Origin of the sequence: uncultured Treponema sp. (genome assembly GCF_946187725.1) — a bacterium.
Classification (GTDB): Bacteria; Spirochaetota; Spirochaetia; order Treponematales; family Treponemataceae; genus Treponema_D.
The window spans coordinates 1-57,671 of record NZ_CAMHSK010000007.1; the positions used below are offsets into that span (position 1 = coordinate 1).

The 57,671-nt window shown below is 42.7% G+C and carries 53 protein-coding genes and 1 riboswitch (1 of these 54 running past the window's edge); of the genes, 17 read left to right on the forward strand and 36 right to left on the reverse strand.

Features of this window, described 5'->3' with window-relative positions; genetic code table 11:
- The 4 genes from Q0Q74_RS04350 to Q0Q74_RS04365 all read right to left on the reverse strand — a co-directional run.
- Positions 1 to 201: hypothetical protein (locus Q0Q74_RS04350; protein ID WP_294428895.1), on the reverse strand; the 201-nt coding region annotated here is incomplete at its 3' end.
- A gap of 7 nt (positions 202 to 208) precedes the next feature.
- Positions 209 to 670, reverse strand: coding sequence for a hypothetical protein (locus Q0Q74_RS04355; protein ID WP_294428897.1), 462 nt, complete (start codon positions 668 to 670; stop codon positions 209 to 211).
- Between the two features lie 65 nt (positions 671 to 735).
- The gene (locus tag Q0Q74_RS04360; protein WP_294428899.1) at positions 736 to 1,521 is read right to left on the reverse strand and encodes a hypothetical protein; all 786 of its coding nucleotides are present in this window, start codon (positions 1,519 to 1,521) and stop codon (positions 736 to 738) included.
- Entirely contained in the window at positions 1,514 to 2,443 is a 930-nt protein-coding gene (locus Q0Q74_RS04365; RefSeq protein ID WP_294428900.1) for a flagellar motor switch protein FliM, read from the reverse strand. The genes Q0Q74_RS04360 and Q0Q74_RS04365 overlap by 8 nt, the downstream gene beginning before the upstream one ends.
- 159 nt (positions 2,444 to 2,602) lie before the next feature.
- Between Q0Q74_RS04365 and Q0Q74_RS04370 the strand changes: the two genes are divergently transcribed.
- The 3 genes from Q0Q74_RS04370 to Q0Q74_RS04380 are packed head-to-tail and all read left to right on the forward strand — an operon-like array spanning position 2,603 to position 4,933.
- On the forward strand, positions 2,603 to 3,649 hold the full coding sequence (locus Q0Q74_RS04370) for an ATP-binding protein (protein WP_294428902.1): 1,047 nt from the start codon (positions 2,603 to 2,605) through the stop codon (positions 3,647 to 3,649).
- Positions 3,618 to 4,295 (forward strand): response regulator transcription factor, encoded by a 678-nt coding sequence (locus tag Q0Q74_RS04375; RefSeq protein ID WP_294428904.1) that lies wholly within the window; start codon positions 3,618 to 3,620, stop codon positions 4,293 to 4,295. Before Q0Q74_RS04370 ends, Q0Q74_RS04375 begins: the two co-directional genes overlap by 32 nt.
- Positions 4,295 to 4,933 carry a hypothetical protein gene (locus Q0Q74_RS04380; protein ID WP_294428905.1) on the forward strand — a complete coding sequence of 213 codons (639 nt, stop codon included), beginning with the start codon at positions 4,295 to 4,297 and terminating at the stop codon, positions 4,931 to 4,933. Before Q0Q74_RS04375 ends, Q0Q74_RS04380 begins: the two co-directional genes overlap by 1 nt.
- On the opposite strand, the gene cbiB is transcribed toward Q0Q74_RS04380, so the two are convergent.
- From cbiB to Q0Q74_RS04415, 7 genes are all read right to left on the reverse strand, one after another.
- Positions 4,890 to 5,873, reverse strand: coding sequence for an adenosylcobinamide-phosphate synthase CbiB (cbiB, locus tag Q0Q74_RS04385; RefSeq protein ID WP_294428907.1), 984 nt, complete (start codon positions 5,871 to 5,873; stop codon positions 4,890 to 4,892). The genes Q0Q74_RS04380 and cbiB overlap by 44 nt on opposite strands.
- Entirely contained in the window at positions 5,874 to 6,911 is a 1,038-nt protein-coding gene (locus Q0Q74_RS04390) for a bifunctional adenosylcobinamide kinase/adenosylcobinamide-phosphate guanylyltransferase (RefSeq protein WP_294428909.1), read from the reverse strand.
- Positions 6,908 to 8,029, reverse strand: a complete 1,122-nt coding sequence (gene cobT / locus Q0Q74_RS04395; protein WP_294428911.1) for a nicotinate-nucleotide--dimethylbenzimidazole phosphoribosyltransferase — start codon at positions 8,027 to 8,029, stop codon at positions 6,908 to 6,910. Before cobT ends, Q0Q74_RS04390 begins: the two co-directional genes overlap by 4 nt.
- Positions 8,029 to 9,426: an aminotransferase class I/II-fold pyridoxal phosphate-dependent enzyme gene (locus Q0Q74_RS04400; RefSeq protein WP_294428913.1), complete on the reverse strand. Its 1,398-nt coding sequence runs from the start codon at positions 9,424 to 9,426 to the stop codon at positions 8,029 to 8,031. The genes cobT and Q0Q74_RS04400 overlap by 1 nt, the downstream gene beginning before the upstream one ends.
- Before the next feature lie 6 nt (positions 9,427 to 9,432).
- Positions 9,433 to 10,086 (reverse strand): methionine ABC transporter permease, encoded by a 654-nt coding sequence (locus Q0Q74_RS04405; RefSeq protein ID WP_294428915.1) that lies wholly within the window; start codon positions 10,084 to 10,086, stop codon positions 9,433 to 9,435.
- A gap of 21 nt (positions 10,087 to 10,107) precedes the next feature.
- Positions 10,108 to 11,133 (reverse strand): methionine ABC transporter ATP-binding protein, encoded by a 1,026-nt coding sequence (locus Q0Q74_RS04410; RefSeq protein WP_294428916.1) that lies wholly within the window; start codon positions 11,131 to 11,133, stop codon positions 10,108 to 10,110.
- A gap of 61 nt (positions 11,134 to 11,194) precedes the next feature.
- Positions 11,195 to 12,397: a glycoside hydrolase family 5 protein gene (locus tag Q0Q74_RS04415; RefSeq protein ID WP_294428918.1), complete on the reverse strand. Its 1,203-nt coding sequence runs from the start codon at positions 12,395 to 12,397 to the stop codon at positions 11,195 to 11,197.
- Between the two features lie 280 nt (positions 12,398 to 12,677).
- Between Q0Q74_RS04415 and Q0Q74_RS04420 the strand changes: the two genes are divergently transcribed.
- The 4 genes from Q0Q74_RS04420 to Q0Q74_RS04435 all read left to right on the forward strand — a co-directional run bounded on the left by Q0Q74_RS04420 (position 12,678) and on the right by Q0Q74_RS04435 (position 18,556).
- Positions 12,678 to 16,019, forward strand: coding sequence for a hypothetical protein (locus Q0Q74_RS04420; protein ID WP_294428920.1), 3,342 nt, complete (start codon positions 12,678 to 12,680; stop codon positions 16,017 to 16,019).
- 155 nt (positions 16,020 to 16,174) lie between these two features.
- Complete coding sequence (locus Q0Q74_RS04425; RefSeq protein ID WP_294428921.1) at positions 16,175 to 17,206, forward strand: uracil phosphoribosyltransferase; 1,032 nt, start codon at positions 16,175 to 16,177, stop codon at positions 17,204 to 17,206.
- A gap of 9 nt (positions 17,207 to 17,215) precedes the next feature.
- Positions 17,216 to 17,698: a YkgJ family cysteine cluster protein gene (locus tag Q0Q74_RS04430; RefSeq protein ID WP_294428923.1), complete on the forward strand. Its 483-nt coding sequence runs from the start codon at positions 17,216 to 17,218 to the stop codon at positions 17,696 to 17,698.
- An 84-nt stretch (positions 17,699 to 17,782) separates the two neighbouring features.
- Positions 17,783 to 18,556 (forward strand): SDR family oxidoreductase, encoded by a 774-nt coding sequence (locus Q0Q74_RS04435; RefSeq protein ID WP_294428924.1) that lies wholly within the window; start codon positions 17,783 to 17,785, stop codon positions 18,554 to 18,556.
- 88 nt (positions 18,557 to 18,644) lie between these two features.
- On the opposite strand, the gene Q0Q74_RS04440 is transcribed toward Q0Q74_RS04435, so the two are convergent.
- Both Q0Q74_RS04440 and cobM read right to left on the reverse strand, forming a co-directional pair.
- Entirely contained in the window at positions 18,645 to 19,424 is a 780-nt protein-coding gene (locus Q0Q74_RS04440) for a MetQ/NlpA family ABC transporter substrate-binding protein (protein ID WP_294428925.1), read from the reverse strand.
- A gap of 64 nt (positions 19,425 to 19,488) precedes the next feature.
- Positions 19,489 to 20,253 carry a precorrin-4 C(11)-methyltransferase gene (gene cobM, locus Q0Q74_RS04445; RefSeq protein WP_294428927.1) on the reverse strand — a complete coding sequence of 255 codons (765 nt, stop codon included), beginning with the start codon at positions 20,251 to 20,253 and terminating at the stop codon, positions 19,489 to 19,491.
- A 383-nt stretch (positions 20,254 to 20,636) separates the two neighbouring features.
- Here cobM and Q0Q74_RS04450 point away from each other — a divergent pair, with 383 nt between their 5' ends.
- Positions 20,637 to 21,560, forward strand: coding sequence for an Rpn family recombination-promoting nuclease/putative transposase (locus tag Q0Q74_RS04450; RefSeq protein WP_294428929.1), 924 nt, complete (start codon positions 20,637 to 20,639; stop codon positions 21,558 to 21,560).
- 221 nt (positions 21,561 to 21,781) lie between these two features.
- On the opposite strand, the gene cbiD is transcribed toward Q0Q74_RS04450, so the two are convergent.
- From cbiD to Q0Q74_RS04470, 4 genes are all read right to left on the reverse strand, one after another.
- Positions 21,782 to 23,050 (reverse strand): cobalt-precorrin-5B (C(1))-methyltransferase CbiD, encoded by a 1,269-nt coding sequence (gene cbiD, locus Q0Q74_RS04455; protein ID WP_294428930.1) that lies wholly within the window; start codon positions 23,048 to 23,050, stop codon positions 21,782 to 21,784.
- Position 23,051: 1 nt separating this feature from the next.
- Positions 23,052 to 23,714 carry a precorrin-8X methylmutase gene (locus tag Q0Q74_RS04460; RefSeq protein WP_294428932.1) on the reverse strand — a complete coding sequence of 221 codons (663 nt, stop codon included), beginning with the start codon at positions 23,712 to 23,714 and terminating at the stop codon, positions 23,052 to 23,054.
- Position 23,715: 1 nt separating this feature from the next.
- Positions 23,716 to 24,711 carry an aldo/keto reductase gene (locus Q0Q74_RS04465; RefSeq protein WP_294428934.1) on the reverse strand — a complete coding sequence of 332 codons (996 nt, stop codon included), beginning with the start codon at positions 24,709 to 24,711 and terminating at the stop codon, positions 23,716 to 23,718.
- Positions 24,712 to 24,801: 90 nt separating this feature from the next.
- The gene (locus Q0Q74_RS04470; protein ID WP_294428936.1) at positions 24,802 to 27,336 is read right to left on the reverse strand and encodes a cobyric acid synthase; all 2,535 of its coding nucleotides are present in this window, start codon (positions 27,334 to 27,336) and stop codon (positions 24,802 to 24,804) included.
- Positions 27,337 to 27,463: 127 nt separating this feature from the next.
- Here Q0Q74_RS04470 and Q0Q74_RS04475 point away from each other — a divergent pair, with 127 nt between their 5' ends.
- The 3 genes from Q0Q74_RS04475 to Q0Q74_RS04485 are packed head-to-tail and all read left to right on the forward strand — an operon-like array spanning position 27,464 to position 29,410.
- Positions 27,464 to 28,003 carry a glutathione peroxidase gene (locus Q0Q74_RS04475; RefSeq protein ID WP_294428938.1) on the forward strand — a complete coding sequence of 180 codons (540 nt, stop codon included), beginning with the start codon at positions 27,464 to 27,466 and terminating at the stop codon, positions 28,001 to 28,003.
- A 17-nt stretch (positions 28,004 to 28,020) separates the two neighbouring features.
- The gene (locus Q0Q74_RS04480; protein WP_294428940.1) at positions 28,021 to 28,944 is read left to right on the forward strand and encodes an NAD(P)/FAD-dependent oxidoreductase; all 924 of its coding nucleotides are present in this window, start codon (positions 28,021 to 28,023) and stop codon (positions 28,942 to 28,944) included.
- Between the two features lie 13 nt (positions 28,945 to 28,957).
- Positions 28,958 to 29,410 carry a MarR family winged helix-turn-helix transcriptional regulator gene (locus tag Q0Q74_RS04485; RefSeq protein ID WP_294428941.1) on the forward strand — a complete coding sequence of 151 codons (453 nt, stop codon included), beginning with the start codon at positions 28,958 to 28,960 and terminating at the stop codon, positions 29,408 to 29,410.
- A 78-nt stretch (positions 29,411 to 29,488) separates the two neighbouring features.
- On the opposite strand, the gene Q0Q74_RS04490 is transcribed toward Q0Q74_RS04485, so the two are convergent.
- Together Q0Q74_RS04490 and Q0Q74_RS04495 are read right to left on the reverse strand one after the other, a co-directional pair.
- Positions 29,489 to 30,499 (reverse strand): iron ABC transporter permease, encoded by a 1,011-nt coding sequence (locus Q0Q74_RS04490; RefSeq protein ID WP_294428943.1) that lies wholly within the window; start codon positions 30,497 to 30,499, stop codon positions 29,489 to 29,491.
- 3 nt (positions 30,500 to 30,502) lie between these two features.
- Positions 30,503 to 31,165 carry an HAD family hydrolase gene (locus Q0Q74_RS04495; RefSeq protein ID WP_294428945.1) on the reverse strand — a complete coding sequence of 221 codons (663 nt, stop codon included), beginning with the start codon at positions 31,163 to 31,165 and terminating at the stop codon, positions 30,503 to 30,505.
- Between the two features lie 145 nt (positions 31,166 to 31,310).
- Between Q0Q74_RS04495 and Q0Q74_RS04500 the strand changes: the two genes are divergently transcribed.
- Positions 31,311 to 31,907, forward strand: coding sequence for a 2-dehydropantoate 2-reductase (locus tag Q0Q74_RS04500; RefSeq protein ID WP_294428947.1), 597 nt, complete (start codon positions 31,311 to 31,313; stop codon positions 31,905 to 31,907).
- 38 nt (positions 31,908 to 31,945) lie between these two features.
- Here the strand turns inward: Q0Q74_RS04500 and Q0Q74_RS04505 are convergent, their stop codons facing one another.
- The 9 genes from Q0Q74_RS04505 to cas2 all read right to left on the reverse strand — a co-directional run bounded on the left by Q0Q74_RS04505 (position 31,946) and on the right by cas2 (position 39,928).
- Positions 31,946 to 32,224: an acylphosphatase gene (locus Q0Q74_RS04505; RefSeq protein ID WP_294428949.1), complete on the reverse strand. Its 279-nt coding sequence runs from the start codon at positions 32,222 to 32,224 to the stop codon at positions 31,946 to 31,948.
- A 514-nt stretch (positions 32,225 to 32,738) separates the two neighbouring features.
- Positions 32,739 to 33,776 carry an HAD family hydrolase gene (locus Q0Q74_RS04510; RefSeq protein ID WP_294428953.1) on the reverse strand — a complete coding sequence of 346 codons (1,038 nt, stop codon included), beginning with the start codon at positions 33,774 to 33,776 and terminating at the stop codon, positions 32,739 to 32,741.
- 295 nt (positions 33,777 to 34,071) lie between these two features.
- Positions 34,072 to 35,205: an ABC transporter substrate-binding protein gene (locus Q0Q74_RS04515; protein ID WP_294428954.1), complete on the reverse strand. Its 1,134-nt coding sequence runs from the start codon at positions 35,203 to 35,205 to the stop codon at positions 34,072 to 34,074.
- Positions 35,202 to 36,092, reverse strand: a complete 891-nt coding sequence (locus Q0Q74_RS04520; RefSeq protein WP_294428957.1) for a hypothetical protein — start codon at positions 36,090 to 36,092, stop codon at positions 35,202 to 35,204. Before Q0Q74_RS04520 ends, Q0Q74_RS04515 begins: the two co-directional genes overlap by 4 nt.
- Positions 36,093 to 36,103: 11 nt before the next feature.
- Positions 36,104 to 36,991 carry a sirohydrochlorin cobaltochelatase gene (locus Q0Q74_RS04525; protein ID WP_294428959.1) on the reverse strand — a complete coding sequence of 296 codons (888 nt, stop codon included), beginning with the start codon at positions 36,989 to 36,991 and terminating at the stop codon, positions 36,104 to 36,106.
- A 27-nt stretch (positions 36,992 to 37,018) separates the two neighbouring features.
- A riboswitch (cobalamin riboswitch) is annotated at positions 37,019 to 37,174 on the reverse strand.
- Positions 37,175 to 37,300: 126 nt separating this feature from the next.
- On the reverse strand, positions 37,301 to 38,461 hold the full coding sequence (locus tag Q0Q74_RS04530) for a hypothetical protein (protein ID WP_294428960.1): 1,161 nt from the start codon (positions 38,459 to 38,461) through the stop codon (positions 37,301 to 37,303).
- Between the two features lie 72 nt (positions 38,462 to 38,533).
- Positions 38,534 to 39,325, reverse strand: a complete 792-nt coding sequence (locus Q0Q74_RS04535; protein ID WP_294428961.1) for a bifunctional 2-polyprenyl-6-hydroxyphenol methylase/3-demethylubiquinol 3-O-methyltransferase UbiG — start codon at positions 39,323 to 39,325, stop codon at positions 38,534 to 38,536.
- A gap of 51 nt (positions 39,326 to 39,376) precedes the next feature.
- Positions 39,377 to 39,520 carry a hypothetical protein gene (locus tag Q0Q74_RS04540; RefSeq protein WP_294428963.1) on the reverse strand — a complete coding sequence of 48 codons (144 nt, stop codon included), beginning with the start codon at positions 39,518 to 39,520 and terminating at the stop codon, positions 39,377 to 39,379.
- A 120-nt stretch (positions 39,521 to 39,640) separates the two neighbouring features.
- Positions 39,641 to 39,928 carry a CRISPR-associated endonuclease Cas2 gene (cas2, locus tag Q0Q74_RS04545; RefSeq protein ID WP_294428965.1) on the reverse strand — a complete coding sequence of 96 codons (288 nt, stop codon included), beginning with the start codon at positions 39,926 to 39,928 and terminating at the stop codon, positions 39,641 to 39,643.
- 147 nt (positions 39,929 to 40,075) lie between these two features.
- Between cas2 and Q0Q74_RS04550 the strand changes: the two genes are divergently transcribed.
- The gene (locus Q0Q74_RS04550; protein ID WP_294428966.1) at positions 40,076 to 40,699 is read left to right on the forward strand and encodes an NYN domain-containing protein; all 624 of its coding nucleotides are present in this window, start codon (positions 40,076 to 40,078) and stop codon (positions 40,697 to 40,699) included.
- Here Q0Q74_RS04550 and cas1c read toward each other — a convergent pair whose 3' ends face one another.
- From cas1c to ribD, 5 genes are read right to left on the reverse strand one after another with little or no spacing between them, the layout of a single operon-like run.
- A complete protein-coding gene (gene cas1c, locus Q0Q74_RS04555) occupies positions 40,700 to 41,731 on the reverse strand; it encodes a type I-C CRISPR-associated endonuclease Cas1c (RefSeq protein ID WP_294428968.1) in 1,032 nt (343 codons plus the stop codon).
- The gene (gene cas4 / locus Q0Q74_RS04560; protein ID WP_294428970.1) at positions 41,732 to 42,373 is read right to left on the reverse strand and encodes a CRISPR-associated protein Cas4; all 642 of its coding nucleotides are present in this window, start codon (positions 42,371 to 42,373) and stop codon (positions 41,732 to 41,734) included.
- Positions 42,373 to 42,762 carry a type I CRISPR-associated protein Cas7 gene (locus tag Q0Q74_RS04565; RefSeq protein ID WP_294428971.1) on the reverse strand — a complete coding sequence of 130 codons (390 nt, stop codon included), beginning with the start codon at positions 42,760 to 42,762 and terminating at the stop codon, positions 42,373 to 42,375. Before Q0Q74_RS04565 ends, cas4 begins: the two co-directional genes overlap by 1 nt.
- Entirely contained in the window at positions 42,753 to 43,151 is a 399-nt protein-coding gene (locus Q0Q74_RS04570; RefSeq protein ID WP_294428973.1) for a CRISPR-associated endonuclease Cas3'', read from the reverse strand. Before Q0Q74_RS04570 ends, Q0Q74_RS04565 begins: the two co-directional genes overlap by 10 nt.
- Positions 43,152 to 43,153: 2 nt before the next feature.
- A complete protein-coding gene (gene ribD, locus Q0Q74_RS04575; RefSeq protein WP_294428974.1) occupies positions 43,154 to 44,293 on the reverse strand; it encodes a bifunctional diaminohydroxyphosphoribosylaminopyrimidine deaminase/5-amino-6-(5-phosphoribosylamino)uracil reductase RibD in 1,140 nt (379 codons plus the stop codon).
- A 392-nt stretch (positions 44,294 to 44,685) separates the two neighbouring features.
- Here ribD and Q0Q74_RS04580 point away from each other — a divergent pair, with 392 nt between their 5' ends.
- The 4 genes from Q0Q74_RS04580 (at position 44,686) to Q0Q74_RS04595 (ending at position 51,270) form a co-directional block, all read left to right on the forward strand.
- A complete protein-coding gene (locus tag Q0Q74_RS04580; protein WP_294429070.1) occupies positions 44,686 to 45,834 on the forward strand; it encodes a substrate-binding domain-containing protein in 1,149 nt (382 codons plus the stop codon).
- A gap of 109 nt (positions 45,835 to 45,943) precedes the next feature.
- On the forward strand, positions 45,944 to 47,437 hold the full coding sequence (locus Q0Q74_RS04585) for a sugar ABC transporter ATP-binding protein (RefSeq protein WP_294428976.1): 1,494 nt from the start codon (positions 45,944 to 45,946) through the stop codon (positions 47,435 to 47,437).
- 37 nt (positions 47,438 to 47,474) lie between these two features.
- Entirely contained in the window at positions 47,475 to 49,136 is a 1,662-nt protein-coding gene (locus tag Q0Q74_RS04590; protein ID WP_294428978.1) for a galactoside ABC transporter permease, read from the forward strand.
- 217 nt (positions 49,137 to 49,353) lie between these two features.
- Positions 49,354 to 51,270, forward strand: coding sequence for a long-chain fatty acid--CoA ligase (locus tag Q0Q74_RS04595; protein ID WP_294428980.1), 1,917 nt, complete (start codon positions 49,354 to 49,356; stop codon positions 51,268 to 51,270).
- Between the two features lie 111 nt (positions 51,271 to 51,381).
- On the opposite strand, the gene Q0Q74_RS04600 is transcribed toward Q0Q74_RS04595, so the two are convergent.
- From Q0Q74_RS04600 to Q0Q74_RS04610, 3 genes are all read right to left on the reverse strand, one after another.
- Entirely contained in the window at positions 51,382 to 52,833 is a 1,452-nt protein-coding gene (locus Q0Q74_RS04600) for a small ribosomal subunit Rsm22 family protein (RefSeq protein ID WP_294428982.1), read from the reverse strand.
- A gap of 129 nt (positions 52,834 to 52,962) precedes the next feature.
- Positions 52,963 to 55,581, reverse strand: a complete 2,619-nt coding sequence (locus tag Q0Q74_RS04605; RefSeq protein ID WP_294428985.1) for an alpha-amylase family glycosyl hydrolase — start codon at positions 55,579 to 55,581, stop codon at positions 52,963 to 52,965.
- 63 nt (positions 55,582 to 55,644) lie between these two features.
- Positions 55,645 to 57,671, reverse strand: partial view of an alpha-amylase family glycosyl hydrolase gene (locus tag Q0Q74_RS04610; RefSeq protein ID WP_294428987.1) — the 3' portion only. The gene runs 1,321 nt beyond the window's last position; the window shows 2,027 of its 3,348 coding nt (coding positions 1,322-3,348); its start codon lies beyond the right edge, outside the window — the gene reads right to left on this strand; its stop codon occupies positions 55,645 to 55,647.

Here is a 57,671-nt window from a genome sequence, read left to right on the forward strand (position 1 = left end):
ATCTATAATTTTATCCGCATAGTTCAACATCATTTTTTTAAGACGATTTTTTATTTTCTGTCGAAATTCCTTTTTGTCTGATTCCTCTGTAATTTGTTCCCATGTTTTATTATGCTGTGTTGCCGCCGCCCACGACAGCATAAAAAATTCATCTGCGAGAAATCTGTTCTTTTCATTTTGAAGCAATATATTTTCGTTCATTTTTCCCTTACTTCTTTCCAAACATTCCACCGAAAGCCATACCAAAAGCGTTTTTAAGTTCTTTTTTCACATCGTTCATCGGCTTTGCAAGTTCATCTTTCATTTGCTGCCCCGCTTCTGAGAATTGTTTTTTTGTTTCTTCTTTCATTTCTACAAACGGCTTTTTCATCACCTCTTTCATTTCCTCAATCGGTCGTGCCGCCTCATCTTTCAGTTTTTCTAATTCGGTAAGCTCGCCTCTTGCCTTCCGCTCTTCAAAGTCGGCTTTCTTTTCGGCTTTTGCTTCAGCTGCGGCAAGTTTGCACGCTTTTGAGCAGTAGTTTTTCTTTACGGTATGAATCGCTGTTCCTACAAGCCCGCCTGTCGCACCAAAAATGCCTTCTCCGTCACAGTTTTTATATAGCTTTCCGCACCAATCGCAACGAACTTCGCCGGTCAACGCCGTTTTTGCATGATTTAAAAATCCCATTTTAATCCTCCAAATTTTTATTATTCATACACGCATTTTATCCCACATTCCCAAATTCCCTTTGGTCATTCTTCCCAAGTTTCCTTTATTTTTTCTTTCACAAAGTGCGGAATGCCGCACTCTTTATCTACGGAAATTGAAAAGAGCAGCATTTCAGTTTCGTAGATTTTCTTAAATCCGAGTTTTTTTGTCAGGTCTTTTATCAGATAGCAGAAATTTGAATATGTTGTAAATGTGTATTCAATTTCTCTTTCAAAAACTAAATTCGCGACCGTTTCAAGATTGTATTTTGGCATTGTTTGGTTTCTGCCAGAAAGCGGTCTAAAAAGATGAATTTTATCATAGTCCAGCTGTGCAAAGAAAAGCACCCAGTTAAGGGCAAAAATATTCCGTGAATCACATATGACATACTCATCAGGGCTAAGGAAAGACAGAACCTTTGAACGCGATGAAATTGAACCTGAAAGTCTTAAATCATCAATCTTGTCTTTACCGCTCTGGTTTTTATCGTAGAAGTTTTTAATGTCATTAATGATTTTGCCGAAATCTTTAAGTGAATGTATTCCGCCCCAATCATTAATAATCCAGTCGGCGAGCTTCTTATTCTGAGCATTGTCTCCGCCTTTTTCTGCACTGAAATACCTTTGAAGGATTTCCTTTAGCTGCAAGTTCTTTTCGTAGGAACTGTCCTGTTTTTCAATAAGCGCAAAATCTTCTTCGGAAAGAATGTCTTTTAAGCCATCAGTTTTGAATTCCCAGTCGAACTGATTTTTGCGATTTTCCTGATTTTTGAACCCATACAGAATATCCACGGTTTCATTTTCTATTGTGTTTTTTTCTGCTTTAGTCATTTTTTTTCTCCTCTGTTATTCCAAACATTTTTTCACATTCACGACGACCTTTTTCAAGTGCATCTTCCACAATTTCTTCCGGTGATTTTTCCACTACCTCGGAAATTTTCAAGCCAAAATTTTCGTCTATACTTATTACTTCTGCGTAGGCGGCAATTTTTCCGTCTTTTATAATTGGAAGCTGGCTTGTAACCATGGTGTTGAGCGGAATAATATCGTCCTTTTTGAACTTTGCTTCATCGTTCCAGTTGAATCCGCCTAGAACCGCAACTGCATTACACTCACCTTTCCATTCCACAATCTTTTGTTCCGGACAAAGAAAATCCGCGATTTTTACGACTTCATCTCTATCAAGGAAAATCGAGATTTCTACTTCGTCTTCCGTTTTTCTATTCAAATTGTCATCCAAGTAATAATTCAAAATATTCAGGCCCATCTGACACGAATCAACAAAAAGGCTTTGTGCTGTTTCTTTCGCGTTGTGAGTTTTATCATCTGGAATCTGGTAAAAATGAGAAAAATCAAGAGGATAATACGGCAATGTTTCTGTTGCAATTTCAAATTCCTCTTTGAACCGTTGAAGAACCTGCTTAAGCACATTGACCGGTGGATTATCCTTTGTGTATCGGGACTTCTTGGAAAGAGAAGCCATACAGATTTTTCCGTTGAGACGGAATTTGAAAAGAAAAGCGTTTTCTGTGCAAGATTTGATGTATTCATCAATGTTCAGTAATTCAAGTGAATATGCCGAGCCTGAGTTACAGAACAGTTTTTGAATCACATCTTTCTGACGTTTAGCAAGAAAATCTGGTCGCTTAAAATCATAGGTGCGGATTTTAGGCTCCTGCGGCGAATTTGCATCTTCTGAAAGTGCATTCAACAGAGTACAGATTTCTTTATTTGATAAGATTTCTTTTTGCATATTTGCTCCTCAATGATTTTTCATTGCAGATTGATTGCATGAAAATTATTCTATCTCATGTTCCAAAATTCGCTTTGGTCGTTTTTCCCAAAAAAATCACTAAAATTTTGGGAGTTTTTCCTAAAACAAATTATGCGGCTTGTGATATACTTTTGTGACATGGAATCAAAGTTGCGTGGTCTGTTAAAAAAAATGTTCAAAATTGAACTTATATTCATTTATCTCGCACTCTTCATCTTTTTCTGTACGGTGTATTTTAAGCGCGCGAGTAACGCAAAAATCCAGCAGCTTGATTCCGATATGCTTTTGCTTCAGCTTGAACAAAATGAGACTTTCAGCGAACTAGTTCCGCAAAAACTTAAAACTGATTATGAAGCCTACACTTATTTTGACGAAACGCTTAAAGCCGAGCTTACCGCCATCATCCAGAATCTTCAGACCGGCACTCAGGACACGGACGCAATCATCAATTTTCAGAATCACATTCACGAAACCCAGACTCGCCTGAATTTCGGTTTTGACTCGCTTTTGTACAGCTCGCTCTTTCTTATCGCAATCGCTGCCTTTATCATTTTGGAAAAATTTTTTAAGAATTCGATGCAACTGGAGCAGCTTAAAACCATGCAGACCGAGCAGACGAATTTCAGCCGCGACCTTCATGACGGAGTTGCACAAAATTTGGCTGCACTTAAAGTGTATCTTGAAAAAGAAGACATCAACAAATCAAAGTTCTACGCAAAGCAGGCACTCAACGAAATCCGCTATATGATTGGCGCTGGCAGCATTGATTTTTCTGATGATTTGGAAAAAACTGTCCGCGAAATCTGCCAGGCATTTGAAGTGAATTTTTCGATAAAAACTGCCGTTTATGTTGCAAGTCAGAAAATCCTTGAACTTGATAAAAACACAAAATCGCACCTTGTCCGTATTTTGCAAGAATCGTTGAGCAATATTTCCCGCCATTCAAACGCAACGCAGGTCGAAATTAAAATCATAGACGCGATGGACGAATTCCGCTTTATAATTAGCGACAACGGAAAAGGCTTTGAGCAGTCGGAAGTTGACGAAAAGAACAAAAAAGATGCTGTAAAACATTACGGTGTTCACAATATTAAAAAACGAGCCGAACTTATCGGTGGCACTGTAGATTTTATAAATGACGGAGGGCTTAACATTGCAATCACCATTAAAAATACTGTTCGTTGATGATCATCGTGGACTGCGCGACGGAATGATTTTTATGCTTCAGAGTAAAAATCCTGCACTTTCAATTTCTGGCGCAAATGACATTGACGAAGCAATATCGAAACTCAATGCAGACAGCGAAATTCGCATCGTGATTCTTGATTTAACCCTTGACGGAGAAAATTCGCTTGATTCGATTCCGAAAATAAAAGAGTCTGCCCCGAACGCGTCAATTCTCGTCTATACGATGCACAATGATGAAGTTCATGTGGAAAAGGCTCTTCTTTCTGGGATTCAAGGCTTTGTCACCAAGGAAGCCTCGATTGAAGAACTGGAAAAAGCAATTGTTGCCATAAGCGATGGAAACACATATTTTAACAGTGTCGCAAGCAAAGTTCTGCAAACACTCCTGCCACAAAACAGGGGAAAGCACTATGTTTACGATGAAAAATCTTATCTTTTCGACAATTACAAAAGTCTTTCCAAAAAAGAACACGAAGTTTTTAATTATCTGATCGACGGTAAAAGTATTTCCGATATTGCGAAAATACTGAAAAAGGCGGAAAAAACGATTTTGAATCAACGTGCATCAATTTATAGCAAGCTCGACATCCACGACCGTTACGAATTGATGGAAACAGCGAAAATTTTAGGGTTGGTATTTTAATGAAACGATATTACTTCATCACCATCTTCACTGTTGCAAGCATTGCTATAAACTATTTCTGTTCTTACCTTGCTGGTCTCATTGCATTTCCCCTGTATCTTGATTCTATTATGACTATCGCTGTATCAGCATTGTGCGGACTTGTGCCGGGAATTTTGTGTGCCGTGGCAAGCAATTTTCTTCTATATATATTTGCAAATACCGGGATTCTTTTTACATTGTGCCATATTTCAACAGCTGTGGTCGCGAGCCTTATATTCCGTGTAGAACACAAAAAATGCGTTCAAAATGCTTCCCCATTGCACGAGAATTCAGGCAATGCAAAACCAACGGATTTTTCCTATTCAACCGAAAGTTTTATGTGGATTGGCTTTATCGCCGCTATCACAAATTCTGTCCTAGGCGACACAATTTCATATTTCTTCTATTCCGCAAACACCACGATTCCGCAGGTAGACAACGCTGTGCAGGGCATCTATGTTGTGACCAAAAATCTATCGTTCGCGGCGTACTTCGGTGGCACGGTTACAAATCTGATTGATAAAGTGTTCAGCGCGACAGTCAGCTTGTTTGTGTATCGGGCGGGAAAACGATTTATAAACACATCCCCAGAGCAAGCACTGTTGCAGCGTACATAAGGACATTTGCACAAAAGATATCTTCATACTCAATTTCGCGCGTCTTGTCTCCGATAAAATCTTTCTTTTCGACGACTCCATCATAAACCGTGTCACCGGCAAGCTGAATGCCTAAAGCTCCGGCACACACGCTCTCACTTTGAGCAGAATTCGGGCTTGCGTGCTTGTAACGGTCCCGGAGAAAAATCTTTATTGAATTTATGGGATGAAATCTGGGTTTAACTGGAAAAATTGCAAGAATAAAGGTCGAGAAAATCATCAGAAGCGCACAGAGCCTTGCTGGAATCAGATTTGCAAAATCATCTAGTTTGGCGGCAAAAAATCCAAAATTCCTGTACCGCTCATTCTTATAGGCTATCATTGAATCCATTGTATTTATGGCTTTGTAGAGCATTCCACCACTGGCTCCAAAAAGTGCCATAAAAAACAACGGGGCAATTACTCCATCACTCGTGTTTTCGGCAACTGTTTCAACGGCGGCTTTTGCAATTCCTGTCTCATCAAGAACATCCGTGTCACGCCCTACAATCATGGAAACGGCAAATCTTGCACCTTCGACATTGCCTTTTTTCAGCTGATGATAGACTTTCATGCTTTCACTAAAAAGACTGCGGGCCGCTAAACACTGATAGCACATTACGGTTTCCACAGCAAGAAATAAAATCGGATTAACAAGCCTGCATACAAACAAAATCGCATACGGAATCAAAAAGCCTGTCGAAGTCAAAAGAAAAACAAGGAAGAATCCCTTTATACGCTGAATCCTGGCCGAATCAGAAGACTTATTAAGGCGTTTTTCTAGAAAGGAAATAAAGCTTCCCATAAGACGCACCGGATGAGGAAAGCAATGCGGATCTCCAAGCAGACAATCAAGCAAAAAACCCGCGAGAATCGAGAACGCTTTATGATGAGAAAGAATAAACTCTAGCTGCTGATTCACTTAACCCCTCCGGCTCATTTTTTGGGGAAGACCGCAGAAAATCCGTGTAACTTCGGCATTTTCTGCAATTTTCTGTAGCGAAAGGCCTGTCTCTTCGCGCAATTTTCGCTGGAACGCATCAATCGGAACGACTCCACAGAAAATATCATCACAGATTATGATTTTATCGTCAGAAAAATGCGTTTGTGGCCGCAAATTGTTCTTCAGACAGTATGCGACATAGTTTTCGTAATGCGAAATGCACCGCTTTGAAAAATCAGGGGGAAAATCAGGATTACAGACAGAAATTTCGCTGTCAGAAAGAGCGAATTCTTTTTTTGCCCATGAAGCTTTTCCCTGATATGCACCGCCGATTACAAGCTGAAGTTTCGCCAGACTATGGGCCATTTCGTCTGATTCATGCAATTTTTTCTCAGTTTCCATTTTTTCGACCTTATTTTCGCCCGCCTGCGATTTTTTGTTTTCGATTTTCAGTTTTGCCGACATCTCAATCAGCTTATCACACCGTTCTGCGACGAATCTTTCTGTTTTTGCAAGAATTCTTCTATATAATTCCGTCGTTTTATCGTAGATTCTACCGTCATTGAAAATCGTATCGCTCACAAAGATTACGGATGCGGCCTGATTCATCAGAATTTCAAGCTCATTCTGAATTTTCTGAATGATTTCAGGCTCTTCTGCTTCAAGATTTTCAAATGGATTTTCTGCTGATTTAAGGCATGCATCGTCTTTTTCAAACATTTCATTGGCAACCAGTGCCGTAAGGCTGTCAAAAAGAACGACGCTACCCAACTCCAGATTTTTGGCAACTTCAGAAATGTTTTTACCACATTCGATTGTCTTAAACCCCAGATTTTTTCGGTCATCACGATGCTTTTTGATTCGCTCATCGTCTTCACTGTCGTGCGGAATCATCGTGGCAAAATAAACCAAAGAAGACGGTCTGTTTTCATTTGCGGCGAGAGCTTCTTTTACCGCAAGTTCCTGAGCGTAAGAAGATTTTCCGTTTTTACAGCCACCTGAAATCAGGACTTTCAATTTTTGCCTCTCAATTCATCAAGGTAACTGTCATTGATTTTTGCTTTTTCAAAAGTGGCCATTTCATTCATCAGAACACAGGCCGAATCGATTATCTCAAATGCAAGAGGACAGCCGCTTCCTTCACCAAGACGCATTCCTAGATTCAAATATGGAACTAACGAAAGTTCATTCATGGCGATTTTGTAGCCTTTTTCTTCAGAAAGATGTGACGGGAAAAAATAATCACCAGCAAGTAGACAGAATCTTTTGGCACAAAGGGCCGCAACAATCGAAATATAGCCGTCTATAACTACCGGGAGTTTGTTTTTTGCCGCTCCAAGAAACACGCCGCACATCGCAGCCAAATCAAAACCGCCCACGCACGAAAGCACATCAAGCACATTTTCCCTTTCAGGGTGACTTTTGGCGATTGCTTCTTTTATGACAGTTTTTTTATGTTCGAGCATTTTATCGGTTATGCAGCCGCCACGCCCGGTGATTTCATCCGCATCAACTCCAGTCAAAACCGAAAGAACAGCCGTCGATGTCGTCGTGTTTCCGATTCCCATTTCGCCAACGCCGAGAATCGAAACACCGTCCGTTTTTGCCTGCTCAGCAAGCTCAATTCCAATTCTGACTGCCCTCGCCGCTTCTTCAAGGCTCATCGCCCGCCCATGAAGAATTGAATCCGTGCCTTTCCGTATTTTTCTGTTTAAAATCGCATCGCAATCATATTCACACTTGATTCCAACATCAACAACCTGAACCTCATTTCCGAAATGCTTTGCCAGTGACGACATTCCAGTGAGATATTTGGTCATGTTTACCGCCTGACTTGCAGTTACGCTTTGCGGAGCAGAAGAAACACCTTCATCAGCAACTCCGTTATCCGCGCACAGAACAACAATACGCTTTTTTGGAAGAAAATTGTGCAGATTCCCGGTAATCCCCGAAAGTCTCTGGCCGATTTTAAGCAGCTCACCCATACTTTCGGGCGGCATTGCAAGCAAAGCCTGATATTGTTTTGCTTCATCGATTGCATTTTGATTCAGAGGGATGATTTGTGCAATTGTTTCCTGGATTTTTTCAACATCAGCTTCAAACATCAAAGTAATTGTATCACAAAATGTCGGCATTACAAAAGGGAAAAACTCTTTCCAAGGGAATCAGCCAGTGCTTCAATCAATTTTTCATTTTCTTCATGATTTTTGATTGCCGTACGGAAAAAATCCCCGGTCAACCCCACGAAATTTCCGCAATTTCTAAGAAGAATCCCCTGCTCAATCAATTTTTTATTAAAAGATTCCGTGAAATCCTTAGAATCCGCTTTGAACAAAATGAAATTCGCCTCGCTGGGATAGACCGTAAAACCTAAAGTCTTGAGTTTTTTATTCAGATAATCGCGCTCCCTGGAAATCAAACTGCAGGTTTCATGCAGATAGGCGTTTTCATTCAGGGCGGCAAGACCGGAAAGCTGTGCCAGAGATGATACATTCCATTCAGGCCGCAAAAAATTCACTTTTGCAAGCAGACCTTGATTTGATGAAAAGGCATAGCCAAGCCGAATTCCTGCCATACTATATACTTTTGTAAACGCATTAAGAACGATTAAATGCGGATTTTCACTGACGAACTGAACATCCGAAAGATTTTCCTTTTCCGTAAAGCCGATGAAACATTCATCCACAAAAAGAAAAATACACCTCTCCTCGCAAAACGAAACAAGTTTCTTCAAAAGCTCAAAATCCGGCATTTTCCCGGTCGGATTATTCGGTGAACAGAGAAAAACCATGTCAGCGGCAGCATTCTCAATAGAAGAGAAAATTGTGCTGTCGAGCGTAAAATCATTTTCCTCTTTCAAAAGATGATAGTGAATCTTTGAGTAACAAATTTTCAACGCCCGCTCGTAGCCGGAAAAGGTTGGAGCGACAACAAGGGCATTTTTGGGGGAAACGGCCTGAACAATCAGCGAAATAAGCTCGCTTGCCCCATTGCCAATAATTATGTTTTCAGGGGAAATTTGTTCATTATGAACAAAAAGATTGTCATTTTCGATTTTTTCGGCAATTTTCTTTCTTAAAGCCGTGCAATTCTGGTCAGGATAGCGTTCAAGCTGCTCAATCGAGTTTTGAACCGCATTTTTAACACCATCAGGAAGCCCAAGCGGATTTGTATTAACCGAAAAATCATAGCAGACTTCTTCTGCCGGCTTCTCGTGCATCAATGAAGAAACAAACTCCCCACCGTGATGATATTCCTGAAAAACTTCGTCCGTTAAACTTTTTCCTTTTAAAAGCGACATGATTCTGTCGTAGTTTTCGGGCTTATGAGGGAAATTGCAGTCTGTACAGCGCTTTACGATTCTGCCGTCATCTTTTTTGATGTAAGTCGGATTTCCTGGGCAGGGAATTCTTGAATAAAGCGGACAGTAACAGAAAAGACAGTTGAAGCTTTCCCTGTCGTTGGATGAGCCTTTATGACAGGGAAAATAAGAGCAATCGGGATTGCTGAAAAAACGTGAGGAATTTTCCATCTGCGCCTAGCGTTTTGCCATCATCCTGTTTGTGATTTTGGTTCCGGCAAACTGAATCAGGGCAACCATGATGATGATAACAATGACTGCCGCAATCATGATTCCTGTACGGAAACGCTGGTAGCCGTAACGAATGGCCAAATCGCCCAGTCCGCCGCCGCCCAAAGTACCGGCCATCGCAGAATAGCTCACAAGATTTATGATTGTAAGAGTGATTCCCGAAACAACAGAAGGAAGCGCTTCCGGGATAAGAACCTTGTATACAATCTGTGCATTTGTGGAGCCCATAGCGCGAGCTGCCTGCACGACACCCGGATCAACTTCATTCAGTGCGGTTTCCGTGATTCTTGCAACAAAAGGAGCTGCCGCAATCGAAAGCGGAATTATTGTTGCCGCCGTGCCAATCGCGGTTCCCAAAATCAATCGTGTCAAAGGAAGAAGTACAATCATCAGAATAACGAACGGAAATGAACGAAGCACATCGATAATTCGGCTCAAAATCTGATTGAAAACTGCTTTTGGCGTGATTCCGTATTTGTTCGTGATATTAAGCAAAACTCCAAGCGGAAAGCCAATCAAAATCGCAAAAAGCGTGGAAAAAAAGACCATCACGAGAGTTTCAAGCGTAGATGTTCCGACTAAAATTAAAATCTGTTCCATAAAATCTCCTGACTAAAACCGCTATTTTTTCTGTACCCGGACATTATTCTGCAAAAGCCATTGCACTACCCGTTCAATTTCTTCGTCCGTACCAAGTATGTCCGTTTCCATGTAGCCCACATCTTCATCCGGCAAGTGAGAAATGCCCGCAGCGAGGATATTGAAACTAACATCAAATTCCTTTGCCATTTTGCTCAAAATCGGCTCGCCTGTAGCACCGCCAACAAAATGAAGAAGATAAGAACCTGATTTTTCTGTCCACTTTACGATGTCACCATCACGCGAAGACGACTGTGCGGCAATATTTTTGATGAAATCGCGTGTCGTTTCAGTCTGCGGATTTGAGAAAATATCTTTGACCTTTCCGCACTCAACAACACGGCCGCTTTCGATAACAGCAACGCTTTCACAGGCATCACGCACTACTTCCATCTGATGAGTAATCATAACGACTGTGAGGTTCATTTTTTTCTGAATTTCTTTAATAAGAGCGAGGATTTGACGGGTTGTGTTCGGATCAAGGGCACTCGTAGCCTCATCACAAAAAAGAATGCTCGGTTCGGTTGCAAGAGCACGGGCAATGGCAACACGCTGTTTCTGACCGCCGCTCAAAGTACTGATTGGCGCATTTTCCCTGTCAGAAAGTCCGACAAGCGCAAGCATTTCCTTTACCTTTGCTTTGATTTTATCTTTGGGAACACCAGCGATTTCAAGCGGATAAGCAACATTCTTACCTGCCGTTCTTGATGAAAAAAGATTGAAATTCTGAAAAATCATGCCGATTTTTCGACGCTGTGCAATCAGCTCATTTTTTGAAAGATTATCGACCCGCTTGTCACCATAGTAAACGGCACCTTCATCCGGTGTTTCAAGAAGGCTCACAAGCCGAACAAGCGAAGATTTTCCCGCACCGCTCTTTCCGATTATTCCGTAGATTGAATTCTCAGGGATTTCAAGCGAAACTCCATTGACAGCAGTAACGGAAGTCCGCTCTTTTTTTGAGACAGAAATGTATGTTTTTTTGAGATTTTCAAGTTTTATCTGCATGAACTAATAATGATGATAATAGAAGATTTTTGCAAGACTCTTTTTCTCTCTATTTTTCTCACTATTTTGCTTCGGATTTCTCTACGATTGTGTCAATGATTTCCGGGAAATACCAGTTTAAATTCTTTCTATTAAAGAAGCCGAATTTCTCTTCAAAAGTGTTGTCTGCTTTCGGGTCGCCGTTATCCCAGAGGCAGGTAACCATTCCGTATTTGTGTGATTCGCCAACGAAATAAGAGAACCATTTTACGCGCTCATCGAGATTGTTTTTGTTTGTAGCACCATATTCACCGATGATGACAGGAATGCCTTTTGAAACAAAATGCTCGTTAAGCCATGTGAAATTGTATTCAAGCTCTGCGGCATGTTTTTCTTCAAAGACAGTTGCCCCCGGATTTTCCATTGCAAAGGTGTATGGAGTGTACAAATGAACAGAAACCATAAGTTTTCCCTCTGCAGAATCATTCGGGAGTTTCCATGATTCATCTGCCTGATAGCTGTTGATTGAAGCTGCAAGGCCGGTAACCATTATGAATCGGTTTGCATTGTTTTTGCCGGATGCACGGATTGTATTGACTGCAAGCTGATTAAGTTTGTTGAGATTTGTGGCACCATCCTTACAGACAGTACAGCCCTGATTGTACCACCATTCATGCGAGTGACCGCGAAGACGAGGTTCATTAAGAACTTCAAAAATCAGATGCTCGTCATAGCCCTTATTGAAAGCGAGTGCAATCTGTGCCCAGACATTCTTAACGAAAAGCATCGACTCATTGTAATTGAGGGAACTTGGGTAATATCCCTTGCAATGAGGAATAAGGTTTTCACGCTCATAGTTATCGTGATGGTCATTGAGGATTACATAAAGACCGTCCTCAATCGCCCAGTCAACAATCTGCTTTACCCTCTTCATCCATGCAGAATCAATCGTATAATTTGAATCGACAAAGTGATTTGCCCAGCTGCACGGAATTCGGATTGTCTTAAATCCTGCGGCAGCGATTGCATCAATCATCTCTTTTGTAGTATGAGGCTGCCCCCAGCTCAATTCAGAATCAAGGCCGGCACAACCATTCGCATCAAGTGTATTTCCAAGGTTCCAGCCGCACTTCATCCTGTCAGCAAGTTCCTGTGCCGTACACTCATTGAACTGAACGGATTTCTTGTCTTTTACCGCTTTTTTTGCCGAAAAGAGATATTTTTCACCAGCAAAAGCACAGCTCAAATATATAGAAAAAAACAACACAGCAAGACATTTTTTCATAAAAAACTCCTTTAAAAACTCCGCGTTAGCGGCATTGCACGGAAGCAACGACTTCGCTTTTCTTCCTTTACTTTATATAAGCATTTTCCCCACAGACATAGCAAAAAAATCTGAAAAATATTCATTTTTTGTGATTATGTAAGAACAGAGCCTCGCGCCCCAAACAGCGTTTTTTCATCAATCATAAAAGACAAAACTTTGATATATATAAAAGTTTTTTGATATTTTTTTTACAGGTTTCATGCAAATAATTCATTAGTAATCAGGATGGAGGAAGAATATGAAAAAAAGTGTTAATGGCGAGCAGGTGTTTCTTGATGGCGAACCATTTTACAAAATCGAAAATTTTGACCTGATGGATGATTTCTTTATGACAATCACCAGTTCCAGCGATGTATGGAATTTCTGCTGGGCACAGGGTGGAATCAGTGCCGGACGCAAGAATTCTGACTTCCCGATTTTCCCCTATTATACATGCGACAAAATTCAGGACATGAAAGGCTCAACCGGCTCTCTCACAATCCTTAAAATCAAAAGCGAAGGAAAAAAAGGCATTATCTGGCAGCCTTTCGCAAATCTCTTCTATACCGGCGCCGACCGTTTTAATGAAGAAATCGGAATTCAGCGGAATCTCTACAAAAGCCTCAACGGTGACAAAATCTGGTTCGAGGAAACAAATTTGCTGGCGGGAATTTCGTTCCGCTACGGCTGGACATCAAGCTCAAAATTCGGCCTCGTAAAGCTCTGCAGGGTCGAAAACCTCACCGAACGAAAAATCTCCGTCAGCATTCTTGATGGAGCCAGAAACATCATGCCTTCATCATGCGACGCAAGCATCCAGAACAGCAAGAGCGTTCTTCTTGACGCATACAAAAAGAGCGAAGTCGAGCCTGTTTCAAATATCGCACTCTTCACACTTTCTTCTATTGTAACTGACCGCGCTGAACCAAGCGAATCCCTCAAAACAAATGTCTGCTGGTTCACCACAAAAGATCCGGTTGTTCTTTCAGAAAATGCGATTGAATTGTTCCTCTCAGGAAAAGCAGAACTTCTTCAGGCACAGAAAAAAGAACTCAATGGCAGCCGCGGGCAGTGTTTTATTATCCACGACAGCGAGCTTGTTGGAAAAAGCGCTGAATGTTGGGAACAGGTTTTTGATGTAGATTACGATGCCTCAAAACTCGTTGAACTGGCATCTCAGATTACAGACCGTGAAACTGCATGGAAACTTCTTGCTGACGACATCAAGCAGACGGCGCTCGCGCTGGAAGACAAAATCGCACAGGCAGACGGAATTCAGGCGACAGGAAGCAAAATTACTGATTTGCATCACCGAACAAATGTAATGTTCAACATCATGCGTGGCGGCATTTTCGCAAACGAAGGAAAAATCAGACTTTCAGACTTCATCGAATTCGCCGAAACCCGCAATAAAAAGACGGGCAGCGAAATCAAAAATCTCATCGCAAATTCAAATCTCGCCGCAAAAACAGAAATATCACGCGACGAGCTTCAAAACCTCATTTTCGCACAGAATAATCCTCAGCACAAAAGGCTTTTCCTTGAATATCTGCCGCTCACATTCTCACGAAGACACGGCGACCCAAGCAGACCATGGAACCGATTCAACATTGACCTCATCGCAAAAGACGGCTCTGAAAAAATCAACTACGAAGGCAACTGGCGCGACATTTTCCAGAACTGGGAAGCACTTTTGTGGTCTTATCCAGAATACGCAATCAACGCATGTTCAATCTTTGTAAACAACATGACGGTCGAAGGCTATAATCCTTACCGAATCTGCCGCGAAGGTCTTGACTGGGAAGTTCCTGAAGAAGGAAATCCATGGGCGCAGTACGGATATTGGGGCGACCATCAGGTCATCTATTTGCAGAAATTCCTTGAATTCCTTTGGAAATTTGATAAAAATCAGCTGCTCTCTTTAATGAACGAAAAATTGTTCTCAACGGCAAATCTTCCTTACAGAATCAAATCTTATGATGAAATCGTCAAAGACCCGCGTAATTCAATCTCTTTTGAACACGAAATGGACAAGGCACTGCGTCAAAAGGAAAAAGATTTCGGAACGGACGCACGAAGCATCATCGATGAAGGCGCAAATTTGCAGCTCACAACGCTTTCAACAAAGCTAATGCAGCTCGTTCTCGCAAAAATCCTGAATCATATACCGGATGCGGGAATTTGGATGAATACACAGCGCCCTGAATGGAACGACGCAAACAATGCACTGGCCGGATGGGGTACTTCTGTCGTTACAATGTGCTACCTTGAAAGAATGTTGTCGTTCTTCATTGAAATGGCTGAAAACTGCGAAGATTACTTCCTCATCAATAAGACAGTCGCTGAAACGCTCGAAAAAGCATCTGAAATCTATAAAACTGTCGCTCATGTTTCTTCAGGAAAAACAACCGCAGAAGAGAGAAAATCATTCACTGACAAGCTCGGCCTTTTGTTCGAAACCGAACGAGACGAGCTCTACAAAAACGGATTTGCAGATGAATACGCTCAGATTCCGGCTAAAAAACTCGCACAGATTCTCAAAACTTTCAGGGATTCAATCGAAAAATCGATTCTCTCAAACAAGCGGGAAGACGGCCTTTTCCATTCATACAATTCAGTTGCGTTCTCAGATTCAAAAATCGAAATCGTAAACCTGAAACTTATGCTTGAAGGACAGGTCGCCGTTCTAAGCGGAAATATCCTCGGCAAAAACGAAAAAAAGCAGCTGCTTGAAGCAATGCGCTCAAGTGATTTGTTTGAAGAAAATCAGTATTCGTATATGCTTTACCCGAATTCCGTGCTTCCGAATTTTATGGAAAAAAACTGCATAAAAGAAGCAGATTTGGGCGGACTTACGGATTTTGTCAAAAAGAGCGGAAACAAGGTGCTCAAAAAAGATTTGAATGGCATCTATCATTTCAATGCTGATTTGCGAAATGCCGACTGCCTTAATCAGGTTCTTTCAAATCTTTCAGAAAGTGAAAAAGCAAGCGACGAAGAGAAAAATCTTCTCCACGCGCTTTACGAAAAGACTTTCCATCACCAGACTTTCACCGGCCGCTCAGGAACCTTCTATGCTTACGAAGGATTGGGAAGCATCTACTGGCATCAGGTTTCAAAACTGCTGCTTGCGGTTCAGGAAAACATTTCTGGTGCAAAAGATCCGCTTCTTGCCTTCTACAAGGATATTAAAAAAGGCCTCGGAAGCAGCAAAACTCCGGTTGAATACGGTGCATTCCCATACGACCCGTATTCGCACACACCGTTCAAAAAAGGCGCAAGACAACCGGGCATGACAGGTCAGGTCAAAGAAGAAATCCTTGGCCGCTGGAAAGAGCTTGGCCTCGACATTGACGACGGAAAAGCCGTTTTCAATCCGACCTATCTTGAGAAAAAAGATTACACTGACAATTATGACCTGCAATTCACCTGGTGCGGCACAAAAATTGTCTACAGCCAGCAGCTTCGTGAAGCAATCAGAGTAACCTTCAAAGACGGAAAAACGCTTTCTTTTGACACAAATACTCTTCCAAAAGAAGAAAGCTCGCTTCTCTTCTCTAGAAGCGGTGAAATCAAAGAAATTCGCGTGAAAACAGTTTAGGCTAAATGTCGAGTTTTGATGCACTGACAACCACAAAACTCGACATTTTTCTGTTCCATACACATAAGAAAAATCTTTTGATTTATGCTCATGTTTTCATTGAGAATTTTTCTATATAACATTAAAATAAACGATTGAAAAATATAGGAGAAAATATGAGCAACAAAATTGTCCTCAAGGCAGAGGATTTGGACGGCTATCTTACAAGTCAGGATATGGCTGATTTGGCACGGCTTGACGAAATGTTCAAGGAAACCATGAAATCTTTCGACCCAGTTGATAAAGACAAAATCATCGAGGGTTACGATAAAATGGGCCACGAAATGCACGCAATCTGCCGCAATCATCCGCAGATTAAAGTTTATTCCTTCGAAACAGATGTTCAGGCACAGGCAGAAGCAAGCCGCGTTATTTCCAAACTTCGCGATGCACGGACAGACCATCAGGAATTCATGTACTACAGCCAGCGGGCTTATGAAATGCTTTTCCGCATGGCTTACACAAGTCAAAAAACCGACCAGAAAGGTCACATCATCGTAAAAACACCGGTTACATATCCTGTTCAGAACTACGCTGTCCATAAAATTCCTTCAATCGACCACAAAATTCATAACACAGTCATGTGCGTCATGCTCCGTGGAGCACTTTTGCCAAGCATGATTGTTTCAAAAGAAATTGAAGAATACTCTTCCGACTCATATCTTACCCCATTCGCATTGTTCAAAATCAGCCGAAACGACAGCAAAAACGAGAACAACATGGAATATGTCCTTGACCTCGACAAATCGTTCTTCAAGCTCGATCAGCTCGACGGAAAAGATTTGATTTTTGCAGACCCAATGAACGCAACCGGCGGTTCCCTTGTAACCGTTGTAAAATACCTTCAGAGTCAGGGAGTAAAGCCAAAGTCAATAGCTTTCTTCAACACAATCTCCACCCTCAAAGGCTCAATCCGCGTAACCCGCGCCCTTGCAAACTGTACCTGCTACACGCTCTGGATGGACCCGGTAATGAACGAAAAAGCATACATCATGCCAGGTCTCGGTGATGCCGGCGACCGTCTCAATGGCTGCGACACAAAAGAATGTCCTCGAAACATCATCCAGCTGCTCGCAGACTATGGCCACAACATTTCAAGCCTTTACAGAAGCCAGATGTTCGAAATCGAACGCACAGTATTAGGATAAAAACAAGCCATGTCCGAACCATTCTACAAAAACGGTCTTCATTTTGGCTGCCAGCGATGCTCGTTCTGTTGCGGGCATTCGCCTGGATTCGTCTATCTTTCTTTGCGCGATTTAACCACGCTCCGCACATTTCTCAAAATGACAGTCACAGAGTTCGTTTCAAAATACTGCCGATGGGCGGATTATTATGAAGGCGAACAGGTTCTTGCCCTTCTCGAAAAAAAGAACTACGACTGCATTCTCTGGGAAAACGGCTGTTCCTGCTACGAAGCGCGTCCTGTCCAGTGCTCAACCTACCCGTTCTGGTCATGGATGATTAAAGACAAGGCAACATGGGATGAATGTGCCGCCGATTGTCCGGGTATGCGCAATCAGCAAGGCAAACTCTGGACATTTGAAGAAATCGAAGCAAACAAAAACGCCTACGATTCAAACAAGCCGCTCACTCGTGCCGAAGTTGAAAAAATGATGGCCGGCGAAAACTCAAATTAGCAATAACTAACAATTTGCAATTAGTTCAATTCTGCTATATAATGGATTTGGTTTAAATACCAAGTAATAGGAGGATTTTTTTATATGACAAATTATTTCGACTTGACAGGACAAGTCGCTATCGTCACAGGCTGTTCAACAGGTCTTGGTGTTCAAATGGCAAAGGCTCTTGCAAATCAGGGAGCAAAAATCGTTGCAATCGCACGCCGAAAAGAAATGATTGATGCAGTTGCAAAAGAAATTGCCGACACTTACAAAGTCGAAACACTTGCTGTTCAGTGTGATATCACTGATACAGAAAAGGTAAATGCCGCAGTTGATCAGGTTATGGCTAAATTCGGTCGAATCGATATTCTTATCAACAATGCAGGAACTGGTGCTGTTGCACCTGCAGAAGACATCACCGACGATCAGTTCAACGGTGAATTAAATGTCGATTTGGGCGGAACATTCAAAATGGCTCGTGCCGTTGCCAAAAAAGCAATGATTCCAGCAAAATACGGCCGAATCATCAATATCGCTTCAATGTACGGCATGGTCGGAAACAAAGTAGCACCATGCTCACCATATCACGCAGCAAAAGGCGGTGTAGTAAACCTTACAAGAGGCCTTGCTTCTGAATGGGGCAAATACAACATCAATGTAAACGCTGTCTGCCCAGGCTATTTCTACAGCCCGCTCACAAAAGAAACACTGGATTCAGATTTCTTCCAGCAGAACGCTCAGACAATGATTCCGCTTTCACGCTACGGCAACGAAGGAGAGCTTGACACCACGGCAATCTTCCTTTCAAGCCCGGCATCAAGCTATGTCACCGGCGTAATCCTGCCAGTTGACGGCGGATACACCTGTATGTAAAAAGAAAGGCTGTCCAATCGGGCAGCCTTTCTTTTTAATGAAACTTCAGCCTCAATTCAAAAGACTGAAGTTTTCAAGATTTCATCAATTAGTAAACTACAACAACTTCACCGTTTGGATAACGCTCAGCAATGTAGTTCTTTACTTTTTCGCTCTTTACAGCTTCAACCAAAGCCTTGATTTCTTCTTTGTTTTCGTTACCAGCTTTTACAGCGATAACATTGACATATGGTGAAGAAGAACCCTCAACGAAAAGTCCGTCTTTTTTAGCGCTCAAACCAGCAGGAATAGCATAGTTACCGTTGATTACAGCTGCATCAACATCATCCAAAACTCGTGGCAAAGAAGCAGCCTCAATTTCCTTGAACTTGAGCTTTTTCGGATTTTTTGCGATGTCAAACGGAGTTGCTTCGATTCCGGCATCTTTTTTAAGGGTGATAAGACCTGCTTCCTGAAGCAAGAGCAATGCACGACCTTCATTAGTCGGGTCATTCGGGATTGCAATTGTAGCCTTTTTCTTCAAATCAGCAAGCTTTTTGATTTTGTTTGAGTAAAGTGCAACCGGCTCAACATGGATACCAGCCGCATTTACAAGATGATATCCCTTCTCTTTGTTGAAAGACTCAAGATAAGGAATGTGCTGGAAATAGTTTGCATCAATGTCACCGGCTTCAACGGCATCATTCGGTGTAACATAATCTGTGAATTCAACAACCTGAAGGTCGATTCCCTTTGCGGCCAAATCTTCTTTTACAAGATTGAGGATTTCGGCGTGAGGCTCTGGAGTTGCCCCTACTTTGAGAGTTGTCTGTGCATAGACAGATGCTGCTGCCAAAACAGCTGATACAAGTGCAATAATCTTTTTCATAATTCTGCTCCTATTTTTGATATATTACCTAGCAACTAGGTATGTTTTTATTTATACAGAGATTTTAAGATAATGTCAATCCCTTTCTGAATTCTGTCGTAAAATTCGGATCATAAAGCTTTGACCTTTCATAATCAGAATGAGAAACGACATTTCCAACGATTATGAGAGCCGTTTTTGAGATTCCCGCCGCACAGGCACTTTCAGCAAGATTTTTTACGGTGCAAACCACGCGCTTTTCGTCAGCCCATGTCGCCTTATAAACGATTGCAACAGGCGTTTCAGGCGCAATTCCCGCCGCCAGAAGCTCTTCTTGAACCTTTTCGCACATCCCCGAACTCAAAAAGAGCACCAAAGTGGCATTATGACTTGCAAGAGAACGAAGCGTTTCCTTTTCAGGAACAGGAGTCCGCCCCTGCAAGCGTGAAATAATGACGGACTGCGAAACCTCAGGAAGCGTATATTCAAGATTCAAACTGGCCGCCGCCCCACAAAAAGAGCTAACGCCGGGCACGCTTTCATATTTTATTCCAAGCCGGTCAAGTTCATCCATTTGTTCCCGAATCGCGCCATACAAACACGGGTCACCAGTATGCAACCGAACGGTCATTTTTGCAGATTTTTCAGCCTCCTGCATCACAGAAAGCACCTGCTCAAGCGTCATTTCAGCACTATTATAAATTTCTGTACCTTCAGAGCAATTTTCAAGCAATTCCGGGTTTACAAGCGAGCCTGCATAAATCACAACATCGGCCTTTTCGAGCAATTTTTGCCCCCGAATCGTAATCAAATCCGCCGCCCCAGGCCCTGCACCAACAAAATAAACCATACCTCATTTTACTCCGGGAATTTAGATGAATCAAGGCAGGCAATTGCCTGATTCAGAGGGATAAACAGGATTTTTTTTGCGCAACATTCCTTGTCCAAGACAAGTATGTCGAGTCTTCGCTTTTTAGAGTACCCCCCACATGGATGTGGGTAGGAGACGGATAATTTGCAAGAATTTTGCAAAGCAAAATTCTTGTTACGACATGGATGTCGAACGGTGCTGCCTTTCTTGTAATTATAACAAATTATTATCTGTGGACATTGCCGAAACATGACTTTTTTTTCAAATAAATAGGTAGAAGAAAAAGAAAAGACCTCATGCCTAATCGCATGAAGAAGGATTAGTTTCTTCAAATCTTACTTATTCGAAAAAAGGAGTCTTTTATGGCACCAACAGAAGCAACAAATCAAAAACGCGATTACAAAAGCTCTCTCTTCGTGAACATGTTCGGGCGCAATGTGAATGCAAAGGAACATTTTCTTTCGCTCTACAACGCAATCCACGACACGAACTTTAAAATAGGCGAAGTCGAGATAAAACCGGTCATGCTTGAAAATGTAGTCTACAACAACATCGAGAATGATGTATCGATGGAAATCAACGACAGCATAGTAGTTTTGGCAGAGCACCAGAGCACAATAAACAACAACATGCCGTTCCGATGCCTCGAATATCTCGTTGCGCATTACAACCGATTCTACACCGACAACGACAAGTACAACACGAAAGAAATCAAATTGCCCCGCCCGGAGTGCTATGTTTTCTACAACGGCGACGACGCTTTCCCCCAGGAAAAAATCATGCGGCTTTCCGACGCGTTCAAGGAAATCAAGCAAGCGACAAACTTGAAGGATTTGCCCGAATCGCTATCGCTCGACCTGACAGTGAAAATCTACAACATCAACAAGAACGCGAATCACCCGATTCTCCAGAAATGCGAGCCTCTTCTTGCATATTCAAATTTTACGGAGTATGCTAGAATAGGAAAGCAAAACGGAGAGAAGAATCCCCCGAAGTACGCGCTCGACATGTGCCGCCAGGAAGCTCTTCTCACCGAGTATTTCAACAATCTGAGCAAGGAGGAGCAGTCCATGATTTTCGGCGAATGGGATCAAGAGAAGTTCATACAAGTGCAGAAACAGATTGCCTACGAAGATGGCGAAGAAGCCAACAAAATCGCAAATGCAAAAAATGCCCTTAGAATGGGGCTTTCTCTTGAACAAGCTGCAAAAATCACAGACCTTCCTCTTGCTCAAGTGTGTGCTATCAGGGAAGAACTAGCCCTAGAGTGCAAAATTCCAACCTGAGCAGGGAGACCTGCTATAAAAAGTCAATAGATTAAGATTAAGAATTCATAGCTTCGTCTGAAAGTTTAGAAACATCAATATTTGAAGAGCGGGTCATGCGAAACGGCAACAACAGATGCATGGGTTGACTTTTTTCATATACGATGAATCCTGATGTGAAGAGTATTTTTTTCCTAGAATAATAACGCAAAATTATAATTTTGTCAGATGGGTGAGAAAAATCAGAGGATGTCCGTAAAACTGTCGCTCCCCATCTCCGCGATAAAATCACTCACTCCTTCCGATTTTCCCAAAAGGCCGCTCTCTTTCGTGAAAATTATCACTTCCACATCGATTTTTCTGTCTGTCCAATCATATATTTGATTCCGTATCCGCCTTACGACTTCTCTCATAATCAAATTACGCGTTTTTCCTTCATCAATTAAATCCAGGACATGAATCGCTTGCTCTGTCGTTATACAGGACATCAACCTTTCTTCAAACGAATCAAAATCTTCTATTATATTGAGATTTTTGGCCACATCACACAGGATTTCCATCCGCTTGTCACCGTACTTTGAGTGCGTATTTTTTACTCCCGCCGCAACTTTAACGAGTTTTCCGACATGACCGCAAAATAGCATCTTTTTAAAACCAGTTTTTACCGCCATCTGAACGGAATCATAAACAAAATTCGAACAGTGAACCGCCGTTTCGGGCGAAAAACCAAATTCAGCCTGCAAAAAATCGGCACCGTAATTTCCGGGAACAACCGCAAGGATTTCTCTCCCCTGCGCCTTCCGCATGTTTATCTCAAGCTGAATCGTATCCAAAATCGCCTGCTCACTCATCGGCTCAACGATACCGCTCGTACCAAGAATCGAAATTCCGCTAACAATCCCAAGTTTCGGATTAAATGTCTGAGAGGCAATTTTTTCTCCATTCGGTACACTTATTTCAACCTCAAGGCCAAAAGCACCGCCAAGAGAGTTTTTTCCATATCGTTTGATTTCACTTGCAAGCCCTTCCAAAATCATCTTTCGCGGAACAGAATTTATTGCTGCCTCGCCAGGCTTTTGGTCAAGTCCGGGCAAAGTAACACGCCCCACTCCATCCCCGCCAAGAATTCTGACAGACACACCATCAATTTCCGATTTCGTTCCCAGGGAAGCAGAGCGTTGAAAATTTGTTACCATTTTATCCGAAGGAACTTTTCTTACGCACGCAAAGATTTCAATTCCATTCGTTACATCAGGGTCAGTTCCGCTGAATTTTTGCACGGAGCAGGAAGCATGGTCTTTTTCAATGGATTGATTTTCAATTTCTATGCAGACTTTAATGCCTTTTGGCGTCGACAAAATTACATACGGCACGATTTCACCAGTCAGAAGCATTCTCATTGCCGCAACACTCCCAGCCGCCGCACAAGTTCCGGTAGTAAAACCAATTTCGGGTTCAGAAAGCGCCTTTTTGAGGAAAAATGATTTTGTTTTATTGATATTTTGCGGCATTTTAATCACGCCTGTCGCTCATAGAATATAAAATGGCATTACAGATTGCGGCGGCAACCGTACTTCCGCCCTTTCGGCCTTCACTCACAATAAAAGGCACGCCGCTTTTCATAATCATTTCTTTGGCAGCAACAACATTCACGAATCCGACAGGCACCCCGATTACCGCTACAGGTTTAAAACCGCCCTGCATAAGAGAGCAAAGTTCCACAAGTGCGGTAGGTGCGTTCCCGATTGCGAAAATCACTGGCTTTTGGATTTCACTCGCCTTTTTCATGCTCACGGCCGCACGCGTCATATTCAGCTCTTTTGCCTTTGCGGCGACTTCTTCATCCGCCATAAAGCAAAGAGCTTCCCCGCCAAAGCGGGAAAGTGTTTTTTTATTGATACCGGAAAGAGCCATATTTGTATCCGTCACGATACAGGCTCCGTTCGAGACCGCATTTTTTACAATCTGCATGACATCAGGCGAGAATTTCAGCGTTTCAGCGTATTCAAAATCCGCCGTCGTATGAATCACCCGCATGATGACCGGCGCAAGCTCTTCTGGAAGAGAGATATTTTTTTCTTTCAGCTCACGAGCGATAATCGAAAAACTTGTCTTTTCAATATCAGCAGGCGCGACATGCTCAAAAGTTTCAAAAATCTCCGTACTGACAGACATTTTATGACCTTAAAATTGAATCGATTTCAGCAAGCTCTTCATTTGAAAAATCAAGCCTTTCCAAAGCCCTTACATTTTCTTCGATTTGAGACGGGCGGCTAGCACCAATCAGAACCGTAGAAACAGCATCATTATGAAGAAGCCATGCAATTGCCATCTGAGAAAGTTTTTGCCCTCTTCGTTCCGCAATCACATTCAGTCTTCCTGCTTTTTCAACAACGCCTTCATTGAAATTTTTGACGATTGAAGTTTTTCCTTTCGCGAGCCTTGAATCTTCAGGAATTCCGTTCAAATATTTGTCCGTAAGCAAGCCCTGATAAAGCGGAGAAAATACAGAAATTCCGATTCCGTTTGATTTTGCCCATTTGTCAAGACCGTCATCCTCAACCCAGCGGTTCATCATTGAGTAACACGGCTGATTTACGATGAACGGCGTGTGAAGTTCCTTAAATATAGAAGAAATTTGCTCGGTCTGTGCCGTATTGTAATTTGAAACACCGACATACAAAGCCTTTCCTGAGCGGGCAATCTGATCAAGGGCAAGTGCCGTTTCTTCAAGCGGTGTATTCGGGTCAAAAACATGATGATAGAAAATATCAACATAATCCAAGCCCATTCGCTTCAAACTCTGGTCAAGCGAAGAAATCAGATACTTGCGGCTGCCGTTTTTGTCACCATAAGGCCCCTGCCACATATCAAAACCTGCTTTAGTAGAAATACAAAGCTCATCGCGATACGAACGAAGCCCACGATCAAGTATTTTCTTAAAGTTCTCTTCCGCAGAACCGTTAAACGGATGGCCGTAATTGTTTGCAAGATCAAAATGCGTAATTCCCAGATCAAAAGCCGTATGGCACATCTTCTCTGCATTCTCAAAAACAGAGCCGAAGCCAAAATTCTGCCAAAGACCAAGTGAAATTGCGGGTAATTTCAATCCGCTTTTACCACAATGACGGTAAATCATCTTTTCATAACGATTCTCATTTGCTTTGTACATAAAGTCCTCCTCAAAAACTAGCCCATAGATTCTACCATAGTTTTTAAAATGGAGCGAGAAAAAATATTGTTATATTGAGCAGGTCCAGCGCTATTTTGAAATCATTTCATAGATTTTCTTCATATCAAGATGCTGCCTTAGCGTGTCTGCAAGAAGATTGTACTGACTTTCCTTAAATTCCTGAATGTTACCGGGGATTTCTGCCTCAGCGTTGAAAATTTGTGACTTTTTCGAAGAATCTGAATCGTTCTGCACCGATTTTCCGTCTGATTTTTTGAGGCCAGCCCACTTAAAGCCTTTCCGTTTTGCCAGAATTTTAACGAACTGAGCCGTAAATTCCAATTCATCAAAAAGACCGTGCAAATAAGTTCCAAAAACATTGCCTTTGACCGCTCCGTCAAGCTTTTCCTCACCCGAAACTGAATCAATAACCTGAGCAAAACAAGAAACAGACGAATCCGCCCCCGAAGCAGAAGATTTTTCAAATTCTTCAGAAAATTTTGTCCGCCCCTGATGAATCTCATAGCCCGAAACCGAAAAATGTGAAAGCGGCGCAAAGATTGATTCATCACCGCCATCACAATGAAGATTTTTCACCTTTCCGTTCACTCGGGTAAGAGCCTTTTCCGAAGAAAATTCCGTCTCCACAGGAAGCAAGCCCAGACCTTCAGTGATTTTTTTGGCAGAAGACGGATTTTCATACTCGGCTTCACTTCCCGAAAGTCTTTCTCCAAGCATCTGGAAGCCGCCGCAAATTCCCAGAACAGGAGTTCCTTTCGCAGCCTCTTTTTGAATCAAATCAGCAAAACCCGAATCATTAAGCCACTTCAGGTCACCAAGCGTATTTTTTGTTCCCGGAATGATTATGCAGTCAGGAAAACCCAAATCCTCAGGTTTTTGCACATAGTATGAATTAACGGCATCAAGATTTTGAAGAGGATTGAAGTCCGTGAAGTTTGAAATATGCGGCAAACGAACGATAGCAAGCTGAATTTCGTTATTTTTATTTCTAAATTTTGCCAAACTGTGCAGATTTTCAGACAGTGAATCCTCATCATCTAGCCGAATCTTAACATAAGGCACGGTTCCAACAACAGGAATCCCGGTTTTCTCTTCGAGCATTTTTATTCCGCTGTCAAGAATCGATTTATCACCCCTGAATTTGTTTATGACAAGACCTTTTATACGAGCACGCTCTTCAGGTTCAAGCAATTCAATCGTTCCGACAAGCTGCGCAAACACTCCGCCACGGTCAATATCAGCAACCAGAAGCACCGGGCTGTCAGCAATCTTTGCCATGCCCATATTCACGATGTCATTTTCTTTAAGGTTGATTTCGGCAGGACTGCCCGCCCCTTCAATCACAATCACATCATGAGAAGAAGCCAGTTTATCGAAAGCATCTTTTATCTGTGGCACAAGCGATTTTTTAAAAGCAAAATAATCTTTTGCCCTCATATTCCCGATTGCCTTACCATTCACAATCACCTGACTTCCAACATCACTCACCGGTTTCAGAAGAATCGGATTCATAAGAACGCTTGGCTCAAGGCCGGCCGCTTCCGCCTGCATGACTTGCGCGCGCCCCATTTCAAGCCCTTCTTTTGTAACAAAAGAATTCAATGCCATGTTCTGAGATTTAAACGGCGCGACAGAAAGCCCGTCCTGCTTAAAAATGCGGCACAATCCAGCTACGATAAAACTCTTGCCCGCATTAGACATCGTTCCCTGAATCATCAGCGGACGACAATGAAGATGATCGGCCTCACAAGCTGAATTTTGACCGATTCCCGGCGAGGCCTGCGCCCCAATCACTCCCTTCTTTTCGCAAAATTTCCTTACAAGCTCCGAATACGACTTTTCATTATCAAAGAAATCACCCCCAAGCTCATAAAGATTACAAATCTGCTTTTTACACTCAGACTCATCGCGGGAAAGTTCCGAAACCTCATCTTCGCCCACACACAAAATTCTGTCCGACACTTTGAGTGCAAGATCAAGCTCATGCAACGAAGAAATCACCGTCACGCCATTTTTACACAAATCTTTCAGAACAGAAAGCAGCTCCAAACGCCAGCGAATATCAAGATATGAAGTCGGCTCATCCAAAACCAAAACCCTTGGGTTCTGAGCCAATGCCCGTGCTATCAGAATACGCTGCTTCTGGCCGTCACTGACTTTCATAAAATCCTGACTCGCAAATTTTTCAGCCTTAACAAGCGAAATCACTTCGTCAATTTTTGCATTATCTTCATCAGTTAAAAGTCCAAAATGCCCGGTATAAGGATAACGACCGCCGGCAACCACATCCCGGCAAGTCAGCAGCTCAGGCTTAATGCTAACCGTAAGCAAGGCCGACATCACGCAGGAACGCTCCTTTGCAGAATAATCAAGCAAATCCCTGTTATTTAAGAAGATTTTCCCTGAAACCGGCGGAATTTCACCAATCAGGGTTTTAAGAATAGTTGATTTACCAGAACCGTTCGCACCAATCAGAGAGATAAACTGCCCTTCCTCTAAAGAAAATGAAAAAGGCCGATGAAGCGGGCGCGAACCATAACCCACTGCAAGATTTTGAAATTTTACAACCGAAGAATGTGATTCCGTTTTCGTATTTCGCTCCAAATTTGATTATGCTCAAATTATATCATAAAAAAATTCAGAGTGCTATTGACAATTTTTATTGTATCAAATATTATTTGATTAAATTAAACATCCTGGTTAAGCCATCATACAGGAAACGGAGGTAAATATGGCAATTTATGACTACACAGTTTTGGACAGAAAAGGAAACGAAGTTTCTATGGCTAATTTCAAGGACAAGGTTCTTCTGATTGTAAACACAGCAACAGGCTGCGGCTTTACCCCGCAATACAAAGGCCTTGAAGAACTTTGGCAGAAATATCACGACAAGGGGCTTGAAATCCTCGATTTCCCATGCGATCAGTTTGGTCATCAGGCACCCGGCGATGATGATGAAATCCACGAATTCTGCCAGCTCAAATACAAGACAAGTTTCGACAATTTCAAGAAGATTGAAGTGAACGGCGAAAATGAACTTCCGCTCTTCACCTTCCTCAAGAGCCAGCAGGGTTTCAAAGGCTTCACCGGCATCAAGGGAGCGTTAATGAATACTGTTGTCGGAAAAATCGACCCGGACTTCAAAAACAATGCAAACATCAAGTGGAACTTCACGAAATTCCTGGTTGACAGAAACGGCAATGTAGTTGACCGCTTTGAGCCAACTGTTGAACCAAAGAAAATCGAAGAAAAAATCGAGAACCTACTGTAAAAAACGGAGGCGAAACCATGACTTTTGACATAATCATCATCGGAGCGGGTCCGGCAGGAGTTTCTGCAGCCCTTTACGCAAAACGCGCAAACCTCAATGTCGCAGTTATCTACTCAGGCGAAAGCCAGCTCGAAAAGGCTCATAAAATCGATAACTACTACGGTTTCCCACAAGGAATCCCAGGCCCGGACCTTTACAAAAACGGAATCGAACAGGCAAAAAATCTTGGCGTGCAGGTAATACAGGCAGAAGTCACCCACCTTGAAATGCTTGCCCCGCCGCCAAAAACCCAATATTCTGTTAAGGCCGGTGGCAATGAATATTCTTCATCAGCATTGATTCTTGCGACAGGAAACAAAAAGCTCCGCCCGCCAATCGAAGGAATTCTTGACTTCGAAGGAAAAGGCCTGTCCTATTGTGCAGTATGCGACGGATTTTTCTACCGCAAAAAGAATGTTGCCGTAATTGGAAACGGAACTTTTGCCGTAGAAGAAGCAAGTCACCTCGCTCACATTGCGGACAGCGTTACAATCCTCACTGACGGAAAACCTGATGATGAAGTACAATCAGTGCTGTCAAAAGATTCTTCGCTTGCCGAAAAAATCAAAACCGACAAAAGGAAAGTCACCAAAATCCTCCCAAATTCAGAAAACACTAAACTTGGCGGCGTTCTTTTTGAAGACGGCGAACAGCTCGCTCTTGACGGAGTTTTTGTCGCACTCGGTTCAGCAGGTGCCGCTGATTTTGCGAAAAAGCTTGGTCTCATGTTAAACGGAGATTCAATCGCCACAAACGAAAAAATGGCAACGAATGCCCCTGGAATCTTCTCATGCGGCAACGCAAACGGCGGTCTGCTTCAGGTTTGCAAGGCTGTCTATGAGGGCGGTGTTGCGGGCTTGAGTGCGGTCGATTATATCCGCCAGATGAATAAAACGGAATAATAAGGAAGATTGTATGCAGAACGAAATCGAAAAATCAGATTCAGGTAAGTATTCCTGTTTAAGATTGCAGAATCAGCTATGTTTCCCACTATATGCTGCTTCCCGTGAGATTCTGCGCAATTACACTCCTCTTCTCAAAGAGCTTGACCTCACTTACACACAGTACATCGTGCTTATGGTTCTTTGGGAAGAAAAAATTGTTTCCGTTGGGGATTTAGGGAACAGACTTTTCCTCGACACAGGCACTCTCTCCCCACTCCTGAAGTCTATGGAAAAGAAATCCCTGCTCAAACGAACCCGTGATTCTGCTGACGAAAGAATTGTCAAAATCTCGATTACGGAAGAAGGCGAAAAACTCAAAGAAAAAGCCGTCACCATTCCAGAAAAAATCGGAGGATGCCTTAAAATCTCAAAAGACGAAGCCGAATCCCTTTACAAGATTTTGTACAAGATTCTTTCAAATTAGAGCATTGTTCGATTTTCGGTCATAAGGGAGTTCTAAAAGCAATAAACACGGTTTCAGGGGGGCTAAGCTCCCCCTTTTTTACTTCCCTTTCCGTCTTGAAATCAGCATGAAAATCACGACGGGCGCACCGAAAATCGAAGTGACCGTGCTGATGCTCAGTTCCAGCGGAGCAAACACGCTTCGGGCAATCAAATCGCAAACAAGGCAGAAAAGCGCACCGCCCAAAAAAGAAGCGGGAATCACTGTAAGCGGCTTTGAAGTCTGAAACAACTGCTTAATCAAAAAAGGAACCGCGATTCCAACAAAAGAGACAGGGCCGGCAAATGCAGTAACACAGGCAGAAAGCACGCTCGACAGAAGAATCAAAAGAGGCCTGAAAAGCTTTGTATTCACGCCCATCGTTCTCGCATAAGATTCGCCCAGCTGGTATGCAGAAATGGGCTTTGCCAGCAGAAAGACAAAAATCACGCACAGAAGAATAATCACGCCGCTCACCGCACAATCAGAAAGCGAAAAGCCCGCAAAACTTCCCTTCGACCAGTTATGAAGATTCACAATGTCTGCATCCTGAGCAAAAGTGACAAAAAAATCAGTAAGTGCCGAAGTGATGTAGCCAATCATGATTCCAGCCACTAGAAGCGAACCGATATGATGAACTTTTTTCGAAATCAGCAATATAAAAAGCGTAGAGAAAATTGCGCCCGCAAAGCTTGATGTGACCAGCGCGGCAGAACCAACGGAAATTCCCCGCTGCAAGAAAAAAATCATCGTCATTGCCACGAACATTTTCGCACCCGAAGAAATTCCAAGCACAAAAGGACCGGCAATCGGATTCTGAAAATAAGTCTGTAGCAGAAATCCCGAAAGCGAAAGTCCGCCCCCCAAAAGAAAGGCCATAATCACGCGCGGAAGCCGAATCTGCAAAACGATATTGCTTTCCTGCAGCGAGTGCGTTCCATGCAAAAAGAGAATCTGAAATACACGCAAAGGCGGAATATGAACGGAGCCAGAACAAACAGAAACAAGGGATGCCAAAAAGACCGCAAAAATGAGAAAAACGAAAATCAAAGGCGAACGGAATTTACTCATAGTTTAACAGGAAGCCGGCTTAAAAGACGAGGAAACAACATCGTTGAGTTCTGAAAATTTATCGATTTTTGCAAAATAATCATCTGTCTCCGGACGGCCAAAACCATACGCCGCCCAGATAAACGGAACGCCTGCCTTCTGACAAGCCTCAAAATCCCCCTGCGTATCACCGACATAAACAGGAGCTTTCAATCCGTTGCGTTCTGCAAGAAGACGGATATTTTCTGCTTTTCCAAGCCCTGTGTTTCCGTAACACTCAAAATCTTTAATCAGGCCGGAGATTTTATTTTTTTCAATGACAAGCTCGATGTACCCTTTCTGGCAGTTGCTGACTATAAAAACCGGGATTTTTCCGGCAATCACCTTCAAGGTATCGATTACGCCTTCATAAGTGATGTTTTTTGTATTTGAAAGAAGTGCCTTCTGTTCCCGCTCGCAGCATTTGTCCATAAGGATTTGCTTTTCGTCGGAAGATAATTTGCCAAAAAGATTATCCGCAATCACATCCATCGTTTTTCCGAACTGACCTTTAAGGATTTCGGCCGTTACATGCGGAACCTGCGGAAAATTTTCATCTATTGCCTCATTCCAGGCTTGCGCGACAATCCCGGTTGTATTCCAGATTGTTCCATCGACATCAAGAATTACGCCATCAAATTTGCTCATAAAAGTTCCTCTTTACGCGGAAAGGCTTTTGCGTTTTTCATATTTATGAGATTATAATATATACGGTATTTGAGATTTTTTTCAATCCGGCAAATTTTATTGTCGCAGTCAGAATCCTGATGCAAATCTTTTGGGAGCTTTAACAATGAATATTTATGTTGATTTTGATGATTGCCTGTGTGAAACCGCCCGCCACTTCTCAACCCTTGCGAAAGAGCTTTTTGGAATAGATTTGCCCTACGAACGCATAAAATACTTTAACCTGCAAAAATCATTTTCCCTCACCGACAAACAGTATGAAGAGATGATGATTAAGGCGCACCAGCCGGAAATTCTTCTGTCTTATAAAGAAACGCCCGGTGCATCAAACACCCTCAACAACTGGCTCGATAAAGGCTACGATGTATCAATAATAACAGGCCGTCCTTTCAGTGCCTGGGAACCATCACGAGAATGGCTCAATCAGCACGGTCTTGAACGAGTCAAATTATACTGCTTTGATAAATATGGCAGAGACGCATTTATTAAAGACAGCAGCTTCAGCCTGAAACCCGAAGATTACTATAAAATGCACTACGATTTTGCCGTAGAAGATTCCCCTGCCGCATTCAAATTCTTTGACCATTTGCCGGATTTGAAAGTGATGGTCTTTGACCGCCCGTGGAACCAGGAATGTGAATTCCCCGGAGCAAACTATAAGAGGTGCATTGACTGGCAGATGATAAGTGAGCTTGTGGGATGATTTTATTGAAGCTGCTAGCGCAAATTGAAAGATAAACTCTAAAATCTGATTCTAAAGCCGTGCTCAACAGGATTTACAGGAACTGTGCGGCATTCAATGCTGTCAATGTTTAGGAAACAGTCGGTTTTAAGCTGTTTTATCAATGCCGCGACTTTAGCTTCCGGGCCCTGGGCTTCAAGCTCAACTGAACCGTCAGACTTGTTTTTTACCCAACCCGAAAGCCCTAATCCTCTTGCATCGAACTGGGCTGTACAACGGAATCCTACCCCCTGAACCATGCCGACAAATCTGAAATGCTGCCGTATAACATTTTCCATATCAAAAACTATATCACGACAGCATTTCATTTTCTATAGCAATTAAGCTAAAAGGTAAAATGTCGAGTTTTGCAAATCTTCTGAAAACAACAAAAACAAGCTCTCGGCGGGAACATGGCACTGAACTCCACGGTTGTGCGAAATTGGAAATTAGACTCGCTTCGCTCGCTCGCACAAAGTGGGTTCGTGCCATAACCCCGCCTACGCTTGTTTTTGCATCACTCAGCAAATGCAAAACTCGGCATTTTTCCATTATATGCCGATATAGCCATCTAATGGCGAGTTTTGAACTTACCGGATATGGCAAAAACGGCGCGAGGGAGCGAAACGGCTTACGAAAACACTCGTTTTGTGCTGCCGCGCAAGCGGCAAATGTATATAGTTACAAGCACAAAACGCGTGTAGCAGGCTAGCCTGCGGTTTCGATAAGCCGTTATCACGACTGGGAGCCGTTTTTGCAACAGTCAGTAATTTTCAAAACTCGACATTAGACATGGAAGAACTAAACACCGGATTAGCGTCGTTTTACGCCTTCACCGTAAATTGTCTTCCAGTCGTCTTTCATTGAGATAGGAATCCAACCGAACTTTTCGCAGTCGCTCTTCATTTGAGCGGCCTTTTTTGGATTTCCATATTCGCGTTCGGTATCATCACAGCAAAGCATAAATCCGAGTGCCTTGTACGGATTATTGTTAATCGTATAATTTACCATGCTCGCATCACTCATAGCATTTCCGAATGCAAGAACCGGCTGAACTCCAACTTCCTGCGCAATCACGGCAACCTTGTTCATCTGAAGATTTTTAACAAGATTTTTGCCTCCGAGAATGAGCTCATCGCCCTTTGTGAAAGTATATGAAAGTCCGTCAATTTCACCCTGATTGCTTGAAATAATCGTGCTGTCAGAACCGATAACCTGATACGGTCGGAGAACAGGAAGATTCTTTGCAACAAGCGGCCGAACTGTGAGACGGTCCGTGCCGCTGCAAATATAAACGGTAAAACCATTTTCAGAAAGATAATTCACGACTTCGACCATCGGTTTATAGAATGATTCACCACGCTTCATTCCAATAAATCCCGGCTGATCCTGTTCCATAAAATCGGTAATGAATTCCTCAAATTCTTTCAAAGAAAGACCTGTGTAAACTTTTGAGACCATGCTTTCTCGCTTTGAGCTGAGATTAGGCATAATCCCTTTTTCGCGTGAATTTCGCGCGATTTCACGCTCTTCCTCGCTTGCATTATAGCGGGGATCATCAAGAACGCGATGCTCAAACAAAGCCCAGTCAAAATAAGTCGGGTCCGTTTCAAGAATCAGGGTGCCGTCAAGATCAAAAACTGCGATTCGATTTTCAAGCGGAATGAAATCAGCAGAATCCTTTTTTGTCACCGATTCAACATACTCAACGAGAGCTTTCTTTGCAGGCGCATTTTCTGTCCATGAAGAAAGATTTTCGTTTGTTGCCCGTGAACAGCTGAATGTTAGCAAAGCAACCGCAAAGACCAGAAACAGATTTTCAAGAAGATGCTTTTTAGAATTTATTTTCATTTGTAAAAAACTCCTATAAAAAGTCAAGAAGAAAGTTTCAACTTTCGATTGACTTTTTAAGCTGCTCCGTAATGAAATGAGGAGCGGCAATTGATAATGCAAGTTTCCAACGGAAACTTGTCAAGATAAAAAGCAGGCGCTATTTCAGACTGCTTTTTATCCTAACTCCTTATATATATTTATACGAGGAAAATTCAAAAAAAGCCAGAAAATTTTAATATTTTTTAAGGATTTGCCGGAATCATGCCGGAATAACTCACAACTGCATGCAGGGCCGCACAGCCCACGAACAGGTCTACTCTACCCTTTCCAGAAACAAAGTCTCTTCGCCGCGCCCATCCACAATTTTCTGTAAATCGAGAATCATGTCACCAATTCTGTCCGTCGCCTGATAAAGATATTTTCCAGTTGCCCAAACTTCATCCGCTGCAATCGCTTTGAATTCCTTAAAAAGCGGATTTTTTTCAATAAGTTCCTGTTTAGAATGAATCGAATTGTCAATCGCAGAATTGTAAATCAGAATGTCAGCATCTGCACTCATCGCATAGAATTGTTCCATCGAAATCTGAACCGAAGGACTTCTGCTCTTTCGTGTCTCCGTAAAAGCATATTTTCCGCCCGCAAGTTCTATCATCTTAACGATGTAATCATCACTTCCACGAATTACAACCATGCCAGTAGGTGTTATATAGAAGAAAGATACCTTTTTTGAAGGGCGCGGATTAGAATCAGAATGGATGCCCAGTTTTTCAACCTGCCTGTCAAAAAAAGATTTAGCCTCACTGGCCTTGCCAAAAAGCAGTCCGTAAAGCTTAATCCATTCAAGCCGGCCGAGCGGATGTTCCTCATAACTCGATTTATCAACAAACACCGTGATTCCAAGTGACTCAAGTTTTTCCAGAATTGAAGGCGTATGATAAATCATGGTGGATTCAATCGCAAGCGGGCAATTTTCTTTAAGCAGAAGCTCAAAGTCCGGGGAATTGTATTTTCCAGCATACAAAAGCGTGCCGTTTTCAATTGCACGCAAAGGCTCTTCAATGTTCCAGTCTTTTTTTTGAATCGCCGAAAAACGAATCGAATCAACAGAGCCAAGCCTTGCAATCAAAGACATTGCCGATGAAGCACACAGATAAGCGTTTTTAACCGGAAGATTTATCGTTCGAATTTCAGGCGGAAGATTTTCCGGAGCACTGTGATTTTCTGGAATCAATAGATAACGGTCTGAATCAAGAACCGTCAGAAGAACAAAGTCATCAGCACCGTCACTGTACACATCAGCGCGAAATGCCGTGGCATAATCCAACGAAATAGTATGATTAAAAGTCAGGCCTTCGATTTGAGGAATAGCCTGAGAAACATTACGCGAGCATGAAACAAGCAGGAAAAACAGTATAATCAGCGAACAACGCTTGATTTTTGAAATCATTTTTTCTTTTTAGTTTTTTTGGCAGATTTTGAATCGAATTCCAGCCAATAATGAATTTCGTGACTTTTGCTCATGGCAACAGTGTCAGCGGTAACAGGCATTTTTTTATCGAACACATAGACAGGAATTTCAAAGGTAGAATTTCCGCCTTTTTCAAGATTTTTTTGATTTACATCAAAGCGGGAACGATTGACCTTCATGTAATCATAGTTTGCACTGCTCCACTCTAGCTCGGCAGTCGCAAGCCCGTCTTTTACCGTTATGTATGCCGGACTCTTAACAAAAGCTCTTCCGCTCCCACCAGAGAGTTTTACATTGATTTTATATAAGCCATCTTTGAGAGCGATTTTTTGCTGCTTTTTGGGCGATATAAAAATCGATTCCTCCGGGAGAGAAGAAGCATCAAATAGAATATCCCGGTCATACCACTTTTGTTTTTTTGAGCTGAATGCAGCACATTTAATAGAAGAATTTAACGCTTCTAAAGGAAATTCAAAGCAGTAAGAACCGTTTTCATTCTGTGAAAAAGGAATATCGTCTGTGCCCCCCGCACTTGCCGCATCCAAAGCCGTTCCAAGAAACAGCTTTGTGTATGACTTTCCGCTCAGCGTGATGTTTGCACGAATTGAGCCTGAGCCGCTTTCATCGGATTTTACAATAATCTTTGCCGCAACAATCCTGAACATTGAAGAGCTTGATTCCGTTTCAACAGAATACTCGCCTTCCGCAATGTCGTCCGCAAAAACTGGAATCATGTCTTCGGTTCCAACCTTCTGCGGAGTGAGAACTTCGTTCCCCGAAGCGACAAGACTTTCTACAGACTGCGCAAATGAAGCATTGAAAAGCAAAAACTGAAAGATTACAGCAAGTACGAGAGATTTTCGCATAGGATTCTATTCTACAGTGATTTTACAGCAGCTTTTGCATGCTCAACATAAATCTGCTGAATTGTTGCGTCCTGTCCCAATCCTTCGAGAACGCACTCAACCTCAAAGCCAGCTGCCTTGAAAATTGATTTCCATGAATCGTCCTCATCACCTGCCATGTCATTGTTTGCATGATCACCAGCAACAACCATGAGAGGAAGAAGAACGACTTTTGAATATGTGCCTTTTGCCTTGATTGCCTCAACCAAATCCTCTACAGAAGGTTTTGCTTCGACAGTGCCTACATAATAGTTAGCGAAACCTTTTGCAGTGAGAGTTTCCTGCATCTTAGAATAGATTTTGTTTGATTCAGCTTCTGTTCCGTGACCCATGAAACAGATTGCGCTTTTGCCATCGTCAAATTTTGCTGTTTTTGCAGTGATTGCGGCAGCAACTGAATCGAAATCAGCATCGCTTGAAAGAAGAGGCTTTGAAAGGACAACCTTTGAGAATTTGCTTTCATATTTTGAAAGGATTTTCTGCAAGTCATTGTACTCAAATCCGTCCATCAGGTGAGTTGGCTGAACAACCAGTGTTTTGACACCGTTATTTGCAGCTCGTGTAAGAGCCTCGTCAACATTGTCAATTACAAGATTTTCGCGCTCTTTAAGGATTTTGATGATTGTATCAGCAGTAAAAGCGCGGGCAACAGTGTAGTCAGGGAAAGCCTTTGCAATTGCATTTTCGATTCCGCCGATTGTGAGGTCGCGGGAAGAATTGTAGCTGGTTCCGAAGCTGACGACAAGAATTTCTTTGTCATTTGAAGCGACTTTTGCTGTACTTCCACAAGATGTGAAAACCGAAGCGAAGAGAACACTTGCACCCATTGCAAGTGCGGCCAATTTAGAACATTTGTTCATTTAAAAACTCCTTTGTCTCGAAGAAGACTTTTAATATTAACTTTAGGCTGGTGTCTGACTCGAAATAACTTCTCACAGTAGCGGCACTGCTTGGGATTTTCACCCAATTCCCAGTTAGGAGCCTGCCCGTATCATCTGATTCAACGATATGTAAGCAGACTCACCTAAAATCGACTTTTAATTTATCATTTAAGGAAAAAATTTTCAATTATGGGCGCAAACCAACTGTCTACGGGTGTTCCGCGGCTTGCTAACGCGCGGTGCCTAAACGGCACTGGCTTTGCCACCGCTCCATACCCGGGCGCACATTTACTTGCCGCCAACGCGATACTTTGCAGTAATTGGAACTGTCCATAGCCAGCGATATTCGCCGTCAGCAATTTCTTTATAGAACATATCCAAGCCGGCCGTGAGCGTCCATTTTTCAATTTCAAGCACTACCCTTGGGTAAAATTCCCAGGTATCGAAAGAATTTGAAGAATCAGATGTGTCAAAGGCAGCATAATAACCGACCATAGGCTTCAAGGAAATCGCTTCAGCAACAGGGAACTGAACCTGCAATGCCGAATAAAACGGAACGATGCTTCCATCAACAGAATGTCCGATTTCACTTTCACTCGTGATTTTTACGATTCCGATTACAGGGCGAATTGCCAGCGAAAAGAGATTTGATTTTTTGACATCCGCATACATCGGCGATTTGCTGCTGCTCACGACCGCAACAGGGCTTAATACGGTGTGCGCGACAAAAGGCCTGACATTATGAGAAAAGGCTGCAAAAACTCCAAGATTCTTAAACGCGCCGATATTCCGACCTGAATAGTTTATTGAAAGACATTCAGAAAAATCTTTCTCAGAAATTGAATTTACATCAGCGTCATCATCACCGGTTGCGGAATACAAAATGTCCGCGCCAAGAACGACAGGAAGGCTTTTTGAAACCGTGGCAAAATCATAGCTCACTGCGGCATTCAACCCCCAGTTCTTTCTATATTCAACATAGCTTTCGGTAAGAGGCAGGGCAAGTCCGAAAGTCAGTCCGTTTCGTTCAATTTTTGCACCGAAGCCTGTTTCACCCCAACGGGCAGCTCCGGTGTAAGTCTCTGTAAGTGAAAAATATCCGCCAGGAAGATAATATGAATAGAGCTTTCCGAGTGCGAATTCAAAAGAATTGTTTCCGAACGGCCTGATCTTTATATACGCGCGCTTAACATCAAGTTTCTGAGATTCCGCTTCTTTTGAATCGGTCTTGTTGAGGCGATAATACAATTTTCCGCCAAGCGTGACAAAATCATCGCTCATCACACTTTCGGCCAAAAAATATGCTCCGCCGAATTGAACATCATCGGTTTCATCCTTGTCGATTGGTGTGACAGAGAAAGTCAAAGTCGTATTGTTTTTGCTTCCAGATGCAAAAACCGAAGCGACAGAAAGAACTGCCGCAAGAAGATTGGCAAATACTTTTTTCATGCGTGAGATTATGGCGGAAATCAGAAAATTGGGCAATGAAAAACCAGCAGATTCCGACAGGTTCAAAAACCTTTATTTCCGGGCCACAATCACCATCGTGCGTGCATTCTGATTATATGGAGAAAAATCGAAATCACCGTAAATTTCTACTGACTTAAACCCGATTCCAATCATTATGCGTTTTAATTCGATTGCCGAGTAAAGCCGCTGAACAAATTCATGCTCAATCCGCTCGCCAGTTTCATTGTCAATCAAAATCCAGCGGGAACGAAGACCTTCCCAAGCACCCACGACGCTGAAATCAGTGAGGACAGTCTTACCGGCTCGTTCAAACCATTCGCCTTCAGTAAAATCTTTGATTGCGATTTCTCGGCTGATGTTTTCGAGAATGAAAAATCCGCCGTCACGAATAGAATTGAAAATCGATTTTAAAATCTGCACATCTTCTTCGATTGTATCGCAGTAGCCAAATGATGTGTAAAGATTAATCGCGCAGTCATATTTTTTTTCGGTTGTAAAAGTGCGCAAATCTGCTTTTATCAGCTCCAAATCAACGCCTTCTGCACTGGCACTTTCGGCCGCCGCATCAAGCTCTGACTGAATCAAATCAACACCGGTGACCTCAAGGCCTCGTGAAGCGAGTTCCACGGCGATTCTTCCAGGACCACAGCCTGCATCAAGGATTTTTGCTCCCTTGCCAAGACCGGCGATTTTACAGACGCTCTCTGCGACACTCGGAGCTTCTGCCCAGCGGGCCGCGTCAAACATAATCGGAGCATAATTGTTCCAGAAATCTTCTTTTTCAAACCACTCAGTTTTTGCGCTTGTTGGTTCCGATTTTTTTGACTCTTTTTTCTTCGCCATGATTTTCTCCCTAAAACTATTTTAACACGCTTTTAACGATTTTGGAACTAATCACGCACCTTTTCCATATTCAAGCAGAATATCGTCATCGAAACGGGTGCTTTTTTCAAGGTGGAATTTGAAGGCTTCATCGGGGAGATTTACACCCTCGTGAGGGAGCGACACTATATGCTTTAAATCTTTGTCATACAACAAATTACTATCATATTTCTGCGAACCTGCAATACGGCAAAAAGACTTAAATCATAATTCATTGTATTTCAAGGAAATATAAAAATCAATAGAAAATGTTCTCCGTAGGTTCGCAGAAGCATTTTACAAAATCAGAACGCCTTGAGGATTTATAGGTTCTTTTTGACCAATGTGTTCAACTTTTCTCTGCCAATTTGCTCCGAGTGAATAGAATCTTAAACTGTCATATTCGGGATTTATTTCTTTCAACAATTTTGTCTTTAGTTCGACCCACTGTGCGGGATCAACAAGGCATTCAAATACTGAGTACTGAACACGCTGGCCATAATCTTCAAGGATCTTTGCTACATGCCTTAACCGTTTTTCACCCTTTTCATCTTTTGCTACATCATAACTCACAAGCATCATCATTTTAAGCCTCCAAAATAAGAAAAACTGTATTGACTACACACAAAAATAGTGTTATATTTAATACATAAAGACCGAAAGTAGGGTTTTATATCAAACACATTTTTGTGTACCCTAAGTAGGTCTATTTTTTTTGAGGGGGTAAATGTTGTGAACACAGCAGTACTTATAGATGGCGCTTTTCTTCGTAAAAAGTTCCATGCTGCTTATAAAAAAGATATTACAGCAGAAAATATCAATAAATTTGCAAACTCCTTGCTCACACATTTTAATCTTCCTTTGAATGAACTCCATCGAATCTATTATTACGATTGTTCTCCTTGCACGGCAAAAAGTTCTCTCCCCGTAACAAACCGTGCTTTTCTGTTTGAGAAAACTCCCCAATTTTCTTATGGTAAACAACTTCTTTCTGACATAAAAAAACTTAATTTTTTTGCCGTCAGAGAAGGAACTCTTCAATTTTCCGGTTGGAAACTCAAAAAAACTGCATACAATAAACAGCCTCTCACTGATGATGACTTTGAGCCAGAACTTCACCAAAAAGGGGTAGATATAAAAATCGGTCTTGACCTTGCATGGATTAGTTTTAATCACATCGCTGAGCGAGTAATCTTCGTTACTGGTGATTCCGATTTTATCCCAGCAATAAAAACTGCTCGTAGAAACGGTATTTTTATTTATCTCGCAACATTGAATCATATGGTTCGTCCTGAATTGCCTGACAATTGCGATCTTTCGCTCTCAGATTCTATAAAAATATTCAACTGCATATAGTTATTTCCAGATATAAACAGGATAGCCGTTAATATCTCCACGCAGATGTCTGGCTAAAAGACGAGCCTGAGTTTGAAACAAAATCGCAAGATGCATTTTCTTTTCTACATACGGATGATTGAGCACGGCTTCTTTCTTTTTCTGATACGCCTGAACCACTGTTTTTCGTGCGGTTTCATTCATAATTACTGCACCGCTTGCAGTTTTTTCAAATTGACTGGCAGTAACTTCATTGCGATTTATCAGCGAAAGCACAAGTCTGTCTGCAAAAAACGCACGGAACTCTTCCATCAAGTCAAGCGCAAGGCTAAGTCGCCCTGGTCGGTCACGGTGCATGAATCCAACTGCGGGGTCAAGGCCGACGACTTCGCATGCGCTAATCATATCGTGGTACAAAAGTGTGTAAACATAAGAAAGAAGTGCGTTAACATTGTCGAGAGGCGGTCGGCGATTTCGTCCTCCGAATTTAAATCCACCTTTTTGGGAAGTAATAAGTTCATCGAACACCGAAAAATATGTTTCAGCTGAATCGCCTTCAATTCCACGGAGCTTGTCCAAATCATTTTCTCGCTCAACTTTTTCTAGGCTTCGGCTCAAACTGTCGATTGCAGTTTGAAGGCGTGGAACATCAACTTTGTCTTTGTGGTCGCGAACTGCACGCTGCAATACGGTTCTCTGATTTGCGATTTTTCCCATAATGAAATATTTTGCAACCTGAGCAGATTTTTCCTTATCATCTGAAACTCGGTACTGAGCTTTACGAAGAAGAACATTTCCTGAAACAGGACCTTGAACACGGGCAAGGAATTTTCCAGTTTCGGAAAGAAAGCTGATTGTAATGTTGTGCTCAGGAGCAGCACCAAGCAGAAACGGACTTACATAAATGTTTCCAAAACAGACAATACTGTCGAGGTTTATCATCGGAATTGAAGCGACGGTTTTATCTTCCACAATGACTTCAATAGCTTCGCCTTTTTTATGAAGATAAGTTTTCTGTGTCGTAACATACAATGTGTTCAAAAATCTTTGCATTTACACCTCGTCAATTCCAATTGTTTCAGACTGAATCCGCCGTTTTAGATAAGTTTCGACAGATTTGTTCCGCCCTGCAGATTCTGGAAAACACTCGTCAATGAATGAACATGATTCGCATTTTCTTTTGTATTCCGCTAGCGGAGTTTTTCCGCTTTCGACAAGTTCATGGAATTTTCTTGCAAGTTCAATCGTCTCTAATCTAAGCTCATCCGTAATTTTTACAGGAATTCTTCTGCGGATTTTAAAATAATACAACGCACCTTCTTCAATCTTACAACCAAGCATTTCTTCAAGGCAGATGACTTGCGCACAAAGCTGAACTTCATCACAAGAATCTTCTTTCGGCTCGCCGTGCTTATATTCAATGGGAATAACAGTTCCATCTGAATAAAACTCTACAGCATCGGTTTGACCAGTAATGCCGAGGAAACTTGAGGCGATTTTTAAATCACGCTCAGTTCGCACTATACGCCGAGATTCCCCTACTCCGCTGTGAACTTTTTCGTGCTGGGCACGACCAGATGCGGTGAAGAAGTTTTCATGCCAGAGTTGTTCAATATGTATGAGTGCACACTGCCGCGGACAGAACTTTATATGTTGCAGTCCGCTGAGCAGGAGGTAGTCGGATTCTTGATACATCAGACTGTCACTATTGTTTTGATTTCAGATAAAGGATTACCATCCAAAGTGATTGTATAATCGGAAAAATCACGGGCAGGCGTATTTCCTGTGTGCTCGCATTTAACTCGATTGAACAATTCATCAGCTGGCTTTGAACCAAGTGCGGAATTATGCTCAAAAATCACAAGTCTGCGAGTTGTCATAAGTCCTCGAGCTGCAGCACGGTCAACTTCGAACATCTGCATAAGTGCTTCCCAAAGCAAATCCAAATCTTCTGTTGAAAACCCTGTGCTTGAAGCGAAATGCGGAGAAACAAAACCGCAGGCTTTGTACAAACCGTATGGAACGGTGTATTTGCGTCCCATAGTTCTTTCTTTATCGACATCCTCTTCTTTTGTTACTGCCATTCGTGTAGTTTATCAAGATATGCAAAATCATAATCTTGTAAAATCGATTTCAAGCTATTTCCGCTACCAGCAGAATAATCCGGAAGTCCTGCGTGGTGACCTGCAATCAGATATGGAATTACTTTTGCAATCGGGTCTTTTGAATTCATCTTAGAATATGCATATTGTGCACCAGCTTCACTGTGGTTTACTGATGTTGATTTTTCGCCACGAATATACTTCTGCCAGTCATTGTCCGCTTTTCCAAAGTCGTGAAAAAGCCCTGCATAGTTTGCCCAATCTGAGTTGTTGAATGTCTTTGCAAAACCAGAAGCAAGGCGTGCAACATTTTTCAGATGCTCGTCTAAAGTCTGTATCTCTGTTTCGTTTTTATGTGCTATCGCTTCCATATTTAAATTACATATTCAAGCAGAATATCGTCATCAAAGCGGGTGCTTTTTTCAAGGTGGAATTTGAAGGCTTCATCCACAAGATTCACGCCCTCGCCACCGACAGGCGATTTTGCATTTCCACCAAAGATTTTGGGCGCGACAAAGGCATAGATTTTGTTCACAAGACCCGAATTCAGCATTGAATAATGAACTTCGCCGCCACCTTCGACAAGCACACTGTCAATCTGCTTTTCACCCAGAATCTTCATAAGCTCAAGGACATCGACCTGAGCCTTATGCGTTTTTTCGTCCATGAAGGACTTTGTGCACAAGATTTCAACACCCGCTTTTTCAAGGGCAGCTCTTTTTGACTGAAAATCGGGGCAGGAATCACAGCAGGCGGCAATCGTTTTGATTTCTCTAGCAGATTTTACGATTTTGCTTTCAAGAGGAATTTTGAGATTTGAATCAAGGATAATGCGCACCGGATTTCTGCCAGTCAATTCCCCGGAGTCGTTGCAGAGACGGCAGTTTAGCATCGGGTCATCTTTTAGGACAGTATTGATTCCAGCAAGAATTCCTGAGTAACAATTTCTCAACGCATGGACATATTCGCGGGATTTTTCGTTTGAAATCCATTTTGATTCGCCAGTTTTACACGCGATTTTTCCATCGAGCGTCATCGCGAATTTGAGCGCGACATATGGCAATTTTTTCTGTATATAATAGAGGAAAATTGGATTTAAAGCGTCACATTCGCTTCGCAAAAAGTCTTCTTCGACAAGAATTCCGTGCTCGCGGAGGTAAGAATTGCCTTTTCCGTGGACAAGAGGATTGGGATCACGGCTTCCGACCACGACTCTGGCGATTTTTGCCTCGACAAGCGCATGAGTACACGGGGGCTGCTTTCCAAAATGACAGCATGGCTCCAAAGTGACATAAATTGTCGCGCCCTCAGGATTTTTGCCATTTTGGTAACAATTTTTCAACGCTTCCCGCTCTGCATGGAGTTCTCCCCAGGCATGATGCCAGCCTTCACCGATAATCTCGCCGTTTTTTACGATTACAGCCCCTACGAGAGGATTTGGATTCGTGCGGCCTGTACCGAAGCGGGCAAGTTCGATTGCCCGAAGCATGAATTTTTCTGAGAGAGCTTCCATAGAGTTATTCTATCTTTCAGTGAGGAAATTGTAAACTCGCAAAGACCTGTGAGGAAACAGCGGTTGCGTAGCAACTAGCGGTTTCCTCACAGGTCGATAAATGCCGCTCCGCCGTGGAACCCCTTTAGTTCTGGAGTGAAACGGAAGAATGAGCGCGAGCGAAGGGTGGAAGGGCGGCAGACGATAAAATTCGCGCAAAATAGAAAAAACTACACAAAATCGCTTATAAATTGGTAAGATTTGCACAAATTAAAAAAAACATTTGACTTATTCAAATAATGATTTAGACTATTACGAAGTGAATTTTGTTTTTCATAATATAAAGGAGGAATTTTTTTATGAAAAAAATTATTGGTTCTATGGTTGCACTTACACTTGCAGCTGGAACTTTCATGTCATGTAACGAGAAATCAGCTCCAAAAGTTCTGAACAAGGACAAACCGCTTGTATTCTTCAATCGCCAGCCTTCTGATCCTCAGTCGGGAAACATCGATATGGCCTCAATGGACTGGAACGACAAGACTTATTATGTCGGATTTGATGCTGCTGGTGGCGGTGCTGTTCAGGGTAAATTGATTACTGACTTCCTTGCTGAGCAGGATGCTGCTGCTATCGACCGAAATGGTGATGGAATCGTTGGATATGTCCTTTGTATCGGTGATGTCGGACACAACGACTCTAAGGCCCGCACAGAGGGTATCCGAAAGGCTCTCGGAACATGGGACGGCTCTACAGATCCTGGAAAAGTTAAAGAAGGTTCTGTAACTGTTGGCGGAAAAGCATTGAAAGTCGTCGAGCTTGAAGGAAAAGCTATGACTGGTACTGACGGTTCAACATGGAATGCAAATGCTGCTACCGAAGCAATGGGCGGTTGGGCTACAAAATTCGGTACTGCAATCGATATGGTAATCTCAAACAACGACGGTATGGCTATGGGTTGTCTCCAGGCTTCAAACTATCCGGCTGGTGTTCCAATCTTCGGTTATGACGCAAACGCAGACGCAATCGAGGCAATTGGTGCTGGCAAACTCACAGGTACTGTATCTCAGAATGTTGACGCTCAGGCTACTGCAACATTGCAGGTTCTCCGAAACCTTCTCGATGGTCTCGAAGGAAACGAAGTTGTAACAAGCGGTATCACAAAGGCTGACAAATATGGCAACCGAATTTCTGCTGCTGTTGATTACATTCCTGCAACAAAAGCATTGCTTGCTCAGAACACTGGCGTAAATTCTACAAACTGGAGGCTTTACACAGCTGGTCAGCGCGATCCTCTCGTAAAACAGTCTAACGCTCCAGAAAAGAAAGTTCTCCTCACAATTTACAATTCTGCAGACAACTTCCTTTCTTCTTCTTATCTCCCGGCTCTCAACTACTATGCACCGCTTCTCGGTCTTAAACTCACTGTAGTTCAGGGTGACGGTCAGAACGAATCAAGCTGCATCGACAAATTCACAAACCTCGGCAACTATGATGCGTTCGCAATCAACATGGTTAAAACAAACTCAGGCCGTGACTACACTGATAAGTTGAAGTACTAAACCGAAAATCATGCGGCAAAACGGCAAATTGCTTTTCTTTTGCCGTGTGATTTTTCACTCTTTGTGTTACCCCACATCCGTGTGGGGATTTTTTAATTTAAGGAAAATTATGAGCGAACTAGTTCTACAGATAAAAAACCTGTCAAAATCGTTCGGCAAAAACAAGGTCCTCGACGGAATCAATCTTGAGGTCGGCGAAGGCTCTGTGCTGGGTTTGATGGGTGAAAATGGTGCGGGAAAATCCACCATGATGAAATGTCTTTTCGGCATCTATGCCAAAGACGAAGGGCAGTTCCTTTTGTGTGGAAAGCCCGTTAATTTTAAGAATCCAAAAGAAGCACTTGAAAGCGGTGTTGCAATGGTTCATCAGGAATTGAACCAGTGTCTGGACCGTTCGGTTGCAGACAATCTTTATCTTGGCCGCTATCCAAAGAAATTCGGCGTAATTGATGAAGCTAAAATGCTTAAAGACAGCATCAATCTTTTTGCATCTTTAAATATGAATGTCAATCCGCGTACAATCATGCGCACAATGTCGGTCTCACAGCGTCAGATGGTCGAAATTGCAAAGGCAGTCTCTTATGACGCAAAGATTATCGTTCTCGATGAGCCGACTTCTTCCCTCACAGAAAATGAAGTTCTGAAACTCTTCTCTATCGTCCGTGATTTGAAGAAAAAAGGAGTTTCGTTTGTCTATATTTCTCACAAAATGGATGAGATTTTCCAGATTTGTGACCAGGTTGCAGTCCTCCGCGACGGCAAGATGATTATGCAGAAAAACTCAGAGGAAACTGAGATGGGCGAGCTGATTACAGCTATGGTCGGCCGCTCTCTCGACAAACGCTTCCCTGATGTTGACAATGTTCCTGGCGATTACTGCCTTGAAGTCAACAATCTTTCGACAAGATATGCGCCTAATCTTGAGAATATTTCATTTAAGGTACGAAAAGGCGAGATTTTCGGTCTTTACGGACTCGTCGGTGCAGGACGTTCGGAATTGCTTGAATCACTTTTTGGTGTCCGGACAATCTCTACAGGCACGATTTCTTACGCGGGCAAAAAACTTCACTTTTCAAGCAGTAAGGATGCCATGGAGCACGGTTTCGCTCTTGTAACAGAAGAGCGCAAGCTCAACGGTATGTTCGGAAAGGACACGATTAAGTTCAATACGGTCATAACGAACCTTGAAAGTTACAAGACCGGCGGAATTCTTTCTGAACGCAAAATGGCAGAAGCCGCTGACCGCGAAATCGTTCAGATGCACACAAAATGTGTCTCGTCTGATGAGCTTATCTCGTCTCTTTCAGGCGGAAACCAGCAGAAAGTCATCATCGGTAAATGGATGGAGCGAAGTCCTGAAGTTTTCCTTCTTGATGAACCGACCCGTGGTATTGATGTCGGAGCAAAATACGAAATCTACCAGCTGATTATCCGCATGGCAAAGGAAGGAAAGACAATCATCGTAGTTTCAAGCGAAATGCCTGAAATCTTAGGTATCACAAACCGAATTGCCGTCATGTCGAACCATCGCCTTGCCGGAATTGTGGACACAAAAACAACTGACCAGGAAGCACTTTTGAAGCTTTCTGCGATGTATTTGTAAGGACCGTCAAAACAGCGACGGTGACAAGGAGTATAAAATGGAAGATAAAGAACTTAACGAATATTCAGCACGGCTTAATGAGCTAAGAAAGGACGGTGTAAACCTGATTTCTGCACTCAAACAGGAAAATGCCGCCGCAAAACGCAATAAATTACTTTCGGCTGATGAACGCGCAAAGCTTATCGCCGGTAATAATGCAAAAATCGAACAGGCAAAAACTGTTGCCGAAAAAAACAAGGCCGAAATTGCCGAAATCGTCAAAAAAGCTGTTGCACGAAACAATGAGCTTTCAAAGGCAGAAATTGCAAAAGTCAACGCTGAGCAGAACGATGTAATCGCAAAACTCAAGGCCGAATATGCAGAGAAAATCGTAAAAATTGACGAAGAAACTCTCGCACGCAAAAAGGAAATCGTTGCATCTTATGCCGGCAAAACAAGCCAGAAAGACAACGAAGACTGCAAGGAAGATTTGCGAGTAGCCGAATACGAGCACAATTCAGCGCTTTTCGACGCAAAAAACAAATTCACTTCAGCTGTGGATGCGGCAAAAGCAATCAAAAATCAGGCTTATGTGGATTATGTTCAGAAAAACCGTGCGTTCCGCAATGGTCAGACAAATTTCAAAGAAGATTTCACTCTTTCAGTCCAGAATTACATCAACAAGTTCAAGATGTCGAAATTCCTTCTCGACAACGGCTTGTATCTTGCCATTCTGGTATTCTTCATCGTGTGTATCATTCTCGCTCCACTGTCTGGAAGCGGAAACCTGCTCTCTCTGCCTAACATTTTCACAATCCTCGAACAGTCATCTGTCCGAATGTTCTACGCTCTCGGCGTTGCGGGCCTTATCTTGCTTGCCGGTACAGATTTGAGCGTTGGCCGAATGGTCGCTATGGGTGCAGTTGTCACTGGTCTTTTCCTGCATCCGGGTCAGAACATCGTAACAGTCTTTGGCCTCGGTCCATGGGATTTCACTACTTGTAGCATGGTTCTTCGCCTTGCTCTGGCTTTGTTCCTCTCAATTTTCCTCTGCGTTGCATTCAGTGCATTTGCAGGCGTTTTCTCAGCAAAACTTAAAATCCATCCGTTCATCTCAACTCTTGCAACACAGTTGATTATTTACGGCTTGCTCTTCTTCGGAACAAGTGGTACTCCGGTCGGCTCAATTGACGCAGGTATCAAAGATTTGATTGGCGGTCGCTGGATTCTTGGTCAGCTTGGCGGCGAGTTAATCACATTCCCGAAACTGATTATCCCGGCAATCATCGCAATCATCGTTGCATGGTTCATCTGGAACAAAACTACTTTCGGAAAAAACATGTATGCTGTCGGCGGCAATGCTGAAGCTGCAAGCGTTTCTGGAATCAGCGTATTCTGGGTAACAATGGGCGTATTCATCATGGCCGGTATTTTCTACGGCTGCGGTGCATTCCTTGAGGCATTCAAGGCAAACGCTTCTGCTGGTACAGGTCAGGGCTACGAGCTTGATGCAATCGCTGCCTGTGTCGTCGGTGGAATCTCATTCAACGGCGGTATCGGTAAAATCGGTGGTGCAGTAATCGGTGTTATCATCTTCACAAGCTTAACCTACTGTCTCACATTCCTTGGAATTGATACAAACCTTCAGTTCGTTTTCAAAGGATTGATTATCATTGCAGCTGTCGCACTTGATAGCGTCAAATATTTGAAACGAAAGTAAAATAAAAGGGGGGAAAGCCTTCCCCTCGCTCCAGACGAAGTGGTTTCGACAAGCTCAACCACCTCGTCTTTCGCTACCCCTTCTCCTAGGGGATACCCCTAAAACCCCATCACCACAAAAGCACCGCACATCCGCACTAACAATTTTTTCTGTAGATTTTTAGACCATTATCCTTTATAATAGAAGAAATATTCAATTCATACAAATTGGAGACTTTATGGAAACTACACTCCCCCGCCTTTTCAGAAAACGAGCTTCAGAATATCCCGATTTGGCATTCCAGATGTCCAGATTCAAGGACGGTCATTTTGAGCCTACTACTTACCGTGAAGCTTACGAAACTGCTGTAGCCTTTGCAGGCGGACTCCTTTCTCATGGTGTTGTACGCGAAGAACATATCGGTCTCATTTCTGATAACCGCAAAGAATGGGAACACGCTGACATGGGCTTGATGATGCTGGGCGCGATTGATGTTCCGCGTGGTTGCGATGCTACTATCGGTGATTTAGAGTACATCCTTTCTTTCTCAGAAGTTAAACGCGTTATTGTCGAAAATTCTGCTCAAATCGAAAAAATCCTCGGCATCAAGGAAAAGCTTCCTCTTGTAAAAGAGCTGATTGTTTTTGAAAATCCGGGCGAAAAAGAGCAGGAATCTTGCAAAGCAGCAGGAGTTTCCCTCTTTTCATTTGAAGAAATTGTCGCAGACGGCAAAAAATACAACGAAGCAAATCCCGGCAAAGTCGAAGAAGAAATCGATAAGGGCAAATGGGATGATTTGGCAACGATTATCTTCACTTCGGGCACAACCGGCAAGCCAAAGGGCGTAATGCTCTCACACGGCAATTTTATCACCCAGCTCGATGAAGTCTGCGAACGAATTTACCTCTATCCTGGCGACCGTGGCATGATGGTTCTTCCTGTATGGCATGCGTTCCAGCGGGCAGTTGAATATGTCGTTTTGAATCAGGGTGCCACAATTTGCTACTCAAAGCCGGTCGGTCCAATCCTTCTTGCAGACCTCAAAACGCTCAATCCGCAGGTTTTGCCGGCAGTTCCGCGAGTATTCGAGGCTGTTTACGATGGAATCTGGCGAAATATGCGAAAGACAGGCGGCATGGTTTTCCGCGTATTCAAATTCTTCGTCACAGTTGCGCTTTTCCACTCAAAACTTGACCGTGTTCTTTTTGACCGCACAACCCGCTACGGCATGGACAAACGATGGCTTCAGTGGCCTGCTTTCGTTCTGCCATGGCTCATTTTCTATCCGATAAAACTTCTTGGCGGTGCCATCGTTTTCCGTAAAATCCGAAAAATGCTCGGTACGGGTTTCCGTTCAGGTGTTGCAGGCGGAGGAGCTTTGCCACCAGCAGTCGATAAATTCTTCTGGGCAGTTGGTGTTAAACTTGTCGAAGGATATGGCCTCACAGAAACAGCTCCAATCATCTCAGTCCGACCGATTGACCGTCCGGTTTTGGGCAATGTCGGTTCTGCTGTGCGCGGCATTTCTGCCCGCGTAGTTGACCCAATCACCCGTAAGCCACTCAAACAGGGCAAAAAAGGTGTTCTCGAAATCAAAGGTGGCACCGTCATGAAGGGCTATTACAAGCAGCCTGAACTCACAGCAAAAGTAATCGATGAAAACGGTTGGTTTGACACAGGTGATTTGGCTCGCCTCACTGCAAAAAATGAAATTGTTCTTCGTGGTCGAATGAAAGACACAATCGTTCAGACTGGTGGTGAAAATATCGAGCCGCTTCCTATTGAAATGAAAATGCAGGAATCACGCTTCATTCAATCGGCAGTTGTTCTTGGCCAGGATCAGCGTTATCTTGCGGCACTGGTAGTTCCTGAAAAAGCCGAAGTTGAGTCTTTCTGCAAAGAATCTGGTCTTCCGTATAAAAAATACTCTGATATGGTTAAGAGTGCTGAAGTCTTGCATTTAATCGAAACTGAGGTTGCGACACGCGTAAACGCTAAAAACGGATTCAAGATGTATGAGAGAATCAATAAAATCGCGCTTATCGAAAAGCCGTTTGAAGTAGGCGTTGAGCTTTCTGCCAAGCAGGAAATCATGCGCTTCAGAATCAACGAGATTTATTCCAGCGAAATCAAAAAGCTTTTTAAAGAAAAATAAAAATGTTCAGAAAACTCTCTCAAACAGAGTAAATTTTCTGAACATCAGTAAAAGTTAGAACGGTTCGGAAAGTGCTGTTTTCGTAATGATTACAGCACCCGAACCGATTTTTTATATCCTGACAATAAGTGCGCCTGATTTTTTGTCACGCTCACCTAAATCTTCAGGTGTCTTGATTTGAAGCAGCTCGCCGTTTTTGGGCTGAATATGACTTTCATCTATGGCAAGCAGCATTCCGTATTTGCTGCAGGCATAGTAGCCGGATTTATGAAGCTCAGGCAAACGAATGAAGTCAGAAGCAACACGGATGAACATTTTTTCTGAAAGTTCTGTGCCGGAAGTTTTTTGACTTTGACGGCGTTCATCACTTCGGACAGTAGCAGACACATCTTTTTTTGCGACGATAAAACTCAAGCTTGCCCGCTCTTTTTGCAAGCCGGCCTTCTCGGAGAGTTTTTTTAATCTGACCGGAGCCGATTCAGCGTCAAATGCAAAATTACACCATTTTGCGTTTTTTCCATAAGAATTGGTCGTTTTTCCGTTTGTGCGGCCTGCCATCGGACAGTCAGCGATATGCGGGCATGGAGCGACAGGAAGGAAATTCTGACGAATCAATGCGTCACGCATAAGAGATATGAATCGTGCAGAATGAGGGTCGCCCGGTTCTACCAGCAGAACTGCGGAATTTTCGTTCTTGAGATAAGAAACAAGCTCGCCGGTATATTTTTTTGCTAGGAAGTCCGTCGGCATTTCATTTCGTTGAAGGATTTCATTGAATACATTCCCGCAAGTGATAAAATCGGCTTTTTCCTTTATATCGGTACCAAACGCTCCTTTTACACGGATTATTGTCCATGGCTCAGAAGATGCATCTGGGGTTTGGGGCGCAGCCCCAGGAGATGGGGGTGTCGGCACAACGGAGTGTGCCGCAGGGGGCAGGCTTGCCCCCTTTAAAGTCCTTGCGGCAATCGAAAGATACAAATCTTCACCAGCAGAAAGTGCGGTCTGGCTCAAATCCATGCAATACCACTTGATTTTTTTGCTTCGAAGTTCAGGGCGGGCAAGCCAAAGCGCGATTACGACGGTAAGGGTGCCACTCCCGATATCAATCGCGACCGGATTTTCAGATTTTACGAGCGGTTCAAATGACGACTTGGGAAGATTTGCGAAAAGGAGCGTCTGTCGGACGAGATTCCACCACATAAAGTAATTGATGTAAGCACTGATGTATGTGGCTTCGTTCATATATCCAAGACGACGGCTGTTTCTGTCATCCGTGAGCTGATGCGAAAGATTTTTGATTGCACCATAGAGCGAAACTTTCTGCTTCCCGCTCATTCCGCGGACACTTTCCACGATTTCGTCAAATTTTTCGATAATCTGGCGGCTTTCCTCGGAGACTGCCGAAAAATCAAACATCTCTCGACGGATTGACGCTGATTTTTTTCGTTCGGAAAGCTCTTTTCGGTGAGCATGGGTGCGCTTACGGTCAATTCTTGTTTTTGAAGTTGAAGAAACTCTTTCTACATTCGGATTGTCTTGTCGCTTAAAATCTGTTCTCATTTCCTTTCGATTATAGCATGAAAATCATTGCACTTTCTATAGGTCAGGATTAGGGGAAAAAAAATCCCGCAGTGCAAGCCAGCATAATACCGGTCCACACTGCGGGAAAACTCCCTCCCCTAAGAAGTTTTATTTTTTCAAAATTACGAATGATTTAGCTGCAACTTTAGCTGGAACCGATGCGCTTTCGCTCGGTGTTCCGCTTGCAACATCGACCAGCTTGGTGTAGCCGGTTGTGTCAATTGTCTGCTCTGTGTCAGTGGCGTTGAAGTAGACGAGGAAGTCGCCTGTGGTGTATTTTGTTACGCCCTTTACGCTCTTGTATGTTTCAGCTTCTGCAGTTGTGTTTGCTCCGAATGCAGCAGGATTTGCTTTGCGGAGAGCAATCAAGCCTTTGTAGGTGTTGTAGACATCGGCGTAGGTGTCCTTCATGGTTAAGTCAATCTGGTTAATTACATCTGATGAGCTGTAGCTGTTCTCGTTTCCTTTCTTGGTTCTCAGGAATTCCTGACCACCATTGATGAATGGAGTGCCCTGTGAAAGGAAAAGATATGCTGCGGCAAGTTTATCTTCTGCCTTGATAGTTGCAAGACCAGTGCCTGCATCTTTGCCTTTTTCAGTATCATAAGAATTAACTGCGGCAAACAGGTCAATAGCTGCCTTACATTCAGTGATTCCAATATAACTCATTGCAAGTTTATCAAAGAGAGTATAATTGTCGTGGCACTCTGCATAATGAAGAGAAAGTTCTGGTTTGCCTGTGTCATTTCGATTTGTGCTGGCTCCTTTCAAGCCTTTTTTAATCGCTGCATCAGCAAATTTGCCCTGAACATGACCAAGTGCAAAGCCACCGAATTCTTTTCCTTTAATTGCATCACGGAATGAATCATCGAAAGCACCGTAACCGATTCCAGAAGTTCCTTCACCAGCTTTAGTTGCACCGTTTACTACAGCAGAACTTCCACCAGTCCAAGGCTCACCGTAAACCATAACATTCTGGTCGATTTTATAAAGCTCATCATAGATTTCTTTCATTGTCTCGGCTTCCTGACAGCCCATAAGGTCAAAGCGGAATCCGTTAACATGATAGTCAAGCATCCAATGTTTGAGAGATTCAATTACATAGGTTTTTACGACGCTGTGATTTGTAGCAATTTCATTTCCACAACCAGAGCCATTCATGTACTGACCGTCAACGACACGATAGAAATATTCAGGAACTGTGAGGTCATAAAGTGAAGCTACGCCTGTTCCACTAGTGTGATTGTAAACAACATCCATGTTTACAGCGATACCATTCTCATGAAGTTTACCAATCAATGTTCTGAATTCAAGAACTGCCTGTGTACCATCTTTGTAGTTCTTTGTGACATATCTTCCTTCCGGAACATTGTAATGATACGGATTGTAGCCCCAGTTATAAGCAGAACTTGCATTCTTTTCTGCATGGTCAAAAGAAGGCAAGATTTGAACATGAGTTACGCCCAAATCTTTGAGATGAGCCATAAATTCTTCAGAATTTGCAAGATCAAGGAATTTTCCTGTTGAATCAGTAACAAAAGCTCTAGACCAGTCACGGACATGCATTTCATAAATGACTGCATCTGAGTAAGATTTTACTTCACTTCCATTGTTGCCAAACGGGTTATAGTATCCGTCCTTTGTTCCCCATGAACTGTCTTTTGAACCTGTATAAATAGCACTTGCATCTGCATTAATATCAACAAGCTGAGATGCTACAGAATCTGCGCTACATGATTTTGCCCAAATATCGCAGACATCACTTGTCTTATCAGGATTTGCAATTCTGTACTTATAATATTTGAAGCCTGTAATGTCGACAGAGTCTAATGTCCAAATACCCTTTGTACCTGCCGTCATATCAACGCAACTGTCTTCGGTTGTAAGTGATGAAGAATCTGCAAACAAAAGCAATTTGACATCAGAAGCAAGCGGTGCCCACATCTTGAATGAAGCGGTGCTTCCATTCACTGTTACACCAAAATCCTTATCTGTAAGACCATAAACATTGTCAATAACATCACCTGTTATCGGACAAGAAATTGTCTTATTACCATATGATACGGTATAAGGTGTTTTATCAATATTGCCAGCTTTAAGAATGATTTTTTCAAGAGTTGCACTTTCAACCTCAAGAACATTTCCATCGCTGTCTTTGACAGTAAGCTGAGAAACATCGATAGATTCTATTCGGCTGGTGCTGATAGAAATTTCTTTGTCGGAAACAAGGTTTGCGCCCATAATTCCGAAACTGTCTTCATAAGTCGTGTAATACATTTTTGGATTCGCAAAATTAAAGTAAAATGTGTTGTATTTGAGAAGCTCATCTTTAGGAACGATAACATCGTTTGTCTGAGGGCTTCCCGCACTGTTTACAAAAAGAATACCAAAATCTGCCGTTGTGTCAAGCTGCATATCGCAGTAACTTCCGTAACTATCTGACTTATCAAGAACGAATGTTCCGCCCGGCCATGATTTTGTATCATAGTTTGTATCACCTGAGCTAGCTCTCTTCCATGCCCAAATCTGCCAAGTTTCTGCCGCAGGCTTGTCTAGAAGATAAATTCTCCAATAACCCTCTGGTACCGGAATAGTTGTTTTAGTATTATCTGACGATGAATCCTTTTTTGATGAGGAGTCATCATCTCCACTGCTACATGACATGAAGTTGAAGAGCAGCGCCGCAGTTCCAAAAATCATAACGATTTTTTTCATTAATTTTTTCATGTTTCCTCCATAAAACTAAAATCAAACAAGGGCAGAATCATAAAAATGATTCCGCCACATTATTTACTCAATTACAATCACATTATTTGTTTCATCACAGACAAGCGGTACATCATCAACGGAAAGAGTACCACTACCAAACTTGTACCGGTCAGAATCCCCGGCTTTAAGACCGCGCGGACTTCCCATATCGAAATCCCATGTATTGATGTAGAACTTATAGCCTGTAATATCGCTCGGATATCCCATTGCCGCTGCAGAAATTTTAATCCAAATCATGCCAGGCTTATCCGCCCATACGCTGCCAATTTCTGGTGCGTAGCCGGACCAGTCAAGTTTTGCATATTTTTCGATTACAGCACCTTCACTATCCAAATCCTGATACTGTTCAAGAGTTTTGCCGTCCGCATCTTCAAGCTGTTCCCATGCGACAGTCGGGGTATTTGCTGGAGCAGGAGTTACGGCCTTACCAAAAGTAGAACTGTCTGCACCACTTGAAGAATAGTAAGACTGTCCCCAACCGTTGCACTGGAACATATAGTCCCACTTGCCAAACGAATCAGGCAGTTTGTAATTGCTCTTCGGATGATATTCACATCCGTCCGAATCATTGCCATTCGAAATAAATATATATGGAACAACATGATCGAACTGATTTGAAGTCGGATTCCAGCCATGACTTACGGCACCCATTTTCACACCAAGAAGCACATCGTTTCCGCTTCGATAAACTTCAACACCCTGAATGTCCAAAGCGCCTTTAAATGGAGCATCGGTCGGTCTCTGAAGGATTCCTTTAGCTACCCCTACTCCATTGTCATCGTCTTTTGGATCATCAACACGCTTAATCAAAGTAAACGGTCGCTCAATCGTAAAGCTCTTCTGCTCTGAATAACAGATTACTCCGTCTACAGTCTGAATCATCTGAACTGTAATCTTTCCGTTAGAATAAGCCTTTACATCGATATCCTTAGAGAATTGAACATTTGCAGTTGCATTAACTGTCTGTGCAAGTGTATAGTCGCCGTTCAATACGATTTTGACATCACCTGAAACTGTCGTTTTACCTTTTACAGTGATGCTGGAACCAGTGACCTTATCTGTTGGAATCTCATCAACAGTAATTTCACATCCACTTGCGCCAGCATCAAGGCCTTTTTCAGTAAGGATATAGACAGCACAGCTGTTTGCCGGAACGATAAGTTTTACATTTCCTTTTTTGCCGTCAGCAGAAGCAACAAAACTTTCTTCGATTTGAGTTCCATCTGCCGGACATACTGAAATTCCTTCATAAGGAACAAGCGTGAATTTATCTCCAACAGCGATATTCGCATAGCTTGCGTCAAGAATTTTATCCGTGCTCGCAGTATTCATTACGAAAATTGCTTTATTTCCAATGTCTGCAAGATATTTTTCAGCATCTGCAGGGTCTCTTTCACGAACAATATAGGCAAAGATTCCGGCACTATCTGCGGTTTCCTGCAAGACTTTAAGCGTATTGTATCTGAAGACACGATTTTCCTTTCGCATTTTGTTCAGATTCTGGAAATACTTGTACCAGTCACCATTCGTATCAAATGAATCAGAAGTTTTTGTAGTTCCAGGAGTGTAGAAACTTCCTTCGAACATACCTTCACGACACTGACCGTCAAATCCCTGCTCGCTTCCATAGTAAACCTGCGGAATTCCTGGAATTGTGTAGATGATATTATAGGCAGCCTTCATCAACTCCGTGTTGCCCTTCATTGTCTGACCCCATCGGTCAATATCATGGTTGTCAATGAATGTAACAAGCCTGTCAGGATTTGCATAATAACCTTTTGTATAACGATTATTAAGAACAGTACCGATTGCATTTGTTTTTCCGCCAGAACTGATTGTGTCTGCAAGAGCATAGCGCAACGGGAAGTAAATCATACCGTCCATGCGGGCAGTTCCAGAAGAAGACTTCGTGTAGCTTCCGACAATCTTTTCATCCTGACTGAAAGCCTCACCGAAATTAATGAAATCTTTTTTTCCTTTTGAAAGACCATATTCACGCACACCCATGTTGTTTGCATCAGTGTCGTTTATAAATCCTTCAAAGAAAT

Coding starts and splice junctions, on each gene's coding strand:
- Q0Q74_RS04360 (WP_294428899.1), bottom strand. CDS start 1,521: ATGACTAAAGCAGAAAAAAACACAATAGAAAATGAAACCGTGGATATT.
- Q0Q74_RS04525 (WP_294428959.1), bottom strand. CDS start 36,991: ATGAACAAATGTTCTAAATTGGCCGCACTTGCAATGGGTGCAAGTGTT.
- Q0Q74_RS04515 (WP_294428954.1), bottom strand. CDS start 35,205: ATGATTTCAAAAATCAAGCGTTGTTCGCTGATTATACTGTTTTTCCTG.
- Q0Q74_RS04465 (WP_294428934.1), bottom strand. CDS start 24,711: ATGTACAAAGCAAATGAGAATCGTTATGAAAAGATGATTTACCGTCAT.
- cas4 (WP_294428970.1), bottom strand. CDS start 42,373: ATGTATCAAGAATCCGACTACCTCCTGCTCAGCGGACTGCAACATATA.
- Q0Q74_RS04605 (WP_294428985.1), bottom strand. CDS start 55,581: ATGAAAAAATTAATGAAAAAAATCGTTATGATTTTTGGAACTGCGGCG.
- Q0Q74_RS04415 (WP_294428918.1), bottom strand. CDS start 12,397: ATGAAAAAATGTCTTGCTGTGTTGTTTTTTTCTATATATTTGAGCTGT.
- Q0Q74_RS04435 (WP_294428924.1), top strand. CDS start 17,783: ATGACAAATTATTTCGACTTGACAGGACAAGTCGCTATCGTCACAGGC.
- Q0Q74_RS04500 (WP_294428947.1), top strand. CDS start 31,311: ATGAATATTTATGTTGATTTTGATGATTGCCTGTGTGAAACCGCCCGC.
- Q0Q74_RS04450 (WP_294428929.1), top strand. CDS start 20,637: ATGGCACCAACAGAAGCAACAAATCAAAAACGCGATTACAAAAGCTCT.
- cas2 (WP_294428965.1), bottom strand. CDS start 39,928: ATGATGATGCTTGTGAGTTATGATGTAGCAAAAGATGAAAAGGGTGAA.
- Q0Q74_RS04400 (WP_294428913.1), bottom strand. CDS start 9,426: ATGGAAAATTCCTCACGTTTTTTCAGCAATCCCGATTGCTCTTATTTT.
- Q0Q74_RS04380 (WP_294428905.1), top strand. CDS start 4,295: ATGAAACGATATTACTTCATCACCATCTTCACTGTTGCAAGCATTGCT.
- cas1c (WP_294428968.1), bottom strand. CDS start 41,731: ATGCAAAGATTTTTGAACACATTGTATGTTACGACACAGAAAACTTAT.
- Q0Q74_RS04565 (WP_294428971.1), bottom strand. CDS start 42,762: ATGGCAGTAACAAAAGAAGAGGATGTCGATAAAGAAAGAACTATGGGA.
- Q0Q74_RS04460 (WP_294428932.1), bottom strand. CDS start 23,714: ATGTCTGTCAGTACGGAGATTTTTGAAACTTTTGAGCATGTCGCGCCT.
- Q0Q74_RS04440 (WP_294428925.1), bottom strand. CDS start 19,424: ATGAAAAAGATTATTGCACTTGTATCAGCTGTTTTGGCAGCAGCATCT.
- Q0Q74_RS04420 (WP_294428920.1), top strand. CDS start 12,678: ATGAAAAAAAGTGTTAATGGCGAGCAGGTGTTTCTTGATGGCGAACCA.
- cobM (WP_294428927.1), bottom strand. CDS start 20,253: ATGGTTTATTTTGTTGGTGCAGGGCCTGGGGCGGCGGATTTGATTACG.
- ribD (WP_294428974.1), bottom strand. CDS start 44,293: ATGGAAGCTCTCTCAGAAAAATTCATGCTTCGGGCAATCGAACTTGCC.
- Q0Q74_RS04355 (WP_294428897.1), bottom strand. CDS start 670: ATGGGATTTTTAAATCATGCAAAAACGGCGTTGACCGGCGAAGTTCGT.
- Q0Q74_RS04490 (WP_294428943.1), bottom strand. CDS start 30,499: ATGAGTAAATTCCGTTCGCCTTTGATTTTCGTTTTTCTCATTTTTGCG.
- Q0Q74_RS04485 (WP_294428941.1), top strand. CDS start 28,958: ATGCAGAACGAAATCGAAAAATCAGATTCAGGTAAGTATTCCTGTTTA.
- Q0Q74_RS04410 (WP_294428916.1), bottom strand. CDS start 11,133: ATGCAGATAAAACTTGAAAATCTCAAAAAAACATACATTTCTGTCTCA.
- Q0Q74_RS04600 (WP_294428982.1), bottom strand. CDS start 52,833: ATGAGAACAGATTTTAAGCGACAAGACAATCCGAATGTAGAAAGAGTT.
- Q0Q74_RS04510 (WP_294428953.1), bottom strand. CDS start 33,776: ATGAAAATAAATTCTAAAAAGCATCTTCTTGAAAATCTGTTTCTGGTC.
- Q0Q74_RS04535 (WP_294428961.1), bottom strand. CDS start 39,325: ATGGCGAAGAAAAAAGAGTCAAAAAAATCGGAACCAACAAGCGCAAAA.
- Q0Q74_RS04370 (WP_294428902.1), top strand. CDS start 2,603: ATGGAATCAAAGTTGCGTGGTCTGTTAAAAAAAATGTTCAAAATTGAA.
- Q0Q74_RS04580 (WP_294429070.1), top strand. CDS start 44,686: ATGTCATGTAACGAGAAATCAGCTCCAAAAGTTCTGAACAAGGACAAA.
- Q0Q74_RS04590 (WP_294428978.1), top strand. CDS start 47,475: ATGGAAGATAAAGAACTTAACGAATATTCAGCACGGCTTAATGAGCTA.
- Q0Q74_RS04595 (WP_294428980.1), top strand. CDS start 49,354: ATGGAAACTACACTCCCCCGCCTTTTCAGAAAACGAGCTTCAGAATAT.
- cobT (WP_294428911.1), bottom strand. CDS start 8,029: ATGCCGACATTTTGTGATACAATTACTTTGATGTTTGAAGCTGATGTT.
- Q0Q74_RS04585 (WP_294428976.1), top strand. CDS start 45,944: ATGAGCGAACTAGTTCTACAGATAAAAAACCTGTCAAAATCGTTCGGC.
- Q0Q74_RS04405 (WP_294428915.1), bottom strand. CDS start 10,086: ATGGAACAGATTTTAATTTTAGTCGGAACATCTACGCTTGAAACTCTC.
- Q0Q74_RS04425 (WP_294428921.1), top strand. CDS start 16,175: ATGAGCAACAAAATTGTCCTCAAGGCAGAGGATTTGGACGGCTATCTT.
- Q0Q74_RS04365 (WP_294428900.1), bottom strand. CDS start 2,443: ATGCAAAAAGAAATCTTATCAAATAAAGAAATCTGTACTCTGTTGAAT.
- cbiD (WP_294428930.1), bottom strand. CDS start 23,050: ATGCCGCAAAATATCAATAAAACAAAATCATTTTTCCTCAAAAAGGCG.
- Q0Q74_RS04530 (WP_294428960.1), bottom strand. CDS start 38,461: ATGAAAAAAGTATTTGCCAATCTTCTTGCGGCAGTTCTTTCTGTCGCT.
- Q0Q74_RS04475 (WP_294428938.1), top strand. CDS start 27,464: ATGGCAATTTATGACTACACAGTTTTGGACAGAAAAGGAAACGAAGTT.
- Q0Q74_RS04430 (WP_294428923.1), top strand. CDS start 17,216: ATGTCCGAACCATTCTACAAAAACGGTCTTCATTTTGGCTGCCAGCGA.
- Q0Q74_RS04495 (WP_294428945.1), bottom strand. CDS start 31,165: ATGAGCAAATTTGATGGCGTAATTCTTGATGTCGATGGAACAATCTGG.
- Q0Q74_RS04480 (WP_294428940.1), top strand. CDS start 28,021: ATGACTTTTGACATAATCATCATCGGAGCGGGTCCGGCAGGAGTTTCT.
- Q0Q74_RS04570 (WP_294428973.1), bottom strand. CDS start 43,151: ATGGAAGCGATAGCACATAAAAACGAAACAGAGATACAGACTTTAGAC.
- Q0Q74_RS04505 (WP_294428949.1), bottom strand. CDS start 32,224: ATGGAAAATGTTATACGGCAGCATTTCAGATTTGTCGGCATGGTTCAG.
- Q0Q74_RS04520 (WP_294428957.1), bottom strand. CDS start 36,092: ATGCGAAAATCTCTCGTACTTGCTGTAATCTTTCAGTTTTTGCTTTTC.